Origin of the sequence: Haloplanus sp. XH21 (genome assembly GCF_023276355.1) — an archaeon.
Classification (GTDB): domain Archaea; phylum Halobacteriota; class Halobacteria; order Halobacteriales; family Haloferacaceae; genus Haloplanus; species Haloplanus halobius.
The window spans coordinates 169,386-225,392 of the sequence record NZ_JALLPL010000002.1 but is presented as its reverse complement, the minus strand read 5'-3'; the positions used below and the strand labels follow the sequence as shown (position 1 = coordinate 225,392).

56 protein-coding genes and 13 pseudogenes (2 of these 69 running past the window's edge) are annotated in these 56,007 nt (G+C 55.7%); 25 read left to right on the top strand and 44 right to left on the bottom strand.

All coding sequences use genetic code 11. The features are described from left to right. The 5 genes from MXB53_RS14545 to MXB53_RS14525 all read right to left on the bottom strand — a co-directional run. A protein-coding gene (locus tag MXB53_RS14545; RefSeq protein ID WP_248898300.1) for a DUF8186 domain-containing protein crosses the window boundary here: on the bottom strand, positions 1-364 show its 5' portion. The gene continues 1,370 nt to the left of window position 1, outside the view; 364 of the gene's 1,734 nt are visible here — the first part of the coding sequence; it begins with the start codon at positions 362-364; its stop codon lies beyond the left edge, outside the window. Between the two features lie 28 nt (positions 365-392). Further along, complete coding sequence (locus tag MXB53_RS14540) at positions 393-812, bottom strand: DUF7985 family protein (protein ID WP_248898299.1); 420 nt, start codon at positions 810-812, stop codon at positions 393-395. A 6-nt stretch (positions 813-818) separates the two neighbouring features. Beyond that, entirely contained in the window at positions 819-1,097 is a 279-nt protein-coding gene (locus tag MXB53_RS14535) for a hypothetical protein (protein WP_248898298.1), read from the bottom strand. A 581-nt stretch (positions 1,098-1,678) separates the two neighbouring features. Continuing rightward, a complete protein-coding gene (locus MXB53_RS14530) occupies positions 1,679-3,088 on the bottom strand; it encodes a flippase (RefSeq protein WP_248898297.1) in 1,410 nt (469 codons plus the stop codon). 1 nt (position 3,089) lies between these two features. Beyond that, complete coding sequence (locus MXB53_RS14525) at positions 3,090-4,145, bottom strand: hypothetical protein (protein WP_248898296.1); 1,056 nt, start codon at positions 4,143-4,145, stop codon at positions 3,090-3,092. A 251-nt stretch (positions 4,146-4,396) separates the two neighbouring features. On the opposite strand from MXB53_RS14525, the pseudogene MXB53_RS14520 reads away from it, so the two are divergent. Further along, positions 4,397-4,718, top strand: a pseudogene (locus MXB53_RS14520) (IS701 family transposase); the annotation flags it as partial. Positions 4,719-4,723: 5 nt separating this feature from the next. Here the strand turns inward: MXB53_RS14520 and MXB53_RS14515 are convergent. Further along, a pseudogene (locus MXB53_RS14515) lies at positions 4,724-4,876 on the bottom strand (IS630 family transposase); the annotation flags it as partial. A gap of 36 nt (positions 4,877-4,912) precedes the next feature. Further along, a complete protein-coding gene (locus MXB53_RS14510; protein WP_248898295.1) occupies positions 4,913-5,737 on the bottom strand; it encodes an IS5-like element ISHvo1 family transposase in 825 nt (274 codons plus the stop codon). A 264-nt stretch (positions 5,738-6,001) separates the two neighbouring features. Here MXB53_RS14510 and MXB53_RS14505 point away from each other — a divergent pair, with 264 nt between their 5' ends. Both MXB53_RS14505 and MXB53_RS14500 read left to right on the top strand, forming a co-directional pair. Then, positions 6,002-7,174, top strand: a complete 1,173-nt coding sequence (locus MXB53_RS14505; RefSeq protein WP_248898294.1) for a glycosyltransferase family 4 protein — start codon at positions 6,002-6,004, stop codon at positions 7,172-7,174. A 90-nt stretch (positions 7,175-7,264) separates the two neighbouring features. Then, a complete protein-coding gene (locus MXB53_RS14500) occupies positions 7,265-7,810 on the top strand; it encodes a class I SAM-dependent methyltransferase (RefSeq protein ID WP_248898293.1) in 546 nt (181 codons plus the stop codon). Between the two features lie 19 nt (positions 7,811-7,829). On the opposite strand, the gene MXB53_RS14495 is transcribed toward MXB53_RS14500, so the two are convergent. Genes MXB53_RS14495 through MXB53_RS14480 form a run of 4 tightly spaced genes read right to left on the bottom strand, consistent with a single transcriptional unit; the run spans position 7,830 to position 13,630 of the window. Beyond that, positions 7,830-10,037, bottom strand: coding sequence for a DUF2206 domain-containing protein (locus tag MXB53_RS14495; protein ID WP_248898292.1), 2,208 nt, complete (start codon positions 10,035-10,037; stop codon positions 7,830-7,832). A 39-nt stretch (positions 10,038-10,076) separates the two neighbouring features. Next, positions 10,077-11,180 carry a glycosyltransferase family 4 protein gene (locus MXB53_RS14490; RefSeq protein WP_248898291.1) on the bottom strand — a complete coding sequence of 368 codons (1,104 nt, stop codon included), beginning with the start codon at positions 11,178-11,180 and terminating at the stop codon, positions 10,077-10,079. Positions 11,181-11,184: 4 nt separating this feature from the next. Beyond that, positions 11,185-12,369: a glycosyltransferase family 4 protein gene (locus tag MXB53_RS14485; RefSeq protein ID WP_248898290.1), complete on the bottom strand. Its 1,185-nt coding sequence runs from the start codon at positions 12,367-12,369 to the stop codon at positions 11,185-11,187. Position 12,370: 1 nt separating this feature from the next. Continuing rightward, entirely contained in the window at positions 12,371-13,630 is a 1,260-nt protein-coding gene (locus MXB53_RS14480; RefSeq protein ID WP_248898289.1) for a sulfatase, read from the bottom strand. A 150-nt stretch (positions 13,631-13,780) separates the two neighbouring features. On the opposite strand from MXB53_RS14480, the gene MXB53_RS14475 reads away from it, so the two are divergent. After that, positions 13,781-14,920, top strand: coding sequence for a glycosyltransferase family 4 protein (locus tag MXB53_RS14475; protein WP_248898288.1), 1,140 nt, complete (start codon positions 13,781-13,783; stop codon positions 14,918-14,920). On the opposite strand, the gene MXB53_RS14470 is transcribed toward MXB53_RS14475, so the two are convergent. The 5 genes and pseudogenes from MXB53_RS14470 to MXB53_RS15880 form a co-directional block, all read right to left on the bottom strand. Continuing rightward, complete coding sequence (locus MXB53_RS14470; protein WP_248898287.1) at positions 14,921-16,141, bottom strand: hypothetical protein; 1,221 nt, start codon at positions 16,139-16,141, stop codon at positions 14,921-14,923. Between the two features lie 131 nt (positions 16,142-16,272). Then, positions 16,273-16,479 (bottom strand): hypothetical protein, encoded by a 207-nt coding sequence (locus tag MXB53_RS14465; RefSeq protein ID WP_248898286.1) that lies wholly within the window; start codon positions 16,477-16,479, stop codon positions 16,273-16,275. A gap of 23 nt (positions 16,480-16,502) precedes the next feature. Then, a complete protein-coding gene (locus MXB53_RS14460; protein WP_248898285.1) occupies positions 16,503-16,919 on the bottom strand; it encodes an NUDIX domain-containing protein in 417 nt (138 codons plus the stop codon). After that, a complete protein-coding gene (locus tag MXB53_RS14455) occupies positions 16,912-17,838 on the bottom strand; it encodes an NAD-dependent epimerase/dehydratase family protein (RefSeq protein WP_248898284.1) in 927 nt (308 codons plus the stop codon). The genes MXB53_RS14460 and MXB53_RS14455 overlap by 8 nt, the downstream gene beginning before the upstream one ends. Before the next feature lie 326 nt (positions 17,839-18,164). After that, a pseudogene (locus MXB53_RS15880) lies at positions 18,165-18,363 on the bottom strand (ISNCY family transposase); the annotation flags it as partial. Positions 18,364-18,434: 71 nt separating this feature from the next. Here MXB53_RS15880 and MXB53_RS14450 point away from each other — a divergent pair. The 6 genes from MXB53_RS14450 to MXB53_RS14425 all read left to right on the top strand — a co-directional run bounded on the left by MXB53_RS14450 (position 18,435) and on the right by MXB53_RS14425 (position 24,180). Continuing rightward, positions 18,435-19,676 carry a tyrosine-type recombinase/integrase gene (locus tag MXB53_RS14450; protein WP_248898283.1) on the top strand — a complete coding sequence of 414 codons (1,242 nt, stop codon included), beginning with the start codon at positions 18,435-18,437 and terminating at the stop codon, positions 19,674-19,676. 138 nt (positions 19,677-19,814) lie between these two features. Beyond that, positions 19,815-20,075 (top strand): AbrB/MazE/SpoVT family DNA-binding domain-containing protein, encoded by a 261-nt coding sequence (locus MXB53_RS14445; protein ID WP_345779741.1) that lies wholly within the window; start codon positions 19,815-19,817, stop codon positions 20,073-20,075. Between the two features lie 35 nt (positions 20,076-20,110). Further along, on the top strand, positions 20,111-20,560 hold the full coding sequence (locus MXB53_RS14440; protein ID WP_248898281.1) for an HVO_A0114 family putative DNA-binding protein: 450 nt from the start codon (positions 20,111-20,113) through the stop codon (positions 20,558-20,560). A 252-nt stretch (positions 20,561-20,812) separates the two neighbouring features. Beyond that, on the top strand, positions 20,813-22,012 hold the full coding sequence (locus tag MXB53_RS14435; protein ID WP_248898280.1) for a tyrosine-type recombinase/integrase: 1,200 nt from the start codon (positions 20,813-20,815) through the stop codon (positions 22,010-22,012). Positions 22,013-22,273: 261 nt separating this feature from the next. Continuing rightward, on the top strand, positions 22,274-22,423 hold the full coding sequence (locus tag MXB53_RS14430) for a DUF2080 family transposase-associated protein (RefSeq protein WP_248898279.1): 150 nt from the start codon (positions 22,274-22,276) through the stop codon (positions 22,421-22,423). After that, complete coding sequence (locus MXB53_RS14425; protein ID WP_248898278.1) at positions 22,423-24,180, top strand: RNA-guided endonuclease InsQ/TnpB family protein; 1,758 nt, start codon at positions 22,423-22,425, stop codon at positions 24,178-24,180. Before MXB53_RS14430 ends, MXB53_RS14425 begins: the two co-directional genes overlap by 1 nt. 379 nt (positions 24,181-24,559) lie before the next feature. Here MXB53_RS14425 and MXB53_RS14420 read toward each other — a convergent pair whose 3' ends face one another. From MXB53_RS14420 to MXB53_RS14410, 3 genes are all read right to left on the bottom strand, one after another. After that, entirely contained in the window at positions 24,560-24,988 is a 429-nt protein-coding gene (locus MXB53_RS14420; protein WP_248898277.1) for a type II toxin-antitoxin system VapC family toxin, read from the bottom strand. Beyond that, positions 24,988-25,233 carry an AbrB/MazE/SpoVT family DNA-binding domain-containing protein gene (locus MXB53_RS14415; RefSeq protein WP_248898276.1) on the bottom strand — a complete coding sequence of 82 codons (246 nt, stop codon included), beginning with the start codon at positions 25,231-25,233 and terminating at the stop codon, positions 24,988-24,990. Before MXB53_RS14415 ends, MXB53_RS14420 begins: the two co-directional genes overlap by 1 nt. Positions 25,234-25,537: 304 nt before the next feature. Then, on the bottom strand, positions 25,538-26,755 hold the full coding sequence (locus MXB53_RS14410; RefSeq protein WP_248898275.1) for an RNA-guided endonuclease InsQ/TnpB family protein: 1,218 nt from the start codon (positions 26,753-26,755) through the stop codon (positions 25,538-25,540). A gap of 108 nt (positions 26,756-26,863) precedes the next feature. Here MXB53_RS14410 and MXB53_RS14405 point away from each other — a divergent pair, with 108 nt between their 5' ends. Continuing rightward, on the top strand, positions 26,864-27,136 hold the full coding sequence (locus MXB53_RS14405; protein ID WP_248898274.1) for a hypothetical protein: 273 nt from the start codon (positions 26,864-26,866) through the stop codon (positions 27,134-27,136). Then, positions 27,137-27,298, top strand: a complete 162-nt coding sequence (locus MXB53_RS14400; RefSeq protein ID WP_248898273.1) for a hypothetical protein — start codon at positions 27,137-27,139, stop codon at positions 27,296-27,298. A gap of 199 nt (positions 27,299-27,497) precedes the next feature. On the opposite strand, the gene MXB53_RS15875 is transcribed toward MXB53_RS14400, so the two are convergent. Then, complete coding sequence (locus MXB53_RS15875; RefSeq protein ID WP_345779740.1) at positions 27,498-28,055, bottom strand: PIN domain-containing protein; 558 nt, start codon at positions 28,053-28,055, stop codon at positions 27,498-27,500. A gap of 14 nt (positions 28,056-28,069) precedes the next feature. Next, positions 28,070-28,693 carry a winged helix-turn-helix domain-containing protein gene (locus MXB53_RS14395; RefSeq protein ID WP_248898272.1) on the bottom strand — a complete coding sequence of 208 codons (624 nt, stop codon included), beginning with the start codon at positions 28,691-28,693 and terminating at the stop codon, positions 28,070-28,072. 180 nt (positions 28,694-28,873) lie between these two features. Here MXB53_RS14395 and MXB53_RS15870 point away from each other — a divergent pair. From MXB53_RS15870 to MXB53_RS14370, 6 genes and pseudogenes are all read left to right on the top strand, one after another. Further along, positions 28,874-29,247 (top strand): annotated as a pseudogene (locus MXB53_RS15870) (tyrosine-type recombinase/integrase); the annotation flags it as partial. 82 nt (positions 29,248-29,329) lie between these two features. Then, positions 29,330-29,914 (top strand): DUF7437 domain-containing protein, encoded by a 585-nt coding sequence (locus tag MXB53_RS14390; RefSeq protein ID WP_049907977.1) that lies wholly within the window; start codon positions 29,330-29,332, stop codon positions 29,912-29,914. A gap of 14 nt (positions 29,915-29,928) precedes the next feature. Continuing rightward, the gene (locus MXB53_RS14385) at positions 29,929-30,459 is read left to right on the top strand and encodes a PIN domain-containing protein (RefSeq protein ID WP_248898271.1); all 531 of its coding nucleotides are present in this window, start codon (positions 29,929-29,931) and stop codon (positions 30,457-30,459) included. A gap of 483 nt (positions 30,460-30,942) precedes the next feature. Next, positions 30,943-31,854, top strand: a complete 912-nt coding sequence (locus MXB53_RS14380) for a ParA family protein (RefSeq protein ID WP_248898270.1) — start codon at positions 30,943-30,945, stop codon at positions 31,852-31,854. Positions 31,855-31,868: 14 nt separating this feature from the next. Beyond that, positions 31,869-32,297 carry a DUF8160 family protein gene (locus MXB53_RS14375; protein WP_345779739.1) on the top strand — a complete coding sequence of 143 codons (429 nt, stop codon included), beginning with the start codon at positions 31,869-31,871 and terminating at the stop codon, positions 32,295-32,297. Positions 32,298-32,348: 51 nt separating this feature from the next. After that, a pseudogene (locus tag MXB53_RS14370) lies at positions 32,349-33,273 on the top strand (DNA polymerase domain-containing protein); the annotation flags it as partial. Between the two features lie 559 nt (positions 33,274-33,832). Here the strand turns inward: MXB53_RS14370 and MXB53_RS14365 are convergent. The 6 genes from MXB53_RS14365 to MXB53_RS14340 form a co-directional block, all read right to left on the bottom strand. Further along, positions 33,833-35,119 (bottom strand): orc1/cdc6 family replication initiation protein, encoded by a 1,287-nt coding sequence (locus MXB53_RS14365; protein ID WP_176330579.1) that lies wholly within the window; start codon positions 35,117-35,119, stop codon positions 33,833-33,835. A gap of 574 nt (positions 35,120-35,693) precedes the next feature. Further along, on the bottom strand, positions 35,694-36,017 hold the full coding sequence (locus tag MXB53_RS14360) for a DUF6788 family protein (RefSeq protein ID WP_079235455.1): 324 nt from the start codon (positions 36,015-36,017) through the stop codon (positions 35,694-35,696). Positions 36,018-36,078: 61 nt separating this feature from the next. Beyond that, entirely contained in the window at positions 36,079-36,900 is an 822-nt protein-coding gene (locus MXB53_RS14355) for an SWIM zinc finger family protein (protein WP_248898268.1), read from the bottom strand. Between the two features lie 111 nt (positions 36,901-37,011). Then, a complete protein-coding gene (locus tag MXB53_RS14350) occupies positions 37,012-37,941 on the bottom strand; it encodes an ArdC-like ssDNA-binding domain-containing protein (RefSeq protein ID WP_248898267.1) in 930 nt (309 codons plus the stop codon). A gap of 83 nt (positions 37,942-38,024) precedes the next feature. Beyond that, positions 38,025-38,372: a DUF8013 domain-containing protein gene (locus tag MXB53_RS14345; protein ID WP_079235459.1), complete on the bottom strand. Its 348-nt coding sequence runs from the start codon at positions 38,370-38,372 to the stop codon at positions 38,025-38,027. 77 nt (positions 38,373-38,449) lie between these two features. Next, positions 38,450-39,466, bottom strand: coding sequence for a DUF6610 family protein (locus MXB53_RS14340; RefSeq protein WP_345779734.1), 1,017 nt, complete (start codon positions 39,464-39,466; stop codon positions 38,450-38,452). Positions 39,467-39,545: 79 nt separating this feature from the next. Here MXB53_RS14340 and MXB53_RS14335 point away from each other — a divergent pair, with 79 nt between their 5' ends. Continuing rightward, on the top strand, positions 39,546-40,763 hold the full coding sequence (locus MXB53_RS14335) for an RNA-guided endonuclease InsQ/TnpB family protein (RefSeq protein ID WP_079235461.1): 1,218 nt from the start codon (positions 39,546-39,548) through the stop codon (positions 40,761-40,763). 200 nt (positions 40,764-40,963) lie between these two features. Here MXB53_RS14335 and MXB53_RS15865 read toward each other — a convergent pair. Next, a pseudogene (locus MXB53_RS15865) lies at positions 40,964-41,218 on the bottom strand (hypothetical protein); the annotation flags it as partial. On the opposite strand from MXB53_RS15865, the gene MXB53_RS14330 reads away from it, so the two are divergent. Beyond that, positions 41,189-41,449, top strand: a complete 261-nt coding sequence (locus MXB53_RS14330) for an HVO_A0114 family putative DNA-binding protein (RefSeq protein ID WP_248898265.1) — start codon at positions 41,189-41,191, stop codon at positions 41,447-41,449. The pseudogene MXB53_RS15865 and the gene MXB53_RS14330 overlap by 30 nt on opposite strands. Before the next feature lie 178 nt (positions 41,450-41,627). On the opposite strand, the gene MXB53_RS14325 is transcribed toward MXB53_RS14330, so the two are convergent. The 4 genes and pseudogenes from MXB53_RS14325 to MXB53_RS16040 all read right to left on the bottom strand — a co-directional run. After that, positions 41,628-41,921, bottom strand: a complete 294-nt coding sequence (locus MXB53_RS14325; RefSeq protein WP_248898367.1) for a PadR family transcriptional regulator — start codon at positions 41,919-41,921, stop codon at positions 41,628-41,630. A 66-nt stretch (positions 41,922-41,987) separates the two neighbouring features. Beyond that, positions 41,988-42,044: pseudogene (locus MXB53_RS16000) on the bottom strand (DUF7567 family protein); the annotation flags it as partial. A 69-nt stretch (positions 42,045-42,113) separates the two neighbouring features. Further along, positions 42,114-42,229, bottom strand: a pseudogene (locus tag MXB53_RS15995) (DUF7568 family protein); the annotation flags it as partial. Between the two features lie 11 nt (positions 42,230-42,240). Next, positions 42,241-42,345, bottom strand: a pseudogene (locus MXB53_RS16040) (biosurfactant protein 1); the annotation flags it as partial. 136 nt (positions 42,346-42,481) lie between these two features. Between MXB53_RS16040 and MXB53_RS14320 the strand changes: the two are divergent. Further along, positions 42,482-43,033 carry a DUF7342 family protein gene (locus tag MXB53_RS14320; protein WP_079235462.1) on the top strand — a complete coding sequence of 184 codons (552 nt, stop codon included), beginning with the start codon at positions 42,482-42,484 and terminating at the stop codon, positions 43,031-43,033. 45 nt (positions 43,034-43,078) lie between these two features. On the opposite strand, the gene MXB53_RS14315 is transcribed toward MXB53_RS14320, so the two are convergent. The 5 genes and pseudogenes from MXB53_RS14315 to MXB53_RS14295 all read right to left on the bottom strand — a co-directional run bounded on the left by MXB53_RS14315 (position 43,079) and on the right by MXB53_RS14295 (position 46,013). Beyond that, positions 43,079-43,900 carry an SWIM zinc finger family protein gene (locus MXB53_RS14315; protein ID WP_079235463.1) on the bottom strand — a complete coding sequence of 274 codons (822 nt, stop codon included), beginning with the start codon at positions 43,898-43,900 and terminating at the stop codon, positions 43,079-43,081. Positions 43,901-44,026: 126 nt separating this feature from the next. After that, entirely contained in the window at positions 44,027-44,164 is a 138-nt protein-coding gene (locus tag MXB53_RS14310) for a hypothetical protein (protein ID WP_188879674.1), read from the bottom strand. Positions 44,165-44,166: 2 nt separating this feature from the next. Further along, positions 44,167-44,712 carry a type II toxin-antitoxin system death-on-curing family toxin gene (locus MXB53_RS14305; RefSeq protein WP_079235464.1) on the bottom strand — a complete coding sequence of 182 codons (546 nt, stop codon included), beginning with the start codon at positions 44,710-44,712 and terminating at the stop codon, positions 44,167-44,169. A gap of 61 nt (positions 44,713-44,773) precedes the next feature. Then, positions 44,774-45,417: pseudogene (locus MXB53_RS14300) on the bottom strand (transcription initiation factor IIB); the annotation flags it as partial. 29 nt (positions 45,418-45,446) lie between these two features. Then, on the bottom strand, positions 45,447-46,013 hold the full coding sequence (locus MXB53_RS14295) for a hypothetical protein (protein WP_079235468.1): 567 nt from the start codon (positions 46,011-46,013) through the stop codon (positions 45,447-45,449). 400 nt (positions 46,014-46,413) lie between these two features. Here MXB53_RS14295 and MXB53_RS14290 point away from each other — a divergent pair. Both MXB53_RS14290 and MXB53_RS14285 read left to right on the top strand, forming a co-directional pair. Beyond that, positions 46,414-46,536, top strand: a pseudogene (locus MXB53_RS14290) (AAA family ATPase); the annotation flags it as partial. A gap of 741 nt (positions 46,537-47,277) precedes the next feature. After that, positions 47,278-48,534 carry an orc1/cdc6 family replication initiation protein gene (locus tag MXB53_RS14285; protein WP_004594472.1) on the top strand — a complete coding sequence of 419 codons (1,257 nt, stop codon included), beginning with the start codon at positions 47,278-47,280 and terminating at the stop codon, positions 48,532-48,534. Between the two features lie 454 nt (positions 48,535-48,988). Here the strand turns inward: MXB53_RS14285 and MXB53_RS15860 are convergent. From MXB53_RS15860 to MXB53_RS14265, 3 genes and pseudogenes are all read right to left on the bottom strand, one after another. Beyond that, positions 48,989-49,585: pseudogene (locus MXB53_RS15860) on the bottom strand (DUF8170 family protein). A 93-nt stretch (positions 49,586-49,678) separates the two neighbouring features. Beyond that, positions 49,679-50,002, bottom strand: coding sequence for a DUF6788 family protein (locus MXB53_RS14270; protein WP_004594473.1), 324 nt, complete (start codon positions 50,000-50,002; stop codon positions 49,679-49,681). Positions 50,003-50,173: 171 nt separating this feature from the next. Then, positions 50,174-50,992, bottom strand: a complete 819-nt coding sequence (locus tag MXB53_RS14265) for a hypothetical protein (protein WP_096396483.1) — start codon at positions 50,990-50,992, stop codon at positions 50,174-50,176. Between the two features lie 228 nt (positions 50,993-51,220). On the opposite strand from MXB53_RS14265, the gene MXB53_RS14260 reads away from it, so the two are divergent. Both MXB53_RS14260 and MXB53_RS14255 read left to right on the top strand, forming a co-directional pair. Continuing rightward, the gene (locus tag MXB53_RS14260; protein WP_248898261.1) at positions 51,221-51,892 is read left to right on the top strand and encodes a helix-turn-helix domain-containing protein; all 672 of its coding nucleotides are present in this window, start codon (positions 51,221-51,223) and stop codon (positions 51,890-51,892) included. Then, positions 51,889-52,584, top strand: a complete 696-nt coding sequence (locus MXB53_RS14255) for a nucleotidyltransferase domain-containing protein (RefSeq protein WP_248898260.1) — start codon at positions 51,889-51,891, stop codon at positions 52,582-52,584. The genes MXB53_RS14260 and MXB53_RS14255 overlap by 4 nt, the downstream gene beginning before the upstream one ends. A 123-nt stretch (positions 52,585-52,707) precedes the next feature. On the opposite strand, the gene MXB53_RS14250 is transcribed toward MXB53_RS14255, so the two are convergent. From MXB53_RS14250 to MXB53_RS14235, 4 genes and pseudogenes are all read right to left on the bottom strand, one after another. Next, on the bottom strand, positions 52,708-53,637 hold the full coding sequence (locus tag MXB53_RS14250; RefSeq protein WP_248898259.1) for a M78 family metallopeptidase domain-containing protein: 930 nt from the start codon (positions 53,635-53,637) through the stop codon (positions 52,708-52,710). A 406-nt stretch (positions 53,638-54,043) separates the two neighbouring features. After that, a complete protein-coding gene (locus MXB53_RS14245; protein WP_248898258.1) occupies positions 54,044-54,391 on the bottom strand; it encodes a DUF8013 domain-containing protein in 348 nt (115 codons plus the stop codon). Positions 54,392-54,466: 75 nt separating this feature from the next. Then, a pseudogene (locus MXB53_RS14240) lies at positions 54,467-55,306 on the bottom strand (DUF6610 family protein); the annotation flags it as partial. Between the two features lie 74 nt (positions 55,307-55,380). Then, a protein-coding gene (locus MXB53_RS14235; protein WP_248898257.1) for a DUF8170 family protein crosses the window boundary here: on the bottom strand, positions 55,381-56,007 show its 3' portion. The gene runs 156 nt beyond the window's last position; the window shows 627 of its 783 coding nt (coding positions 157-783); its start codon lies beyond the right edge, outside the window; its stop codon occupies positions 55,381-55,383.

Sequence of the window (56,007 nt, the reverse complement as noted above, 5' to 3'; positions counted from 1 at the left end):
CGATGAAGACGCCGTCCTCGAGGTCCGCGTACGGTGGATGTACGGACGTATCTGGGCCGCCGGCGTCAAGGTCCTCAAAGTCGTTCCGCGTCCACGTCGCCGCAGTCGCCGGCGGTCGTTTGAACGTGATATCCGTCCCGTTTGCTACTTGGTGGACAGCGGAGCGGTCCTCGCCGTAGCGCTGGCGGTACTCCTCCTGGCTGATGTAGTTGTCCGCATCACGTGACCACAGCGTTGCCGACTCGTTCTCTGTGAGCCCGTTCCCCTCCGTGCCTGGTCGCGGTGGGTCAGCGGCGACGATACCCGTGACTAGGCTCGTCGCGAGCAAGCCGGCCATGAGCACGGAGAGCTCTCGATGGTTCATAGGGCTCGCAACGGGGACTGTAGGGTAGTTACCAGGGGACGAGGTCGACGCACTGCGCCAGCGGGAGACCCATCATCGACCCGGCAACCGTATAGAGCGGGCCGAGCACGACGAGGACGACCGCGGACTTCATCGCCGACCGCTTGTGGCGCTTGAGGCCCTTCTTCTGCTCGGGATTGAGGGTGAACATCTCGATGAGGGAGTCAGCCTGCCAGACGATGGCGAGGCCGACGATCCCCAGCGCCGTTGTCAGCTGGAAGAACCCCTCAATCATGCTCGGGAGGTTGTCTGCGCTACAGACCGCGTTACTCTGGGCGGCGACCGGCTGGACAGCGAACAGGCTCAGGAGGACGACGGTGAGCGCTGCCTGCCGAGTGATCTTCCCGGTCAGCGGTGACTGGTTTTCGACGCTACGCTCAGGGTCGGAGGGAGTCTGGTCCTGTGCCATAGCGGGTTACTCTTGGGCGGCATCTTCGGGGACTGACTGATTTTGCTGGTCTTCGACGAGTGCTTGGAGATCGCCGAAACGGTTCGTGTTCTCTGCGATTTCGTCGAGTGTATAGCCCTGCTCGCGGGCCCGTTCGAGGAGGTCCCGGAGTTCGTCAGGGTCGACATCCCGGACATTCATTTCCTCGCGCAGGGCACGGCGATAGAGGGCGGAAGCATTGATGTGGTCGTTCCACATCAGGTATAACTCATCGATCTCTTCGATGGTGACTGACCTCGTAATCATACATGCGGGGATGGGCATACACCGGCTGAGTCCCGGTGCATATCGGCGCGATAGCGCGATGAGTGGTATATGTCTTCTGGCTACCAATCATCAAAATAATGTGATTGAATCAACTGAATTCCTTGGTCTTCATACAGAGATATTAACCAACATATCGGGATGAGATTGAAGTCTTGTTGGTTAATGATAACGGATACTCCAAGTTCCTCCTCGGTGACGCGGTGGATAGCTTCAGTCCGAGCTTCGCTATTCAGTATCGTTCCACCGGATACGAACCATTCTCCTTCGACAGCAATTAGTACCACCAAACAAAAAACCGAAACCGGCGAACACCGGTCGACAGCTACTCGCTGCCGAACATCTAGCGCGACATCAGAAGTACGGGGTACCCATCGGGTAGTCCAATTTGCAGGAGGGACTTTCGATGCTGGCCGACGAGGAAACCGGCCGGTAGAATTCACTGACGCACATCGTCCAGTAATCTGTCGAGAACGCACAACTACGAATCGGTTTTCGAGAAGAATTAGATCCCGACATCCCCAGCCAGAAAACCCAACTAGTTAATGTCAACCTGGCCGTAATCAAAGCTCGGCAATAAATCTGAGGACTACCTCTCTTGTGCTCTCCCTCAGAAGGATTATAAGCATATATGTAGCTGACCCAATAAATACCACCACTACTAGTGAGAGGATGCCCTTGATTGGCAGAACAATTGTGGATACATAAACGCACACCCCCATTCCAGAAGTTGCTAATGCAATCCAAAGGATGTCTACAATAGGATATTCAATGTTAATAATTGAAGTTAAATATTTATGTACAAGTAAAGTGTTTATTGTAAAGGATATTAGCGTTGCGAATGCTGCACCAATTATTCCTATATAATATACGAATATTATATTCAAAATAATATTTGATATAACACTGGTTATTTTAGCCCTCGCGGCTAGATCTGGGCGATCTAGCCCATGTAATGCTCTCGAATATACGATATAAAAACTATAAAGAACTTTCTGACAACAGAGAATTACTAATACCAGACTAGCGAAAGTGTATTCTTCACCAAAAAGAAATTTGAGAATATCTTCAGATAGTAAAAAAACACCGGCGAACCCAGGAACAGTAAGTAAAAGTGATTGTACATGACTATCCTTAAGAAGCTGAGTGATTTTCTCATATTGATTTTTAGAATCAAGATAGCTGACACGGGGGAATATAGCAGTACCAACAGCACCCGACAATAATGTAAGAATCATACTTGCTCTCCAAGCAACTTCGTAACCACCAACTTCCAACGAGGTGAGAAAAACACCTATTATCAATACATCAGTCCAATTATGTAGGTACCAATTTAAATCAGATATAAAATTAAATTTTGAGTAATCTATGATAGAATATATTTGACCCATATTTGGAAGTGATGGGTTTATCTCAATCCTATACCCGTTCCAGATCCCCATTGCAAATAAACCTAAGAGTGCAGAATAGACCAATCCTCGATAATTGAATCCCATATTTATTAGTATATATCCTACAACTACCCAGATCGCATAGCGGAAAAATTGTGGAGTCGCTGTATCACCCACCCTCCCCTGTCCTCTAAGTATCGCTTCAGGTAGATGAGCAAACTCAAGTAAAAATACACCTATAATAACCAGATAGAATATATTTGCATCCAGATAACCTTCTATCTCGGATTTGAAGCCATATAAGGTTATAATCACCGGCAGAATAATCAAAATCTTTAGTAATATTCCTAATATAAGATAACCTTCCCCATTACTACTCTCACTAATTCGTTTTTCAAGTGCTCCCCGAACGCCTAAATCACTAATCACAGATACGATTCCGATGAAAGCCATATATAGAAAATATTTCCCTAAGTTATTGGGGCCTAGTTCTCTCGCAAATATGGCTGTCCCAAGAAAAACTAAGATTGATTTCCCACCATTTGACAAAAATAATTTAAATATGGATTTCTGAGTCCCCATCTTAATATTCAATTTCACTGACGATATCTTTTTTGAATTCTTCACCCCAATATTCCTCTGGCTTTATCAATAACTTTCTTATTTTAGCCTTCTTTGAGAAATTTGAAAATATGTTTTCTTCTTTTTCTTTTAATAGTTCTAATTCTTTCTCTTTAGAAGCTCTATTTGGGAAAAGAATGTCGTGCGCTAATCCAACTTCTTGTAAGTATGAGTTCCATTCCACATGATTGATCCCAGTAAGTGCCCTAATCAATTCTCCTGATTCAATTGGTGTCTTCGACGGAACATCTGTGTTTTCAGAACTCTGAAGCATAATCACTTCATCAACACTATCCTTTTCGACTAAATATGAATCAGGGAATAGTGAGAGTGGGTCAACCCAATCCTCCTCACCGATCATCACATTATTAAAAATGTCAATCCCCTTAGAAACTTTGTTTGAATATTTACTTGTTATACTTCCAATCCACATTTTGAGTTTAACTCTTGACTTACTTACAGAATTTTTCTTCCTTATATCATCAAATGAATTGTAATTATAGGAAAATAGATGGATGTTGGTTGGGAAAGCATAGATTTCACCTCCTTCAGATATAAATACTCTATCGTCACCCAGATAATCTGCGCCGTTTTGCATTAGCGTTAGCATAACATTTGTTTTCCCTGTATGGCGCCAAGCAGGGAATAAATACGTGTTACCTTCATAATTTACTGCTGATCCGTGGACCATAGCCATTCCATTCTCGGCTAATTTCTTCCTGAGCTCCCCTTCAATTATAGTTCTGATACGCCCTAGGGGGTTTTTTGTGGAATGGATTGTACTCCAATCTTCATCAAATATGACTTGTTGATTTCTATCTACAATTGCGAATTCATTCCTGACCCGCCCATAACGCTCTCTAGGCCCACCCAAAACGTTGTTCAGTGTTTTAACCGAGTCGATATCAGATAATATATTTAAGTCAGAATTAGTACCAGAGGCTTTAGAGGATGTTTTGAAATAATCGTGGTGGTTATTGAGCACGGAAAGAATATTCTCCGAGTCGGATGCATTCACGGAGAACTCGTCATAAAAGTCATAACTTGGCATATCCGTGATTCAATTTTCTAGCTACTTGTTCTCGTCGCTTTTGCGTAGGTTATTGTCAACACTCAATGAATATTACTTCCCGGACGGGTCCATACAGCGGTCTCTGAAAACCCTGCCATAGGCATTTTCTGTATGATTCTACGCCGATCTTCCTTCTTACTAAAGACTTATATTTACACGTTGTAGTAGGAGTAGAACGTAGGCGATAGCAGGAACAGATGATGCCGATTACGGACTTCTTGTCATACATGCACGTGTTCGATGAGGTTGAGTCGCTGTCACCAGCACAGCGTCATCATACCAAAACCTATGCCACAGGTCTGGTTGCGGCCAGCAATAAGACCGTGGCAGGCATCGTACGCGAAGTCCTTCCAGTAAGGGCAAACGCGCCCTCAACAAGTTCCTCACCGAATACGACTGGGACGAACAGCAATTCAACCATGAACGGCTGAGGAACTCCAAAAACACGGTAAAACACGCTGGTCACAGGATGGCTACATCATTCTCGACGATATGATCACCGAGAAAGCCGGGGACGACAGTGCCTAGCGTAACTTCAGAAGGTATCCACCAAGGTGTTCGTCAATCCATGAGGCTGCGAAACTCAGCCGATTCGTAAGTTGCTCAAAGAGCTCCGTGAGGGGAGCGTGGTATTCTGCCGCAATCTCCACGATTAACGGCGATGCTTTCCATTTGAGGGGCTCTGGTGAATCGCCATACAGCGGTTGATTTGGCTATGTTGCGGCACGCTTGATGTTATGAACGACACATTTCAAGACGAGTTCACGAAATTCTCGGTACCACGTTCGCGCACGCACGGCGTCGCCGTGCGTGCGCTTGATCGACGAGAAGACGGTCTCACACATCGATCTTTGACGGTATCGAGGCCCATCGACCCGCGCGTTATGCGCGTGGTCGATGGGCCGGAAGATGCGATGTTTAATCAACGGCCTTACGCCTTCTTCTCGTAGTTTTTCGCGTAATCGCATCCAGTCGTAGCCTTTGTCAGCGGCGAGGCTGTGCAGGTCGCCTGCGTTGCGGGAGGCGACCTGCCAGCCGAGTTGTGTGTCGTGGGTTTTCTCGGTCGTACAATGAACGTCTAGAACAGCTTGAGTTTGAGTATCGACGAGAGCCGTCGCCTTGAGTGTCTGAACGCGGTAATTCGTGCGGCGACAGTAGTGCTTGCTAGCGTTTTCGCGGTCAAAAAACGTGGCATCAATGGCGGCGTGACCCGAGGGGTCGTGCAGCTGCGCCGACAGGCGCAGCAGCACTCGCCAGACCTTCATCTGAAACCTATCAAACGCCTTAACGAGCGTCGAGTGATCAGGGAGATCGCCCTCTTCGAGGCCGATCTCCCCACAAATATGCGGCATTTCGCTCAGCAGATCCAATGCGTTGCGGTACGACTCATCAAGGTAAATCCGCAGACAGTGCAGCGATACGAGGGCGTAGTCGGCGAAGCCGCCACCCCCTTCGGGGGCGGCGACTTCGCCTCGGTCACCAACAACATTTTTAGCCAACGTGACTGCCTTCTTCGTGAAGCGGGAAATTTTCGACATAGATCATCGGCGGTTTCCCGCTTTATCTTCCAAATTCTACCGGTCGAAACCGACGCTGTCTAGTGATTCACCAAAGCCGTGAAGCGGGAAATTTTCGACATAGATCATCGGCGGTTTCCCGCTTTATCTTCCAAATTCTACCGGTCGAAACCGACGCTGTCTAGTGATTCACCAAAGCCGTGAAGCGGGAAATTTTCGACATAGATCATCGGCGGTTTCCCGCTTTATCTTCCAAATTCTACCGGTCGAAACCGACGCTGTCTAGTGATTCACCAAAGCCCAATTAATCAAAAGGGCAATAACATAGAACCTCTTAAACCAACCAGAAACGAGCCCAGGCGGCTTTGCGAAACGATTAAACTAAGAGACCCCCACCAAACTTACATAAATATAATGTCAAATATTGCTATGCTGTATCATGGCCATAATGAGGAGTTACACCCCGCACATCGAGGTTTTGCTGAAGCTATTAATGCGGATATTCGGAGTATCTCTAATACAAGCCCCCACAATGTGAAATCGTTCTATCAGGAAATTGCACGGGGATACTCGATTGGCAAGTACGATACAGTTATCGCGGAAGGTTCTCGACCCCTGTATACGGGATTGATCCACAAAATGATTTATGGATCAAACCTTGTGTATCTTTGTGCCGATCATCGACTATACAACCTCTGGAATAGATCCGTTCCGGTCACGTCGGCGTATTCGTTCTTCAAACATATACTCGGGACATATGGGAAGCCGGTGGTTCGTACAATCGCTCAGCGTGGTGTTGACGGAATTATTGCCGTCTCTGACTTTGTCAAAGAGTATCTGCGTCCCATCTTCGGAGATACTGTTCCAATTCGAGTTGCTCATCCATATATCCAGCCAGACCTGTACGATAGTCTCGGTAGTGTTGAACCCAATCTTAATGAGAAGATAGCTGTAACTATTGGAAGAGCAACTCGGTATAAAGGTGTGGATCTCCTCGTGGACGCGTGGCCAGCAGTTCGAGAACGACATCCAGGTGCGGAACTACACGTTGTCGGGAAAGGGCATCCCGAATCGTTCGAGGACACTGACGGTGTGACTGTACACGGCTTCGTCGAAGATATCGCAGATGTATACACGAACGCGGGGTTGTATGTTCAGCCATCTCGTATTGACCCCTTTCCGGTAACGGTACTTGAAGCGCTCAGGGCCGGCGTTCCTACAGTTGTGACTGAATCAACAGGCTCGCGCTCTGAGATCAAAGAGATCGACGAACGATTAATCGCCTCTACATCTGCTAATGGGCTAGGTGAGGTGGTTAATTGGTATATGGGGCTTCCACAGGTAGAAAAAGAGGAATTATCTTCGGATAGCAAAATACGAGGAGAGAAGTTTGGACCGCAGTTCCAGAAAAAGGCGTTTAGTCAAGAGTTTCAAAGATTAATGTCGGAAATAGAGTAGTCTCAAGACTGTCAGCACCCCCTCGGTTAAGTCAACATCTCTCTTCTAGATAGGCAATAATAAGTCACGTCTGGCGAAAGAATTCTCTAAATGGAGATGCCTAAAAAGGTCGAACTGGGCTGCGGCGAGAAGAAGCCAGAAGGATATCTAGGTGTAGACATCGTTGAGACAAATCAGACGGATAAGGTAATCGACTTGGACCAACCTAATTGGGATCTGCCTAGTAATCATTTCACCCATATTCGTGCCATAGACCTGTTCGAGCATTTGGAGAACCCGATGACCTTCATCGAAGAAGTCCATCGGATCGCGGAAAACGGCGCAGTCATTGAGGTACGAGCGCCACATCGAAGCTCACAAAATTGGACGGACCCCACTCATGAACGCCTCGTAGGAGTAGACACGATGGATAACTATTTTACTGCTGATGGGACGTACGGGTTCTATTCTGATGCTGATTTTGACGTTATCGAGAAAAAGCTAATATTCCAACAGAGGCTGGTTCTCCCATGGAACTACATAATTCAACCCGTTATGAATAAAAGCGAAAGAGGGATGAACTTCTTTGAAGTAACCTTCTTATCACGATTGTTCCCCGCCCAACATATGTACTTCCGATTAAAGGCTGTTAAGTGACATATTTTGTGATTAAATATTATTTGTATACCTTTGCCGGCCCGTTCGTGTACACCTTATTTTTAGAGATGAACTGAGGCAAATCAAAGAAATCGTAGTAGACAAATCCGTTGAATCCAGTCGTTATCGTTCCACTCGTCGTATCTGCCTGAGCAATGTACGTATATCCCTCATTGAGATCATCCGGATTCTCTATACTCTGGATATTGGGATCGGTTTCATCAGGAACTGTAAGCTCAGTTTGATACGTCCCAAGCTTACTTTTGTATACTGTACTCTCGTCCGGGATGTATTCGGCGATGAACGAAGACGCGAAAAGGCCACTTTCAGGTGTGTACACCCGATATAGCGCGAATTGCTCTATTGGATCGCCAGATTGCATAATTCGATCTCTATCGAAGTTCGGTGCCCGTGAAGCGTCGTGAGTCACCGTTGCAGCGATGAACCCTGACGAAAGTAACATGAGGACTATGAGTAAGACGCTTGCCGGAACAAATTGACTCCGACTGAACTTCGGGAGGCGCACTGCAAGAATCGCAAACGGCCCGAGAATCACCATCAGAAGCCCAAACGTACGCGCTGAACTCAAGACATTTGGACCAAACGATAGTGGAAACAGTACTGCTAAACCGAGTACCACACTTAGATACGCCCCGTTTCGCAGGGCACCAGGTGCGTCCTCCTGGATGACGTTCTCAAATTGAGTGATTGCTCGGTGTTCTACTGAGAGTAGCCGTAGCAGGTAGATGAGCGCAATGATACCGATTGTGAGACACGTGAGGGCAGCGATGATCAAATGAGAGTAGAAAAACACCTTGAAGGAGAGCGAAGGCATCTCAAAGGAGATGGCGTTCGTTGCTGCAGTGTTCGTTGTTGGTGTGAGGAAGTTCAGTGCACGACCGATAAGGACGCTACCGACGAAATCGAAGGTGTCTCTCGTGATGTAGGCGTACCAACCGAACGTCAACACAACGTAGAGTGTGAGACCCGTGAATTCAGCCATCGGCTGTGATTCACCCCCGAGATACCTGAGAACGCGATAGCAAACGTATGCCGGAATAATCAACAGCAACACGAGGGGGCCAACACCGTAGTGGGAAGTAATCAACGCCCAGAAGAACGTGAGGGCTAGAAATTTCCGATGTCGCTTCTTGATATCACTATCAAGTATGACGGCGACGAGAACCGCGGTAAAGAAGATAGCAGCGCCGGTTCGCGTGTTCCGCGGGAGCAGCCGATATGTCTCGGGCAGGAAGACGTACAGTGCGCTCCCAAGAAATGCGACTTCTTTCGAAAAGTACCGCGTTGAGAGCAGGTACCCAATCACAGGTGTAAATGCGAACACGACTGGATGGGCGATTTTGAATACCCACAGGAGAGGGATGTCCATCACGAGCTTGTAGGCGGCCTGCATCGGTCCGATCCGAACCATCGCTCCTTTCGTTCCCGTCGGGATCCAGTAGCCAGTACTGAGAACATTCTGAGCGATACTATATTCAGCCATTCCATCTCCGAAAGCGAGATGCGTCGCAAGGAGGGCACGCTGTAACACGAGAGCAAACGAGATCGCCAGTATCGATAGTCCTAGATATCGTCGCTTCCGGTCGAATTGGAGGACAAGTAGAGGGAGAACGGCACACGCAGCAAGGACTGAGAGCGCTATGGTGTTCTCGCCGACGCGATTGATGAATAACGCACCAGAGACACCGAAAACCGGAAGTGTGAGCAATAACAAGATTATTTTGGTATTGTATTCGCAGATATAACTAAAGACGCAATATATCTCATCAACGGGGGTCTGGTCCCGGGTCAGATACCACGCTGAGGCAGTAAGTACGCTGATTACACCGACGTAGATCCAGACGAGAGTAGTCCCGTTGAACGGTTTCGGAATGATCTGAAACTGCATATACACCGCGTTCGCCAGCCAGGCGACGAACATCGAAAAGGCGAGGCTCAGCGCCACCGCATACAACATATCAATCGGCCGGAATCGATCTCGTATGATGCGCAAGATCAGCAATCCCGGTACGAACGTCAGTAGGACAAATCCAAGAGCCGCTTGGATAGCTGTCGTCCCCGGCAGCGGTTCCGGAAGGAAAACGCTCACCGCGTAGAGTATCGTTAGAAACCCAGAGAAACGAATTGATTGATGAGTGTTCGGAGCAATGGCTGATATTACGGCATTTCGGAACAGCTCTGTTCGAGTTACTTGGGTGGTTGCCATTACTGTGATCCTCTGTCGGAGAGCAGGCACGCCCGCTGTTCAATCATCTTCCTCGGTAGTCATAGTTCCTGCGTCAAGTACGGCATTTAGCTTTTCGCTGAACTCGTCATAGTTCTCTTCGGCGACTTGATGGGCGTTACTCAGTGATTTAACGGCAGGGATCGACTCGAAGGCAACGATCTCTAAATCGAAGTAGCTCGCCTCAGAGAGCGGAAGACCCCAACCCTCCGAAAGTGAACACGTCGCGTAGACGTCGCTCCTGTTATAAACTCCCGCGAGTGTCTCATCATCAACAAACCCCGTCAAGACGACATCATCGCCCGCCTGTTCTCGGACACACTCGGAGTACTCAGGCATACTCTCTTCACCGACGAGGAGGAGTTTACAATCGGCCTCCTCTTGCCTGGCCGCTTGGAATACTTCTATCAGTTTATGGATGTTCTTGCGGGGAGAAATCCGTCCAACGTGAAGTACGACGGTATCTTCGGGTGTGAGGTCGAATCGTTCGTTAATCGTCTCCTCATCCGCAACGTCCTCAAATCTCGACTCAGTAATCGTGTTCGGAACGACGATTGCCTCACGTCCAGTCTTCGCTTCAATATACTCCCCTGATTCCTCGCTCACCGCACAAAGATAATCGGCCTTTCGGACGGCATAGTTCTTGGTTTCGAGGTGATGTTGGACTCGCGCCCAGATGTGGGCCAGTCCTTCGAAGAGCTCGTCCGACGATCCTGACGGATGCGACCAGTACACGTAAGGAACGTCGTGAACCACCTTGGCCGCATGCCCGAGCGTCGAGAACGGAAATCGATGTGCGATGATCAAATCGAAACGATTTGCTGACCGGACGAAGTTGAGAGCACTGGGACTGGCGAGCGTAAGTAGCTTATCGACCTCTTTGTACGGGCTTGTCTCGAAATGACCGAGGGCGTGGAGGGAGACATCTTCTGGCGGCTTTCTCGTCCCTTCTAGCGTGAATATCTCGATGTCGTACCCCTCATCACGTAACTCGACGGCTTGTTGTTCAATCACCCGTGCGACGCCACCAATATCGCTATACGATGTCCCGCAGATGGCGATTCGAGATATATCATCCTCAAGGGATCCGACGAAGTCAGTAATAGAGTCACGTGTAGTAGTCATTTTATTAAGCCTCCTCCTGCGTTCTCGCCCGTGTGAACGCAGAGTACACGTTCTCAGTCTGCTGAATCGCTCGATCCCACGAACGTGACTCCCTGTCCTGAATTGATGCTTTTTCCATTTCCTCTCGCATCTGATCGTCCTGTATCATCTCTTTGATTGCCCCCGCTAACGAACCCTCGTTTCTCTCTACCACGCAGCCATCTACGCCGTCATCAACCGCCGTAGGAATTCCACCAGCATCCGCGCCGATCACCGGCGTCCCACAGGCTATCGCTTCAAGCAACACAAGTCCGAACCCCTCATATTTGGACGGGAGGATGAATACGTCGGCAGAAGAGTACAACTCTGGGAGATCACCATCGTCAACGTACCCGAGGAAACGTACCTGCTCTTGAATTCCTAACTCCTGTGCCAACTTACGGAGTCGCTTTTCATGCCGACCGGTACCGGCGATGAGAAACTCCACGTCGTCGGATTCTACTCGCGCGAGCGACCGCAACGCCAGGCCAAGTCCTTTCCGAGCGCCGAGTCGTCCAACGTAGAGTAACGACATCTTCTCTGAATCAACAGCTGGATGCCGCTCTTCGCGTGGATAGAACCACTCCGTGTCCACGCCGTGGGGAATCATCTCAACATCGCCCTCACTAAGTCGGTAGCTCGTCGTCAACTGGTCGTAAGCGTGATTGCTGATCGCAATCACTTTGTCAGCGTCACGACTCGCCACGTAGTCCATTACGGCGTTCATCGGATGGAAGAAGTACTTCAACAGGTAGTCCGCGGGCGTCTCTAGCGCGACCGCCTTTGCTTCCCCGATTGACGTCCCGTGACTTGTCAATACTACGGGCGTCTCAATATCATTGAACGCTGTCACTGCGACCGTCGAGGCAGGCATCATCGTACCGTGAACGATATCGTATGCCTCGAAATCGATCTCTCGCCGTGCTGTGAAGCTGAACCACAGCGTCTCGAACGTGACGAGCTTCCGTCGTGCCTTACAGATCCGATGAACGGAAACATTCTCGTGAACGTCTGCCTTCTCGTCCGGACTGTCAATCCACTGCGTAAACACGTCCACGTCATGGCCCCGCTCGGCAAGCCCGTTAGCGAGTTCGTGTGCGTACGTCTCCGCACCCCCGACACCTGGAGGAAACTGCTTCGAGATGAGGCAGACGCGTAGAGTATCCTCCATACTACTCTTTGTACCCCAGAGCGCTCAACCGTTGCTCGATCTCTTCGTCAACGTCCTCATCCTCGCCGATCTCGTCGCCGTTCTCGACGCGAACCCGCTGTTCAACATACGCTTCAAGCTCGGAGTGAAGCGACCGGTCAGAGCTCTCTGTGTACTCTATTGCGCCACTGTCCCGATCTCGTTCGCAGAAACATTTGTCCTCACGGGTACGAACAGCGTATCGCCGGAGATGACTGTGATCGTCCTCTCCACGAGCCTGGGAGAAGACCCGCCTGTCATTTGAAGCGTCGAACAGCGATGTACCATCGGTACTGTTGCGTCCGACTGTTTCTTCGATAGTTGCCACGACATCTAGAGTACTCACAGGAGCTTCCATAGATTCGATATCGCCGTTTGGAGGTCGCATAAACAGTGGCACGTGGGTGATTTCGTCGTGTAAATACCGTGGGTGTTCGTAGTAGCCGTGTTCTCCAAACGCGTCACCGTGGTCGGCCGTTACGATCAGTAGCGACTGTTCCAGTAATCCCCGCTCACGAAGTTCCTCTAGGAACGCACCGATGTACTTGTCGTTGTACCGGATTTCGGCGTCGTACAGATCAATCAACAACTGCTGTTCCTCCTCAGTAATTGACTCGGGATCGTCGATTGCACGTTGGTACAGCGACTGTGCGTCCCGGCCTGACAAGCCTTGGTCGGAGTATAGCGTCGCGTACTCCCCAGGTGGTTCGTACGGACCGTGCGTGTCCATATAGTGGTTCCAGAGGAAGAATGACTCTCCGTCGTCGAGTGAATCAATCCAGTTTAGCGAGCGCTCGTTGATTTCCTCGGCTCGCGCGTAGTGGCGGTTCCGAAACTTGTCAAGCGCACGTTGTGCGAGCGCGATCAGCTTGTGTTGGCCAAGATGGAGATCGTCGTCGAAGACATCGAAGCCCCGGTCGAAACCGTACGCCCGTGAGACAAACGGGTTCGAGTGAAACCCTGCTGTCGCAAACCCCTCTTCGGAGAGCGTTGACGCAATAGTGTCAGAAGCGAGGTGGTACTTTGAGTCAATAGCGACGTCAGGGTACTTCCCGGTCAGCAACGCCGGAACCGCCTCTCGTGTGTGCGAACTCGCGCTATACGCGTTCGTGAATCGAATACTCTCCTCCGCGAGCTCGTCCAGTACCGGCGACGTGTCGCGGTGGTACCCGTAGCAGGAGAGGTGGTCTGCGCGGAGCGCGTCCGCAGAAAGCAGGATAACATTCTCCCAGTCCTCACTCATTGTATCGATGGAAAACATGATGGGACATAGGTGTTACGTGAACAATTCCCTCCAAGACCCATCAAACCGCGTTACTAGTCGCTACGATCCATTCGTTGGCCTGTCGGCACATCGAAAAGAAATTATCCCATACCCCCAGCATATCGGATAATGCGCGTGGCTTTCGTGTCGAACGTCGTCTATCCGTTCGTCACCGGCGGGGCCGAGAAGCGAATCCACGAAATCGGCACCCGACTCGCCGACGAGGGCCACGACGTCACCATCTATGGCCGTCACTTCTGGGACGGCCCCGAACAGACCACCCACGAGGGAATGACGCTGCGCGCAGTCGCCCCCGAAGCCGACCTCTACGACGGAGATCGTCGTTCCATCACGGAAGCCATAGACTTCGCGGCCCGCGCACTCCCAGAACTCCGCAGACACCTCCGCCGCGACGAACACGATGTCGTCGTCGCCAGTGTCTTTCCGTACTTCCCGGTGCTCGCCACGAAACTCGCCAGTCTCCGCACGGACACACCACTCGTGACGACGTGGCACGAGGTCTGGGGCGACTACTGGGAGGAGTACCTCGGTCACCTCGCCCCGTTCGGCAAGCTCACCGAGCACGTCACCGCACGCACACCACAACATCCGATAGCGATATCATCGATCACGGCTGACCGTCTCGCCGCCATTGGCCCTGCCCGTGAGAACATCGAAATCGTCCCGAACGGCATCGACGTCGAGCAGGTCAGAAACGCCCCGCTCCCCGAACAGGGCTACGACGTGCTCTTCGCGGGCAGACTCATCGAACACAAGAACGTGGACGTGCTTCTCGATGCCTTCGACGAGGTCGCCGACGATCACGACGCCACGCTGGGTATCGTCGGCGACGGACCCGAACGCGAACGCCTCGAAAGAAAGCAGGAGGCATTGACTCACGCCGACCGCGTCGAATTCCTTGGCTTCCTCGACGACTACGATGACGTTCTCGGTCATATGCGCGCTGCCGACGTCTTCGCGTCTCCGAGCACTCGGGAGGGGTTCGGGATCACGTTCGTCGAAGCGATGGCCGCCGACTGTACCGTCATCGCCGCCGACCATCCTGATTCGGCAGCGGACGAAGTCATCGACGACGCGGGTTTCCTCGTCGATCCCACGGTCAAGTCTCTGACGGAGACACTCGATGTCGCACTAGGTGGCAAACGACCACCGACGAATCCCGTTGAACGGGCACAACGATATGACTGGGACGAAGTAGCTGATCAAGCAGAAACGGCCTATCAGCGTGCCATCGACGGCTCGTGGTGATCAATAACTCATCGCATCGTACAGCCCCCGAGCAATCTCGTAGGTTCCACTATCGAGCGGCCCGTCCGCGGGATAATCCAGATTCTGAACCTCACAAACCCCTTTCAATGCTACCGTAGGCGGATTTTCGTCATCCAGGTCAGAACTGTACTCGTCACGCGCTGCCAAACAGACTCGTAGCGCATCCTCCGGATCCTGCATCACACCAGCCGCATTCCCACAGTCCCTGATGCCTTCGAGGACCGCAATCAGCTGGAGCGCACCCCCGCCGTCGTCGTGGGGCCAGCACTTCCACCCGTTCTGGCTATCGACACCGAAGTTCGTGCTGTCCTTGTCGTCCGGTCCGGGATTGTCGTGAGATGTCGTCGCCCCGTGGACGGGATGCGGACCCTGACCGTTCCTCCCGTACGTCCGGAACGATCCGGTGTTCGCTATCGGAACCGGATCGAGGTCGTAGTACTTTGACCGACTACCCCCACTCTGGTCGCCCTGAATCTGAGATTGGTACCGTTCGATCACGACATCAGCCTGCTCCTGATCGCTCAGCTGATCCTCATCATCACCGTACTCATCGACCAACTCGCCAATCACGTCCTGCACCTCGGGAACAGTGTGCCTCAATGTACTCTCGATGTGTAGCCACGTCGTCCCGATCACCCGACCGTTGGCCGGGTAGCCGTAGATCTCGATGTGCCCACTCTCATTCAATTCCTCCATAATTTCCCGCCCATCAACGTCGCGGGGAATCCGTCCTTTCACGAAGACGTGCGCACCGGTCATCGACCGTGACACCTCCGCGTACCCGCCGAGTGACTGAATGATGTCCCACGCCTCCCGGGTCATCATACCCGTCCCGTCGTCCCGAACGTCGATCACGTCGTCCAAATCAACGAGCATAAGCGGCCCGTCGTCCGGCTGGTAGTCTGCGTGGGGCACGATCACCATCGGGTACAACGGACGTGGCTCCACGGCCTCGCCGTGGTCTGTCGTCCCCCAGTACAACGCCGGATCGACGTGGCCGTTCACCGTTCCGTTCAGCGCCTCCATCACGTCGCCGAACCGTCCGCCGACTCGGTTGTCCCACGAAACCGAATCCCGGCCCCACTTCACCGTCCCTGCATAGCCGTCGTTGAACGGGGCACGCGGTTGCTTCTGTTCCAGATCCCAGCAGAACCAGTTCCGGGCTGTCTGCCCGAACTCGATCAGATCCTGTGGAATCACACGGTCAGCGTCGTGCACCGAGTCAGGGAGCTCCAACACGACGTGCTCATCAGTCACCTCGTCAACGCGTACCGGACTCCCCGTGACCGCCGACGCGTCTGGAGGCCGTGTCGACGCACTCCTCTCCGTTGTCATTGGTCGTCAGCACACCCGTCAGTCATCGCTTCGCTCGCCTGCCGCCGAGCGGACGCCGCCGCCTGCGGCGCAAGGTTCCCCGGCAGATGATCGATGGTCCCAGGGAAGGCGTCGTACATCAGGTGCAGTCGCTCTGATGCTCTGCTCAGGCCGACGTACCACGTTCGAGCTTCGTTCTGGCGCGTCTCCTCCGACCGATCCATCTCGTGGGCGATTTACCCGGTGATTAGTCAGCGTTCACTTCTCGGTGGTGGGAGAGAGCTTCATCAACGGCGGTTTGCTGTGGATCGCTTAGCTGTGACCGCACTTCATCAACCGTATTCCACCGGCAGGCATCGTGTTCAGACGATAGCGACACGGAACGCTGGCTGGTTCGGCAGTAGTAGTAGACGGCAAAGCGGCCGTTGCCTGCCTCGTTCTGCCAGACGAGCGTGTGTACCGGTGTCACAACGGTCGGGTCGAGCGTCGTCTCTTCGGTGATTTCGCGACTGAGGCCCGCAGTCGCGGTTTCGTTGCGATCGACACGGCCGCCTGGCAATTCCCACCCACCATCAGTTGCGCGCCGCACAATTATGACCTCATCATCTGGGGCGAACACGACGCCACGCTGCGTGACAGTGGCACGAAGCGGCTCGTCAGTCATCCTCCATGTAGGGCGCACAAACCCGGCGGACGCCCTCCTCAAAGCTAATCTGGGGCTTCCAGCCGGTCGCCTCGTAAATCTTGGAGATATCCGCGCACGTGTTGTGGACGTAGTTCTCCAGCGGGATGGGCTCGTACTCGGGTTCGACGGCCGTGCCGAGCGCGTCGTTGATGAGGTCGACCATCTCGTTGAACGAGTACGCATCGCCGGTACCGAGGTTGTAGACGCCAGCGAGTTCGTGCTCGGCAGTCGTCACCAGCCCACGGACGATGTCGTCCACGTGTGTGAAGTCCCGCGTCTGCGTGCCGTCACCCCACAGCACGGGCGACTCGTCGTTCGCGATTTTGTCCGCGAACTGGGAGACGGTGTTTGCGTACTCGCCCTTGTGGCCTTCGTTGCCGTCGTACCCTTGGTAGACCGAGAAGAATCGCATCCCCGCACACGTGATGTCGTCGTAGAAGCTGTTGTAGTACTCGGCGTAGCGCTCCCGGCCGAGCATCGACGCGTCGTAGCCCGTCGCGGCTTCAAGGTCCATATCCTCGGGACTGGGCTCCGTTCGGCTGCCGTACGCCGACGACGTCGACGCGTAGACGACGGTGTCGCAGCCGTCGTCGTGGGCCTGTTCGACGACGTTCACGAACCCCTCGATGTTCACGCGAGCGCCCTCGCGTGGGTTCTCTTCGAGCATCTGCCGGCTGGAGAGCGCGGCGAGGTGGAAGACGACGTCGACGCCCTTGGTCGGGAGGTCGTCGTCGAGCACGTCCGCTTCGACGTACTCGACAGCCTCCGAGAGATTCTCCGGGGTGCCGAGGTAGCCATTGTCCAGCGCAATCACATCGTTGTCGGCGGCGAGATGGTTCGCGAGGTTCGACCCGATGAACCCCGCGCCACCCGTCACTAAGATTCGATTGTCTTGCACATGCCGTGACTACTCTCGCTTTCATATAGTAATAGTGAAATCTAACGGCAGTGGCTAATTCAGCAAGCCTGAGACGGAGGGAAAACCTTGGCAACCACAGCGCTCCCCACGACCGGCAGCAGCCAATACCTATGAATGTACTAACAATACGAAATCTCAACAAGGGCATCCACCGTGGGTTCTGTTTGTAGAGTGGACGCTGAACGTGAGTGGAAAGTATAACCTTCCCGCCTCTGCTGAGGGGTAGAACGTGGGTCCACGCGAAAGCCCTTCCCTCAACGAGCGAGCGGGTGCTTAGACCCCGAGCGAAGTAGGAGAGGGTAGTTTACCGACTTGTATTGGTTTTCGATGTCCCAGCGACGGCTGTAACTGTTAGTGACACACACAAGCTCGTCGGGAACGGCGTGATCGCGACGGACACGGCGTACTCTCTATCTCTCCATCAGCGTCGTCACTGGTGGCTGGAATGTAGAGATACTCGGCAGTGTCGTCGACGTCACCGTCAATTCCGACAGGGACATCATGGGCACCACGCCGGATCAGCGGTTCTGGACGAGGAAATGTTACAGACCTCGATACCCGAAGGGACTAGTAGAATGGAAGAATCCGACATCGAGAACGGGTCCAAGGAAGCCAGACGCCACACCACCCGATTCCGAACGGAGTCATTCGATGTGCAACAGTCACGTTCTGATGTCGAAGCTACTCAAACAGACCCAGCCACCGATTCAGACAACAGTCAGAGAGACAACTCACCGCCCAACAACACGAAGCAGGACACGAATTCGGAGTCGCCCAGTACCGCCAACAGCGACGACCTGTTCTCCGGCGTGGTCTCGCTTGATGACGTCATTGAGTTCTATCTCGACACCAATCCCTGGGACGTTCAACCGAACACCATCACAGCGTATCGAGGTCGTCTCAAACACTTCCAAGAGTTCTACGCGAAGCACGCCATCGAGGACCTGAGGAACGTCCGTCCGGAGACGTTGGACGAGTTCCAAAAGTATCTCCGCGAACATCCACAACTCGAAGCGACATCATCAATCAAGAGCTGTCTAACTGCCCTCCGAAAATTTCTCCAGTACTGCGAACGCAGGGGCGTGTTCGATCACGGCTTCCATAAACTCATCATCCTTCCGACGATCTCCAAACACGAAGGGCAAGACGAGCGGTGGCTGGCCAGAGAGACCGCCAAAGAGATTGTTGACTATCTGGAGACGTACAGGCCGTTCACCAAGGCACATGTCGTCTGGGCAATCCTCTCGGAGACCGGGATTCGACAGTCGACACTCCACGCCTTCGACCTCGACGATTACGACGCCGACGAGCGCTACCTCGCAGCTGTCAATCGTGAGGAGACCGGCACGAGACTGAAGAACGGCTACGACGGGGAACGTGAAATCAGTATTTCCGGGGATGCTGCACAGGCCATCGATAGATACATCGAGGCAAACAGGGACACCGTCACCGACGACCACGGGCGAGAGCCACTGCTGACCACGCAGAATGGCCGCCTCCAGAAGAGCACAATTCGACAGTACGTGTACGCGTGGACCCGGCCGTGTGCCATCGGGAAGGATTGCCCGGTCGGCGAGGACCCCGACACGTGTGACGCCGCCCAGACGAACAACGCCGCCTACGACTGTCCGGAATCCCTCTCACCCCATCCCGTTCGTCGAGGATACATCACCCATCTGCGGGCCAACGGCGTCCCCACCGAAGACGTCATCTCGGAGCGGTGTGACGCCAATCCCGACACGATCGAGCGCTGGTACGATATGAGCACCGAGTCAGACCGACGCGAAGCGCGGCGGGAGTACGTCGAGGACCTCTAACGCCAGCTGGAGACTCAACCTGGTTTCATGATACTGCGATTGACGCTGACGTTCGGGATCGAGGTTAAGAATGCCTTTGGGAAGTACCTGAATTTTGTGGGTGGATTTTCATGTCTTTCCCTGTTTGGAAATAGTAGAATGAGCAAAATAGCTGAGGCTGACGACCGAGGGCGAATCGTCATTCCTCGTGAAATTCGTAAAAAGTACGGGGATCGATATCGGATCATCGAACTCGACGACCGGGTTGAGCTAATCCCGCTCAAAAAAGACCCGATCGAGGGGCTTCGCGATGCTGTCGGCGACGCCTTCGACAGGAAATCGATTGCGGAAATCAAACAGGAGGCACGCGACGCTGCGCATGAGGACGCTATTCAGGGAGTTACTGAGCCGGAGAACTGATGATCTACGCTGGCACGGATTTTTCGGTGATACCCATGAACGACACCACACCGCCGCTGCACCCAATGGAGCGCGAACAGCTCCAAGCCGAATCAACCCTCGTCGTGACCGTGAAGTCCTCCGATGAGTTCTACGACGACGTCACCGACAGCATTGTGGCACTCGAAGGAGACAGTGCGGTAGATTCCACGCCGACGCTCTCGTTCACCAGCTACGACGACCTGATGGAGACGCTGACGCCGCGCGTGCTCGAGCTCATCGAAGCCATCCGGCGTGAAGAGCCAGCAAGCATCAACGAAACCGCACGGCTCGTTGACCGGGATGTCAAGAACGTCCACGAGGAACTCAGTCGGCTTGCCCAGCTAGGTATCCTCTTCTTCGAGGAAGACGACCGGCGCAAGCGCCCAGTCGTCTGGTTCGACGAACTCCGTATCAATCTCCCATTTGACCCAGAGGGGGGCGACACGGCGACAGCTGCGCCGTGAACACGGCGCAGGTGTTCTTCACGCTGGCGAGAACTGCCTACACGTCTTCCAGATACCCCCGTCGCTGTTCCATCTTCTCCTGATCGGTGCGCACGTCGTAGAGTATGTGAATTTTATATATAGTGGTATACGATTTACTAGTTTCGTGTACGACCATATTCGGGGTATAGAAGCCTGATACCATCCAATATCGTAGGTTTAGCATTCTCGAAGACTCTACTTGTGCTTAATCGAATAAGCGACGGTAGAATTATGGAGGTCGCCGCCGTCGGGTCAGTCAACGGAATGGACGACACTCAGGACGGCGTTACCCCCAGGGAAGACGCCGACAGAACCACCTTCGAGGCGGCAATACAGCAGTTCGTCCAGTCGAAGGGGAAGGTCGGCGACTCTGGACGGTACGCCACCGACTCGAAACGCCTGCTGGAGCGTTTCGAAGAATTCGCCGCCGACCGTGGCGTCGAGGACGTCGAGTCGATTTCGACGCGACTCCTCGAAGGCTACGCCCAGCACCTCGACCGCCGCGTCCAGACGCGCGAGCAACAGGGAAAACCCCACGGCATCAGCGGAGCCACCGCCCACCAGTACTTCGCTCGGGTGCGTGCGTGGCTGGAGTACCTCGTCAAACGCGACCTCCTCTCGGAAAACCCTGCAAAGAGCCATCACGTCGAGGACGAACTCCCTGATGAGTCACTCGGCACGACCGACGACGGCCAGCAGTTCTGGAGTCCGGCGACGCGCAAGCAGATCGTCCGCTGGACGGACTGGTACTTCGACGCCGCCCTCGACGACGAGCAGGGATGGGTCACGGCGGCGGATGCTGCCCGCGAGCGGGCCCTCATCGCCACGGTCGCTTACTCTGGGGCCCGCGGCGCCGAACTCTTCCGTGACCTGGACAACGACCGGCGCAACGGTCTTCGGTGGCGCGATGTTGACCTCGACGCGGGGACACTGTCTGTCCTCGGGAAGTCCCAAGAAATCGAGGAAGCCCCGCTCCTTGACGCCGGAAGGACGCGGCTGGCGGACCACTATCGGCGTCAGAACCCCGGGGATGAGGACTGGCCTGTCTGGGTGACGCGACACCCTCCGTCACTCTACGCCGGAGCTCGCATACTCGACGGCGTCGACGAAGACGACGACCGCCTCGCCCCTGACACGGTGTTGGATGTCTACCGCGAGCACGGCGGTACGCCGCCGGCGCTCTCCATCGGCGGGGCACGGCGCATCCTCCGCGAACACTCCGACGCGTCAGGGCTGGTCGGCTCCGATGGCGAGCATCTGAAACTACACGGCGCCCGACGTGGCCTCGGGGACGAACTCTATACCCACGACGCGGAGGCCGCTCAGGAGGCGCTCCGTCATCAGAGCATCGAGACAACACACAAGTCCTACCGTGACCGCGACGGTGAGCGCGTTCGCGAGCGCGCCCAAGAAATCCTAAATGGAGAGTGAGGAGTACGTCTCCTCAGAAATAAGCCCCACAGACACCGGAATGGCTGGATACACCACCGCTGAGGTGACTGATTTCGGGACTAATTCGGCAGCTGCTCCCCGATACAGTAAGTTGAGAAGGCTTCGAGAACTCCGTGTATCGTTGTCACCGAGGGTAACGTAACTGTTACGAGATTCAGTAGTATTCGGTAGGATTCGGGAGTAATTTCTACTGATTCGATGGATTTAATTGTATCTACATTGTAGATACTACTACTACTGATGGACAGGCATGAAATAGAAGGGCACGAAGTGATCGAAGGGACTGTGAAACCAACTGGGAACGGGGCTCACATCTACGTCCCGAAAGAGTGGGTGGGTGCAGACGTGAAAATCGTCCGCACCACCGATCCTGACCCGAATACTGACTGATGCAACTCACTGAACAGTTCCACGTCCCGGACGAGTACCACGAGGCGTGCAGCCGCCTCACCACGCTCGTCCAGAAACATACCCAACGGTTGCTCGAAGATGAATACTGGACGGGCGACCACCTCAACGCAATTCAAAACCACGCCGGACAATCCTACACGTACATCCGCGACGACGACCACGACGCCTTTGAGGACGTTGAGGAATACGTCTACAGTCGGTTCAAGCGGTGTGTCTACCACCGCGTCACCCACATCCTCGACGCCCACAGCGACGAGTATCAAGCGTTCCACTTCGTCCTCAAAACGGCCGAGGAGCGCAAAATCCGCCGGATCGGCTGGCACCGCATCCGTACACGACTGTTCAACGACGATGACACACCGTACATCGAGTGGCGCGTTCTCAAAACCGTCGTCGAACAACTTAACACGTACTACGACCAGCACGGGCACTTCCCCGAGCATTATACGGAACTCATCTCCACACCGGAGCCGAACGGCACACTACCGTACGCCCCGGATAAAGGCGACTATCACATCCACGACCTCACCATCGAGGATGGTGACGTGGTGGCGACGGTGAACGCGCCGGACACGCTTGACCCGGACTCGCATCACGGTTGGACAGACCACGAAATCCGGTTCCACACCCACGCACGCTTCACCGAGATGGTTGAAACCGGGGAGGTGAAAGCGCCCACGCTTCACGCATCCGACCACGGTTACACGCTTGACGTGCCAGTGGACGTGCCCGAACAAGATGGTGAGACAGTAGATGACCGTGTGTTAGCGGTGGATCTCGGCGTCAAAAAACAGGCTACTGCGGTTGTCCTCAACGCTGGTGAGGACAGTCACCACGAGCAGGTCGCTCCGCCGACGTTCATCGACCACCCCAGCAAGGACAAACTGTTCCGCATCAAAGCCGATGCTGAAGGCATCAACGACCGCCTTGCAGAACTCCGGCGACAGGCCAAAGCACACACTGAACGGTTCAACCACTTACTGAGCGAGTATCGTCAAACAAGACTGAAAGAGCGTCGGCTCCGCGAGCAAATCCAGCACGACGTGGCGAACCAGCTGGTGTGGCTGGCGATGGAATACGGCTGTGAAACCATCGTGTTCGAATCGCTTGGCCAGCTTGACGCGGGGGATGCGAGTGGTGCGGTCGCGTGGTCAATCTCGTCGTGGGCACGCGGCGAGCTACTCGATTACGTTGAGTACAAGACCAAGATGGTCGGTATCGACTTTGAGACGGTCAATCCGTGGGGGACGAGTCGGCACTGTCCCCGCTGTGGTGAGGAGGGACGAACGGTGAAAGCGCCGGACGATCACACCGAGTGTCGCCACGGCGGGCACTTCCACTGCCCCGGGTGTGGCTACGAGTGTGATCGGGACGTGGTCGGCGCGATCAACGTCGGGCGGAAGTACCTCTCAAACACACAGATGGAGGAGGCGAACCCTGCCGCCTATATGGAGGCGGGGAACCACGCCAGGTTTCCATCACCGCGAGGTGCCCGTTCTGCTGGCGTTCAGTCCGCGACCGATCAACAGGACGAGGCGAGCGGTCGTCAGACCCGCCTCTCTCAGTTCCGTGCCGCGCCGCTCACCGCGAAGCGCGGTGGGAGAGACACGGGTGGACTGCACCAAAATCACGGTAGTAACACGGGCTTGCGGCGGCCCAGCGGTAGTGTCACAAAGGACCTCCTCGCCAGTGCTACCGGTTCTGCCGGGATGCTACCAAATACTACTGGAAATTAGAACGGTTTGTTGCTTTGAACCATTAGAACAGTCATGAACAGCGAGACGGTTCGGTGAGAAGGGCCAACAGAGGGTTCGTACGTTCGGCTCCCCGTCCCACTCGGTGATACGGATGCATTCCGATACGGGGCAACCGCCGATATTCTGCATCTTCTCGTCGACAATCCAGAGCGAGGGTTCACGAATCGAGAACTCCACCGAGTGACGGGGAAAGGGTTGAGTAGTGTGAATGCCGCCGGCGATACGCTCGAGGCACTTGGCGTGATCACCGTCGATCGATCAGGCTGGGCAAATGCTGTTCGGTTGGATCGACCTGCGAATAACGCCTCTACAGACGGTACAAACCGAACATCTCGGGTGGTGACCCCGGCGATTCACCTCAGTTGAATGGATTATCCGCAGTGTCCAGCCGCGTGACGCCGTCAAGGGCGTCGAAATCATCGTCGAACGAGTAGAGGTACTCGATACCTTCCCGTTCCATATATGCTGCAATAGTCGAATCGACGAATGAGAGCTCCAAGTACCGGCGGAAGAGGGCCTGAGCAGCGTTGAAATCCGTTTTCGGTGCGTGGTCAATCTCGAAGTGAGCGCCCTCGATGAGCCGATTTAGCATCTCGTTCGCGGCGTCTGGTCCGAGTTTCTCGCCAGTAAGGTTCAGCGTTTCCGCGACGACGTAGTTCGTCACCATAACATCCGGGAGGTCGCCGTGGTCGATACCTCGGACAATCTCCTGAGCGCGGTTATGGTAGTCGTCGCGGGCGCTTGCACTGGCGAAGAGGACGTTGGTATCTAGGAGGGCAACCGGCATCACTCCGCCCCGAACTCGCTCTCGACTTCGACTGCATTCGTCTCACCAACATCCACTGGCTCGAAGTCGTCGAAGACCCCCTCACGCTGATGGACGATTTCGACGGAGAGGTTCCCTTCTTCGTCGGTGGTCCACCGAAGCTTGTCCCCCGGTTCGATGTCGAGACGCCGACGGAGATCGGCAGGGATTGTCACCATTCCCCGGTCGCTCACCTTCGTTTCCTCAGGGCCTTCTTCAGTTGCCATACCTACGCGTACTGGCTCCCGCACCATACATGTTTCTCTACATGTGGAAAGGGAATGTGACCGCGACCTCGACATCCATCGCTCGAGATGGCGATATCCCAGCCGACAAAGGAGTTGATGCGTGTTGGGCAGCATCGACCGACGACACACAGATCACGATTGTGGACAGACGAAAACAGTTACAGACCCCAGTAGATGCTCGAGATAGTCCAAATCAGTGAGTCAATGAATCTGTGAATCAGTCAACTGCCCCGCGCACGGTGGCGCGGGGCTTGTCAGTGAACTCGGCCTCTCCCGACTGTGGTTAGTCGGACGGGACGAATCCCCGGTTCGGCGTCACTGTTCCTGACTTCAGGGCGAGTTGACTGTCGCCCGTCCGCCGCGACGACTGTAGGCCGCGACGGACGTACCGCCATCCAACATTTTTCGCTCCAACATAGTCCGCATTCGCTGTCGCACCACACTTCTCGCACTCGAACTCCGCCTGCCTGACGCGATTGCCTTCGCTAGTGTGGCCACACTCGGGACACCGCCGACTCGTGTTCTCCGGATCAACGTACTCAACACTGATGCCTTCCGCGTCAGCCTTGTACTCCACGAGGTCAACGAGCTGGCGGTGCGCCCACTGGTGGAACTCTTTCACCGGCGGCGCACGTTCCCTGATGTGTCTCAGGTTCTCAAAGGTGATGTACTCGCAGTTATGCTCCAGTGCTTCCTCGATGATGTCGTTGGCCACGCGGTGGAGGACGTCTCGAACGTATCGGGATTCCCTACCGCTCATCTGCTGAATCGTCCGATGTGCGGATTGTGTACCAGTCTGTTGGAGGTTGCCACGTATCCGCTCGAATTCCCGATGGCGGTGTCGAAGTTCCCTGCCGGACGCGAAGTACGCCGTACTGGTGGTGGCAATGTTGACGATACCGAGGTCAACGCCGAGAACTGTCTTGTCCTCGTCGTCGCCCTGTTGTTCGACCTGTTTCTCGGGCTTCGGTTTGCGAAAGCCGAGATGCAGGTAGTAGTCGCCATCACGCCGAGAAAGCGTGGATTCGGTAACCTCCCAGTCCTCATCGTTGAGGTACTGGTGTTGGTAGCCATCTTCGTCGTCGGGCAACGCGAGATCGCACCGAATACGGTCCTCAACCGTTGCGAGTGAGACTGTTCCGTCGTCGAATATCGTCATCGTCCGGGTGTCGTATTTCACTGTCTCGGCGGTGAACTCCGGACGTGATGTCTTGTACTCCTCGTCCAGTTCGTTGATTTCTTCGACGCCGGAGAGTGCGGCTGCGGCCTGGTGGGTGGCGAGGATTGCGTGCTGACTCCCGAGACGCGTCTCCTCCAGTACTGCGTCGTAGGCGAGGTCTTGGAGGTACGTTTTCCGCGTTTCACCGTGTTCCCATCCGATCTGGCTGCTGGTGTTGCAGGCAGTTTGCCATTCGCTGATGGTGGCATCGAGCAGTTGCTTCTGCTCGTGGGTGAGGATGGGGCGGGTGATTGCGGTGCGTCTCAGATAGTCGTCCGCCACGAGTTTCAATAGATGGTAAAGGTACTTAATAGTTGGTGGGTTTGTGGCAGCGGGCGTCGGCTTCCTCCCCGCCCACGGTGGGGCGGGGAATCCGCCTTACTACCAAGTTTGAAGGTCGTGCTTGCGGATTTTCTCTACGAGTTCGGGCACGATGTTGCCCGTCCGCTTGAGGAGTGGGAGCAGGACGAGTGGCGAGTTATCGACCGAGAGATAGCGTACACGTGTTTCGAACGGCGGTACTCGAACGGTCGTGCCGATGTCGCGTATTTCGATGACGGCTTCCACATTATCGGTGAGGCTGGGAACTGTCCGGCGAAGAAGCTCATAGGGGGTGGTGTAGATGCCGAGAGCGCGGTTTTCTTGTTGTTGCCGTACGAGTAGATGGAGTTCGAAACCGAGCGGTCAAAACCGGTTATGGACATCAGCGAGATTGACGAGCCGATCTCGGCAGCGGACGCATTCCCGGCACGGTTTGATATCACTGCAGAGATTGTAGCCTTCATTCGTCCAGATGAAGATCTCGCTGACTGTCTCTATCCCTAGTAGCACGCAAAGAGGAACTTTGTGCCCAGGGGAGTGACCGGCATCACTCCGTTCCGAACTCGCTCTCGACCTCGACTGCATTCGTCTCGACAGCACCCACTGGCTCGAAGTCATCAAAGACGCCCACGCTGATTGATGATCTCGACGGAGAGGACCCCCTCTCGTTGGTTGGCCACCGAAGCTGTCACCACAACTTTCTCTACCCACTCCACGTGAGCTGGTCAACGGTTGGAAACTCAGATTTTGCTGTCTGAGGCGGGTTGTAGTATCGGGACTTGATATCGTAGTACCCGAATTCGGGAGGGATACGAGCGCACGCCTTTGCCAGATTTTCGTCCGCTGTGTGGGTAATCACACGGATTCGAGCATTCGCATCGAACAATCGAACTGCCAACGCGACCAACGCTGCATCCTGCCAGTTGTTGGTCTCTGGATACTTGCTCTGCTGATTAAGAAACCCATCTGCAACGAACCGCGCTTTCTCAACAGGCCCAGCACTACTATCGAACCCCTTTGTGCGATCACCTGGTAGCGGTGTGGCTACCCGAAGCCACCCCTCTTCGACAGCCGCATCGAGGTACGGATTCGTCGGTGAGTCGGCACTCCCACTGTCCGCTAGTTCGTGGTAGACCGCGGCTGGCACCCAAATCTCTGTTCCGGCTTCCTCAACGGCACTCTTGAGTGACTGTAAGCACGGACTGGGATGCTTCCCTAAATTCCGAAACATCACTGTATCCGCAATATTCGCAGTGTACATCCCCATTATTCGGTCTACTTGTCGGCAAATTCCTCGAGGAGGTTGCCTTCGTCCTCGTCGAAATCATCCGGAGTATACGTCGTCGGGGATGACTCATCGTCACCGAGACCGAGAATCGAATAGAGCGCTTCGACGAGATCATACGCAGTTCCAGGCGAAAGGTCTGTGAGGCTCGCGATCTGCCGGATTGTGACATCCCCCTCACTGTGTGCTTTCACGAGATCGTATGCGAGCGCGAACGTGACGATACCGTGATCTTCGAGAATCCGTTTGATCGCGGGATACTCGTTCTTCTGTGCGATCACCTCGATAAGTTCGGGAGTGATCGAGACTTCCGTCTCGCGAACCGTCAATGTCAGTTCAAACTCTTCAGCGGTGTATACAGCAGTCCCGGCATCGTCGCCAACCTTGCTGATTAGGCCGGCTTCCTCCAGCTTATGGAGATAGTCGTACACCGTCTTTTTCGAGACGGTCGTTGTTTCGACGAGTTCAGGCCCCGTGGCAGTCGCTGACCGCCGAATCGATGTATAGAGGCTAGCGAGAGGTGGGTTCTCGAGTAATTCTGCGAATGTCGGGATTCCGGTGATCATCCCCGGAGTGTCCCCCGCGTTCCGCACGTGTTCTGTATCGTAGTTCATCTTGTATAGAGTTACGAAACTAGAAACCATAAACGTTTGCCACGGAATGGAGCGTTGTAGTGTTCACAAACGAGGTACTGATTTTGTAGGGACTCTTCGCCGCGGCCCCGGGAGACCGTCATATTAACCAACAAATTCGTTCAGTCCAGGTTAGTGTTGGTTAATCACGATGCCGGTACTCGGGATGTCGTCGAGGACCGACTCGCGACGTTCACCGACCACAACGACTGGGACGGCTACCTGTTTCCGTCACCTCATACCTCGGGAGGGTCAATTTCACAGTGGACGATCTGGAACCGATTTTCACAGCTCGCTAACCGTGCGGGGCTGCCCGACGAGATCGGCGGAGTGATACCGGCGCCGAAGATGGGGCGGCGGTACTGGTACGATGCGTACTCTGCATCGCTCGACGTTGTCCTCGGGAGTCTCGACGAGATCGCTGCCGAACAGGGAAGCGCGAGCGCCGACGTCGTCCTGCAGACTATCTCTCGGATTCGCGGGCCCGGGCGCTCCGCCGGGAGTATATGCGCGAGCAGCTGGCTGCTGCATTCGAACCAAGCGAAAAGCGATACTTGGACGCCTCCGACTTCGGTCGCAACCCAAGCGTTATTACTCAGTACACGAATTATGTATTGTATGTCGAAAGCGACGGGGGACCCCGAACGCGCCATTAATGGCCTCATGTCAGTGGCACAGCTACTCGAAGAGCCACGGCTCGCTCGCCTCTACACGTATATTCTCCGTGAAGGCGAAGTGACGATTGATGAAATCGTCGCCGACATCGACACGCCCCGCACGACCGCGTATGCGGATACGGGGACACTCGTTGATCTCGGGGTACTCACGCGGGATGAAACGCAAAAAACGCACACCTACACGGCCATCCCGATCACCCTCACTGCAAACCTCGATGGCGACACGTACACGATCACGCCCACGCTCGTCGAGGCAATCGGCCGGTCGCCCCAGGATCAGGATCTCGACCTGCTGATCGAGAAGCATGGCATGGGCAAGCTCGCTGCAGCGCTTACGTACGCGATTCCGTACGTGGAGGGCGGCATGACCGAACGCCTCGCAGCGCGCGAACTCAACCTTCAACCTGCGTTCGGGATTGCGGTACTCCAGGCACTCCGCGAGGTGATTCTCGACATGCGGGAGTACGATCCATATTTCGACCAAATTCGGAATGCGCGTGACAAGCCGGTCGACGAGGAAGCGTAGGAATTCTCTCATACATGCAAGGGACGACCGAGTCGATACCTGAGAACGCGGTATGGATTGCTGATTCAGGCGTTTTCATTGCCTGTGGCCGCCAACAGCGGAACAAGTATACAGCGCTGGAACGGTTCGCCCGGCGGAACGAGATTACATTTGTGATTCCGCAGCGGGTGTATGAGGAACTTGGCGGTGCGCCAGACCGCAGTACGCCCGGCCAGACACCGATTAACAGTGCGATTGATACTGGATGGGTAACCGTCGCTGACGAGTTAGATTACACGAATCCGACGGTATCTAGCGTTATGGACGGTGTGCGTGGCTTCATTGCACGTGAGTCGAATCGCCCGGAGGACAACATCGAGAAAGCGGATACCGCGCTTGGTGGCGTCGCAGCCCGCCTCTTAGAGAGCGGGAAGGCCGCGTCTATCTGTGTCCTCACGACGGATGACGATGCAGGGAACGGCGTTGTCACTGCAATCGAAGCTCATGGGTTCGACGGGCAAATCACGTTCAAAGATGGCTTTGAACTGATTGCAGAGATCACGTGATCGAGACCCTCAACCGTCAGTGACACCTTCGATTAGTTTCATCCATTACCCCAGTAAATGCTCGAGATGGCCCGGACATTGATTCACTGATTCACAGAATCTGTGAATCAGTGAAGTCATAAATCAGGGAGTTAAGGAGTACTTGATTCTTGGAATCCAATAGGATGTGGCGAGTCATGGAGTCAGTGAATCAATGAATCAGTGAATCCAAGAGATAGGGATTCAATGAATTACCTACTCCGAGAAGCACAGAGTCACTAATTCAGTAACTGCCAGTAGCAACCACCATTCCACGAGGAACCAGCAAAGCGGGGTTCCAGGATGTGTTGAATCAATGAATCAGTGATTCTTTGATTTCCATCAAATACAACACCCAAATCGCCTGTTAGCGGTTTATACCACGGAATACGGAACTTTAGAATTGCCAGAGCGGGATTAGATGTCTGGCGTAGATTTATGAATCAGTGAATCAATGATCGAACTATGAGCGAGTCACCTCGTGGCTGGGGCGTCACACCATCGACTGGTATCCCCACGATCGCCTTCGGCAATCAGAAAGGCGGGACTGGGAAGACAACGGCGACGATAAACAGCGCCGCGGCACTGGCCTCTCGAGACCACGATGTCCTCGCGATCGATATGGATCCACAGGCCGATATGACGAAGGGGCTGGGATTGGGGCCAGGCGATGATAACGATCCGTCAAGCCCGAAGAACGATCTTCCAAATACGCTCGCGACCGATGACGCAAATCTCCTCGATGTCCTCGTTGACAATCCGCGCACGGACAACACAACGCTTTCAGAAATTGTGATCCACAGCGACGACTACGAACACCTGAATTTCGATCTCGTGCCGAGCCACAAGGACATGGGGCTTGCCCGAGATTGGATGGACGATGCAGGTGCTCGTCTCTCGTTAAAAGTTGCTCTGGAAGAGCTGATTGACGACGGGTACGACTACGATTATATCTTGATAGACTGCCCACCTGATCTCTCGGTTTTGACGGATGCAGCGTTTATCGCGGCACAGAACGTTTTCCTGGCTGCCCAGACCCAAGCGACATCACGGGATGCTCTGGATGACCTCTGGGATCAGCTGGAATCTATCGAAGATAACCAACAGATCGAGATCGCGATTGTAGGGCTACTGGCGAACATGTACCGAGACGATGGGCAATCACAGAAGTTCCTGGATGCATTCGACGAGTCATATGCGTCACTAGCCCCGATTTTCAAACTCCCAATGCGGGTGGCGATACAGCGCGCGTGGGACAACGGCTGCGATATTTTCGAGTGGGAAGACGCGAACGACCAGCAAGTCGAGCGCGAGCTCTTCCTGGAGGTTGCTGAGACAATGGAACGAGCGTTCGACAAGACGCAGGTGGAGGTGTAAGGATGCCCCGAGGAATGGACGAGCGATTTGAGGATCCGTCAGAAGAAGCAGAAGACAAGGAAGCCACGGTCGATGACGAGCCGACGGAGGCCATGCCGGACGCAAAAAGCCGGGACAGTGACCCGACAACAGCAACCGAAGAGCAATCAGGTCAACAGAGTGCCACCCCCGCTGCGGAGAATAAACCGTCGACCCAGAAATCAGACGATGAACCATTGAACATCAGAGAGGATTGGGATTCGGCCACGATATATGTTGAACCGGAACAGAGTGAGAACATTGAGATTACATTCACACGATTAAAGAAGCAATTAAAGCGAGAAGACATCACGCTCGAGAAAAACAAACATTTCTATAGGGGTATTTTCGAGGTGGCGTTCGGTGAACATCAGGAAGAAACGAAAGAGAAGATCCGTGAATTGGCAAAGCAAGACCAGGACTAGAACCGGGAAACGATAGCATCGAGGACATCCGTCCCGAGATGATCGGGACGACCCGACGAGGACCGCCTAGCTGAACTCGAGGGACGGTCAGGAGCGCTGAAGTGGATCCTCGTCGCCTGCTTCGGCTATCAAGGATTCAGCAACGCGAAGTTCGGCCGCATCGAGTGCCACGAGGCAATCAATGCGTTCGCTCACGAAATTCTGCTGACGGCGAAACAACGGCTGGAAGCCGGCGGCTGGCGCGTCGTCCACGGCATCGTCGACTCCATCTGGGTGACCCCGGACCCCGACGTCGACGACGATGAGCGCGAAGACATCGAGACGCTCGCGACGGGATCACGGAACGCGTCGAGATTCGACTCGAACACGAAGCCCACTACGACTGAGTTGCGTTCGTCCCGCAGCGCGAGAGCGACGTTGACGCACTGACGAAGTACTTCGGAAAAACTCAACGGCGACGACGAGTTCAAGATCAGAGGTATCGAAGCCCAGCAGCGCTCAACCCCGCCGTTCATCGAGGATGTCCAGCGGGACTGTCTCGACAGGCTCGATGCCACGTGGTCACTGGACCCGGTGCTCGGACGTCTCGAACGAGCAATCGACGAGTTGAAGCCGGAAACGTAGCAGTGGAGGGGCTCGTCGAGCGGAATCGTGTCTCCGAGCCGCTGGAAGGCTATACGTAGGATATCCAGAATATGGGGGCGCTCGAACGAGCTCGTGGCTAGGACCTCGCCATCCATCTTGACAGGATATCGAGTACGTGGTCGTCGACGACGAGAAGAGCTCGCGAGACGGGGTCGCCCTCGCCCACGAGGAGATCGAGACCTACGACGCCTCGTACTACGAAACGCAGCTGGTCAGAGCGGTTGAGAGCGTGCTTTCATCGCTCGGATGGGACCGATCAGTGATTCGACGTGAACTCGCTAAGACACGGGAGATGAATGTGATGTCATTCGCTGCACACGGTGACGAGTGATCTACATAGCGGGAGGACAGTCCACTCCCTCCCCCCGTCATCGATGTGTAAAACTCTACGGAAGGGGAGGGGGCTAGAACAAGAAATCAGTAGAAACAGGAAGAATGGGCGTCAATACGTAGGAGACGTTCTCAAACATCTTAATCAGGTCTAAACTCAAGATAAGCTATTGTCTGGCAAAGTTTTATATGCACTGCGTGGAAACCATAGCCGTAATACACCTAATCACGAGGAAAAGAGAAGTTCACTTCGACAAACCGAGTGATAGATCCAGCCGATTCTAAGGTACTGTTCTCCGTGAATATGTAGCTTTAAGCTGCTCTACCGTTGGTATACACTTCGAAACGTGTTTTCCTTATAGCCTTACGGCTCTCACTTACACTTCGATGACGGGGGGAGGGGGTTCTGCATTCGAGCTGTTTCAGAGGTAGTCTTCTGTACTGACCCGACGCCTAATTCGTTACCGGCCCATTGAGCTCAATACCACTCCTGACAAGACTCGGTTTACACATCGAAGACGGGGGGTGTGTTTCGAGAGCCTTCCTCTGAAGATGTAGTCCTACTTGTGGAACTCTCTTAGCTGGGCGTTGACCACCGACTGAAGGATGTCTTCTTGATCGGCAATCGCTCCCAAGCGAGTGTCGTCGACGATCCGATTCATCATTGCTTCCGGTTCGCCCGTGAACGTGAATTCCATATACATCCCCCCACCACGTCCTCGACTTTTTCGAGCCGTGGAGATGAGACCATAAGTGGAGAGTTCTTTGACGTATTTGACGTAAGTCTCCCGTGTCATCTGGTCAGCATCAATCTCGTCGGTAACCCATTGATAGACTTTAAAGCCGACTGGACTCGGTACCGAACTTCCGGACAAATTGGAAAGGTAGGCAACTGAGGCGGTCGCGTACAGGGAGATCTTTTTCTGGGTCGTCAGTCCCTCAATCAGCTTCAGCGAACGATCCTTGTCGATTTCTTCTTGGGATTCACGAACGTGCTCTTCGCGGACTTTCTCATCATCACGTTCGTCCGCGAGATCACCGGCACCACGGAATAGGTCGATAGCCTTTCGTGCGTCTCCGTGGCTTTGGGCTGCGAATGCCGATACGAGTGGTAGCACGTCGTCGGTTAAGGCGTTGGGCCGGAAGGCATCGCGCCGGTTCTCGAGTATCTGTCGGAGTTGGTTCGCGTCATAATCAGGGAAGTAGACGTCCCGAGGATTGAACGAACTCTCGGCACGACCATCGATATCTTCCATGAATTTGGGGTCATTCGTTAGTGCCGCGACCGATACTTGACCCTCAATTTCGTTCGTGTTACTCGCTCGCGACAGTTGATAGAGCAGTTTCGAGTAGGCAGGCTCTTCATTCGTTCGTCGACCGACTAGGAGGTCGATCTCGTCCAAGATGAAAATAACTGAGTCGTAGTGCTCATTGATGAGTTCGTACAAGCGTCGATACTTGCGCTTCGTCGACACCCCGGTTTCCGGGACACCGACTTCTGCGTCGACATCGCTTGCGACGGTTTGGACGAGCTCAAAGACGGCTTGATCGAGGGTGTTGATCGGTTGGCAGTTAATATTGACAACGCCGAAACGTTCACCCTTGGATTGGCAGAGATCGACAATCTGTTGCGTGACTGCGCCGATGATGAGGGATTTACCTGTCCCGGCAGGACCGTAGAGAAGCATATTCGGAGGACGATTTCCCTGGAGTGTGGGTTTCAGATACGAGACTACAGCCTCGAGTTGATCATCACGGCCGACAATTCGCTCCTCGTCGATAATTGTGTCTGGCTCGACGAGGTCTCGATTGACAAAAACCGATGTTTCTCCCTCGTCATCCAGCATATCCCGGATCGACCGCTGAGTATTGCCTTCCGACACTGCTCGGTCTTGCTCGGACTCCAAGTCTTCGGCATCATTTTCTACACCGGCTTCTACGTGTTCTGCGTCAGTTCCAGAATGAGATTCCTGTTTGAGGGTAGATTGGTCCGCTCCATCCTGATCACTACCGGCCATACGCTTGCTGTACGCCGAGGCGTTAAAAAGATTCACCTCCTTCGATGTTTATCTGTTCCGTCTGGTCAATCTATCCACCGTATTCGGCTGATCTATGGCCTCTGTGCTGTAACCGACACCGAAGTATATCTAACGGAGAGCCCCCCGTTATCGATGTGTAACGGGAACTTCCACGCTCTCCTGTGATTTTTCATGTCTGTAGTCGACACTATCGATTTTCCCTCCCCTTTGTCGAAGTGTAAGCGGTACGGACGACACCCCGGCATCGAAGTGTAATCTGGTGGCCTCACCCCCCACCACCGATGTGAAAAACGGCATTCGGTTGTTACGCCTTATCATCCAGTTACTAGTTTACACTTCGAATACGGGGGGTGGATCGTAGCTAGACTCTAACGGAGTCTTTCTAATCGTCCGGGTTGACAGGCCCCTTGTACTTCGAACGGACCGTATCTCCGTCTCTCCACTGCCAGTAGTAGTAGCGATTGTCGTTGATTTCCTTGATCGTGATGGTCGCCTTCGCCGGCACGTCGTCCGGAAGGCTATCGGGACGCTCCTCGACGTTGGCGTCGTCCGCTTCCTCCTTGAGACGAGCTTCACGCTCCTTGTGTTCGGCCAACGCCTCGGCGTAGCTGGCAGCGTCCCGAAGATGATCCGATGTGGCTTCGTTGAGCGTGTTGACGATCTCCGTTGGGAGGTTCGCCGGTGGGGTCGGGGGTTCGTAGGACATCGGCTGTTCCCGTGTTAACCAACACGGATTCTCAATCCATAGTTTTGTTGGTTAACCAGGTTCAGTCCGTATCAGCCGGGAGGCGGCCGTCTGGTCGAGGAACGCGGCCCCGTTTGATTTCGTGATCGACGCGACGCAGGTGCTTACAGCCACCTTCAGGTGAGCGCTGCTGCCAGTCCGGACAGGTACACGACTTGTCGACGACGTCGACTTCGTACCTGTTGCCGGACGCGGATTGCACCTCGTAGCGGCCACCTTTCGAAAGGAGCGAGACGTCCATCGATTCGGCGACGGCACGCTTCGTGCGGGGCTCGAGATCGTCCTGCGACTGTGTGTTCTCGTCGACGACCAGTCGGTCGCGAACGTCGCCCGTTCGGCCACCGTCGGGAGCGACGGCTTCCGCAGGGCCACTGAGCCGCTCGTGGAGCAGTTCCTCCACCGGATGGTCTTTCGGCCAGAGATAATGGACTTCGTGACGCTCGCGATGATCGTAGGAGCCACAGGCTGCGGCGTTCCCAGCCCACACGCGCCACGCGCCGAGCGCCGCCATCACGTCGACGATTACGCGCGGGACGATTTCGTACTCGTCAGGGTAGAAAATCCGGAAACGGGTACACTCCTCTCGGGGCGGCACCGTCTCCCACCACTCGACGTCGCCACCCCAACTGTCGAACATCGATTCATCCTCTCCATACCCAACGGTCACGCCGTCGATCTCGCGGATGTCCGCAGCCGTCTCGTCAGTCTCCCCTTCGAGCAGCCGCAGAACGGCGTACCGCAGGTACTCGTGTGCTGGATGATCCGTCGAGCGAGCGATTTGGCTGTGCTGTTCTGCAACTCGTTCCGCTTTCTCGAGGACAGCGGACAGATACGGTTCACTCATAATCCGTGGAGACAGGACTGCGCCTCCGCCCCTCGGCGGGCGCTGATAGACTTAACCAACAAAGAACAGTAGTTACCTCCGTTTGTTGGTTAAAACGGAAGAGATGTTGGGTCAGTCCTCAGCAACCACGCCGATGATCTCCTGTGCGGACGAACTGATTCGACTGAGACGCTCCTGGAGGACCGCCGAGTCGTCGTCCTGCCACGCGGCAAGGTAGAACGCTGAGCCGCTCGTATCGAGGCCGAAATACCGCCCAACGATGTATCCCACAGCTTCGGCTTCCACCTCCCGTTTCGCGCGCTCAGTCGCGTCGTCGACATCGTCATGAAGCAGCGCGTGAGCGTACTCATGAACGAGTGTCACCGCAAGGTCGGCCTGATTCTCACGGGCTTTCGCTTCGACGACAGGGCGGTCATTGTCTGTCCTTCGATGTTTACAGATACCCTTCGCGTCGCCATGGTCCCATTCGGCAGGGTCGACGATCTCCACAGTCACGCCGAGGTCATTAGCGGCAGCCGTGAGTGCGGGCACCAACCCCTCGCCGTCCCCAGTGGCCTCGGTTTCGAGCTCGGGAAGCGGCTCACCCTCGGTCTGAGAGACGTCGAAGACAGATGTAGGCTTGAAGCCAACCAGGCCTTTGGACCACTCCTCGGACGGTGTTTCGTCGTAGTCACAGTCGCTCTGCTCGTGGTAGCTCGGTGAGTTTTCGCACGCCGGGCACTGCTTGGCGATGATCGGTGCCCAGATCCAGATCGCCTGTTCGCCCTCCTGGACGTGCCGGTCGAGGTCGTTCCGCCAGGTGTTGTACCCCGCGACCTTCGTCGCCTCGGGACACTGGAGTTTGATGAGGAGTGTGTTTCGATGCGAGTAGTCGTGGAACCGGGACTGAACATCAAGCCACTCTTGGAACTCCTCGCTGGCCTGCGCGTCGTCGACGCCGGCGACGAGCTCGTCGATCCACTGTTCGATGGTACTGTTCATCTCGTCGGACCGTGTGTCGGTCTCCTCGAAGGACACCGACGCATTACTCGTTGTAGCCATTGTAGTCACCAAATCGAGTTGTCCGCGACTGCAACTGTTCAGAACGCGCCGCACCCCTCGGGGCGCACAAAAACCGCTCGCGGTTACCGGAGTTCGTGGGGTTCGTCAGCGAAGCCGACTGTGACGAGATACTCGAGGAAATCGTCGAAGCGTTCGATGTCGCTGGGCGTGTCGGTCGCCAGGTGTCGCGCCCACTCGATAGCCCACTGGAAGGCGGGATCCGTTCCGCCCTTGCCGTGAAGGTACCACCAGCGCGCCGCTTTCAGCACGATGAGCGGATTCGTAGGTGGGTGCTCACCGGCGAGCCCACGGGTGATGGACTCGATTTCGTCGGGGATGTCGGCGGGTTCGACGTGTTCTGATTGCGTAGTGGCGATATCGATCGGGATGTCGTCGATGGAGACGTTGTCAGCACTCTGTTGTTGACTCACGGAAAATCACCTTCTGCGAGGACTTTTTGGATCGAGCCCTCGCCCTCTCTGGAGGGCACGACAAACTGACCGTGGCGTCACGCGGGTGGGAAGTAGACGCTCTGCTCGCCGGCGATCTCCTCCAGGTTGTTTCGATGGCGATGGGTGAGGTAGCAGTCGTAACTGCAGTAGCCACAGACGGCGCCGGTGTCGTATTCAGCGACGAAGGGACCGCGGCAAGTCGTCCAGACGTTCGCTCCGCATTCGGTACAAGCGGCACCATCGAGATCGCTCGGTGATGGACCCTCATACTCGATCTCGAAGGAGTCGTCCTGTGGTGTCGATTCGGGCCAAACACCTTGGGCCTGCCAGAATTCCTTGAGACGGGCGAGACTGTGGCGGACCGTCTTGCGAACCGTGACGTGGTCGGCGTCGCGTCCACTGTCGTCCCAGCCGTCAGCTGTCCAGAACTCGCCGAATTGTGCGCCGCGATGGAGTCCGTTCCAGTCGAGACCGACAATGTCGGCCGGTGGGTCGTCCGTGAGCGTCGGTCGGGTCAGTTGCTCGATGACGTTGAGCTGTTTCGGCGGACTCCCGCCGAGGATATGGATGCGCCGCCCTCGCCAATCAGCCGGGTCAGAGAACTCGTGAGCCAGGCGGTCGGCGTAGCCTCGAGAGTAGCCGAGGACGAGGTCGTCCGGAATCGCGTCGATCACCTCGCGGCACTTGGGGACGATGATGAGATCAGCCTCGGGGTAGCTGGCTTGAATCTCGCGAGCAGCGGCGACGTGGGCGTCCACGTCGTCGCGTTCGTAGACATCGCCGATGACACCGATCTGTGGTTCGTGCTCGAAGAACCGATCGACGAACCGGTCCAGATCGGGGTTCCGAAAGTCGTTATCCAACATCCCGACAGGGATGTCGAGGTGATTGAATTGGGTCTGTTGATACCCACAGTCCTCTCGGAACCCGGGTACGTATCCGAGCCTGTAGGCATCTAGAGCGTATGGTACCCGATGAAGGAACGCCACGCTGTCGGCTTGTCTGGCAGTAGCAATTTCACAGGCGGTCGAGGCGGGTGCCCCGACCCTTGAGGTCGCGGAGGAAGCCGACAACCGATGACACAAACCACGGTACAATGACAACCCGACTCCCACGCACATAAGTAACACCAGCTGTATATGTGAAATCACAGTGGAATACCGTCGCACCGCCGTCATCAAACTTGACACTCCCGAAGGAACCGGCGACTCCCTTCGAGAGACAGTCGAGCAGTTCAAACACTGCGCCAACACCGCCAGCGAATGGTGCTGGCACGGCGACGACGGATACCACGTTACCTCCAAACAGAAAGCCGAACAAGCCCTCTACGACCGACTCCGCGACGAAACAGACCTTACCGCGAACCTCGTCCAGAAAGGGATTCGTAGGGCAGTCGAGGCCGTCAAAAGCGGCGTCGAACGCCTCAAACGCGACGAAACCACGTCGCAACCGTACTTCTCGTCAGACAGCGCGGTCTACGACAAACGAAGTGCGACGTTCCACCGCGATCACGTTTCCCTTTCAACCGTGGACGGGCGCGTCGAGTGTAATTACATCCTGCCCGATGAGTCGGAGACACCGCCAACCAAGTACGTCTCCGACGAGGATTTCGAGTTTCGGATGGCGCACTTGCAGTATCGGGATGGTGAGTGGTATCTCCACGCCTCAATGCGGAAAATCGAAGCAGACGAAGAATCGTCTGAATCCGAGTCCAAGCACAGAACAGTCCTTGGTGTGGATTTAGGCGTGAACAACCTCGCCGTTGCTTCGACGGGGCGATTCTGGTCGGCAAACGAGTTCAACCACTGGCGTCGGGAGTACGAGAAACGCCGTGCATCATTACAGCAGTGCGGTTCTCGACACGCTCACGAGAACATCGCGAGCGTCGGACAGAAAGAGTACGGACGGTTCGAGATACACCTCCATACAGTGGCGAACGAGCTTATCCGGGAGGCCGTCGAACACGATTGTTCGCACGTCGTGTTCGAGGAGTTAACCCACATTCGGGAGAACGTCTCGAAAGCGACGTGGCAACACATTTGGGCGTTCCGACGTCTCTACGAGTACGTCGAATACAAAGCCAAAGAACACAGCGTCGAAGTCGTACAGGTTGACCCCCGCAATACGTCGAAGCGATGTTCAACATGTGGGTTTACCCACCCGGACAATCGGTCGGGTGAGATGTTCAGGTGTCAGCAGTGCGAGTACGAGAACCATGCTGACTACAACGCTGCGAAGAACATCGGTTTACAGTATCTCCGTCGTCGGCAAAACGCAGACGATGGAGGCGCACCCGTAGATGTGCGCTTGAATCGCGGGACGCTGAACGTGAGTGGGGAGTACAAACCCCCTGCCTCGGCTGAGGCATAGAACGGGAGTCCACGCGAAAGCCTCGGGGCTTGACCCCGAGGCAATTTACGCGCACTGCTACTGCTGGGGCTAGTGTCGGTCGACATGAGTTGGAAGTGGCGAGGGCGACTCCGGCCGCCCTGCACCCTCTCGGAGGGGCGAAAAACCGAGGCGAACTCAGCTGTTAACCAACACGTGTTCCATGAGCCTTGTGTTGTTGGTTAAACGCCAGTTGTGTCCTCTCCTCCTGCTGAGGAATTATCAGCGTATTTGTTCTCAAAGAGACAGCGAGCGGCCGCGTCGGCGCCAGTGAGAGTCTGCTGGCTTTCGTCTGTATCAGCGAAGAGCGTCGACTGATCGCCCTCAGATGGTTGCTCAACTTCGGGTCGGTCGTCGACGCCGAACTCACTCGCTTCCGGTTGATCGAGCCGTGAATCGCGGTCGCGATGATCGACATCGGCGCCGAAATCCTCGAGCTCTTACGAGCGATTGTCCAACACGACCCCGGAAGTATCAGTGAGACGGCTCGGCTCGTTGATCGAGACATTAGCCAAGTGCATCGGAATCTGAAGGAGCTGGAGGAACTCCATCTCATAGATCTCGTCGACGATGGGCAATCGAAGCGACCATCGGTCTGGTACGATGCGATTGATATCGACCTCCCGCTTGTGGCTCCAGATGAGAGTTCGGACGAGGCAACGGCGTAAGCACGGTACAGCCACTATGCGTCCTCGGCCCACCAGAGAGAATCCATGTCGGGTAACCAGTTTTGCGTAACGCCGCTAACCAACAATAATATCAAAATAGCCACTGATGGTTAGTGACGACAACAGCTCTGATGACTCGTTTCTCGGTACCAATGCCTGTTCAGGGACCAGAACGGAGCTATGCTGACGAGGTTTCTGCCGGCTCGACGTACTTCTGTTCCCACTCTTGGCGGTCCTCGAGTTCACGGCGGCCGCGGCGAGTGAGTGTGTAGATGTTCGTTCGTCGGTCTTGCGTGCCTTTCTCGATGAGTCCTTTCTCAACGAGCGTATCGAGATTGGGATACAGTCGGCCGTGGTTAATTTCGCTCTCGTAGTAGTCTTCGAGTTCTTCTTTGAGAGCAAGCCCATGGGGCTCATCGCCACCAACAATTACGTAGAGGAGGTCTCGTTGGAAGCCAGTCAAGTCGTACATAACTGTATCTAACTGGCACATAGCGCTCTCGCATATGTCTGTTGCCACCTCCTGCCCGCAAACGGGGCACCAGAGGAACTCGAACAGTGCCTCACTGTGTCGGTCAAGTACTTCAAGGGTCATAGGTTGACTAACCCGGACGTCCTGGGCCACTACCTCGTGCCCGGCGGAAAAACAGCGCCCAGCGCTCACTCACCGTTCGGCGCCGTAAACGATGTGTGCGGGAGCTTCGTACCCACAGTCGGGGCAGTCGACCATCGCTGGACTTTCGCCCCGTCTGCCGCCTTCTCGCCGATGAGGACGTCGTCGCGACGCGTTACCGCTGGGGGTCACCTTTACGGTCGTTGTCCAGCCTCGTGTCCGGAATGTGGGACGCCTCGACGGTCGGCCGCAGTTCCTCAAAGCCGGAATATCGGTCGTACATCGGTTGGCTCATAGCTTCTGTCGGTATCGAATTTCAACGTCCGGACGCCCTCGCTCGCAACGCACTCTCGATTATACAAGAGAGTACAAATATATATGAGAGTTCAGCGCCAACACTGTCGTAAGAGGTGCCACACATGTCCGAATCCTCGCGAGATGGGGTCCAGTCGTGGACTGAGTCGATGAGCGCCCGCGACCGTATTCGAGCGGTCGCCGAGACGCTTCGCGAACCGCGGTCGGTCAACTGGATTAGCGAGCAGGCCGACGCCGCCTGGAGCACGACCAACGAGGAACTCCAAGCGCTCGTCGATCAGGGCCAGCTGCGTCGTGTCGAGGCCGGCGAGACCACGCGCTATCAGCCGGACTACACGCGGCTGCTCTTCGAGGAAATCCGGACGCTCATCGAGGCGAATACTCGCGAGGAGCTACGCAACGAACTGGCGGCGATCACCGAAGAGATCGAGGACTGGCAGGCGACCTACGACGTTGAGACATGGGAAGAGCTCGAACAGTCGCTCGCCGACGGTGATATCGCAAGTGACGAACTTCGTGAACGCCGCGACGTTATCGGACGTTGGGAGGAGAACCAGGAAGACCGCCGACTCATCAAGCACGCGTTGGCGCTCTACTCGGACGTCGAAACCGCTCGCGAACAGATGATCGACGTGGCTGACCGCGAGACAAACTAATTTTCGCGATCGTCGAACTTGCGGGCGTCATCGAGGGAGACACAGCTATTCGTCGGACTGTTCGCCCAGCTTCTCTCGAAGCTCGACTGCTGCCTTCTCGAAGTGTTCCGCGAGGAACGGCGTTTCCGATGTCGCCCGTTCATTGAGGAATGCGACGGCGTCAGTGATTGCATCAGCGTCGCGCTCCGCGGTCGCGACACAGTCGACATATCCGTCGAGTGCCCGACTGAACGCACGCGAGAAGTGGTCGTAGGCACCGTCGACGCGCTCCATGTTGTCGTCGAGCGACTCGACGAGGGCCCGATAGACGGTCGCCGCCGACGCGTACCGCCCCTGATCGCGGTACTCGTTCGCGAGATCGAACCACTGCGTGAAGTCGATTGGCTCGAAGACAACGTGGTACTCAGGGTTCGTCTCTTCGAACCGCCGGTCGATCGAGGTGCGAAGCTCGTCGACCGACTGTCTCGTCGGCTCGCCGACGCGAGCGAGAAACCGATCGCGGAGATCCGCATCGGTCGCGAGTTCGTCACGCAGGAACGCGCGGAGTTCGTCGATATCGGCGCCGTTGAGTGCGGCGTCGAGTCGATTGCCTTCGTCTGAGGGAGGGTCGTCTACACACCGAAGCAACACGGCGACGACGTGCTTGCACGCTCCCGGCCCGTCGTACGGACAGTCGCACCACGGGGCAAACCCGTCGGTGGCAAGGTCAACACGAACATCATACTGATGGCTGCCACTCACGACGGCGGTGACGGTGCTGTCGACGCGGTGAATCTCGTGGATACGACTCTCAGCAAGATATCGTTCGCCGCGTTCGAAGACCGCATCCGTGCAGACATCTCGAACCGCGTCCTCGGCTATGTCCATGTGCGTGGACAATGGTTCTAGCGCGAACGGGAAAACCGATACGTCGACCTCGCCTGCGCTCCGGATTGGAACGGTCTCACTAATACTGTTGCAGTACGACGTGGAATCCACAGCTTGGCGGGAGTCCTACTCGGTCGCGAGTTCGTCGTAGATTTCCTCGTGTTCGTCGAGGTCTTGGCGTCCGAGGAACCGAATGAGATACTGCCGTGCCTCTTCGGGGGACATCTCATCGGGAATCTCGGGCTGCTCACTTTCAGCGGCCATCCTTATTCCTCATTATGGGATTCGTCGTCATAATCGTTCGGTTCTTTGGATTGCTGATCGACTGTGTCGTGCTCCGTCGATAGCTGGTCTGTGCCTTCAATACGTGACAGCCAGAGGTTGATGGTCGCCTCGTACTCCGGGGCAAGTGGTTCTGTGTGCGTTCGGAGATACTCGCTCACGTCGTTCTCATCGACACCAGCCTCATCCGTCGCGAGCGCCTTTAGAATCTCTTTGATCGTCCGATCATAGTCAAATCGCAGACCATTCAAGGCGTAGAAAATTCGAGTCGACATGAGCGCCGTTCGCTTGTTGCCATCGACAAATGGATGATTCGCCGCAATGAGCCGCAGCAGCTGGAATGCCTTCTCGTGGATCGATTCGGGCACCTGACCGAAATGGCCTTCCTGAATATGTTCAACGGCGTATTCGATATCGCCTGGCGAAGAGATACCAGCGGTCGTCTCCGCATTTGACTCCACGATCAACTCGTGGATGTCACGGATATCAGCAGCCGACAAATAGCTGATTGATTCCGATTCTTCGTCCATTATCGATATCCTTTGTTACAATGCATATCTAACCTCTGCTTTCTGCAGATGCCTCTCGTTTCTATGTAGTGCTTTTGGTGCCCACTTTTTGTTTACCGTCCAACTGTTGTAGTGTGTCTCGATGGGTTCGAACCGCTGTCGATGAAATGTTGGCGGTTTCTGCAACCTTGGATTGCGTCAACCATCGGCCCTCTTCGCGACCGGCCTTGTAGAGGCAGGCCGCGGCGAACCCGGCCGGATGGACGCCCGTCGTGACGCCGCGCTTTTCGGCCTGCTCTGCGAGCGTTCGGGCCCGTTGTCGGATCTCGTCCGAACACTCGAGGTCGGAGGCGAGTCGCGGCACGAACATGCTGAGGGAGACGGGCTCAGCTCTTCATTCAGCGTTTTGTACGCGTTCGTGACTCGTGACTCCGCGACCCGGACCATCTCGCTGACCTCGCTCAGCAACCGCGAGAGGCCGTTGCACCGGTAGGCCCCGTAGAAGCTGGCCGCGGCGATGGCCTCGATGGATCTGCCACGAAGCAGGTCCTCGTTCTGGGCGCTCCGGAAGAGCTGACATACCTGAGAGCGCACTGAGTCAGAGAATTCGAGGGCACTCGCCAGCCGGCGTACCTCGCCCAACCCGTGTGCGAGATTCCGTTCCGCTTTCGACCGCCAGCGACCACAGGTCTGCTCACGGCGCATCCGCCCGAGTCGCTGGCGCTGGATGCTCGGCGTCGCCACTCGGATGTCGGTTACTCTTCGAGACGTTGGAGCAACTGCGCGACGTACTGGTTGTTTTCCCAGCTTTGATGTGTGATGGTCGTGAGCAGCGTTCGAACCGTCTCGTGGCTCAGATGTCCGTTCCGGGCGTAGTCGACGATGAGCCGCGGCGTTGGGACGATCCGCGGCCCCTGCAGCACGGCGTGAATCAGCGGGAAGTTCGTCCCACCAAACTCGTCGGTGAGAAACCCCTCGACAGCAAGCGCGTTCGCGAGGACAATGCCATCGGTCTCGCTGTCATCGAGGCCGAACGTCGGCCGCGAGTCTGGTGTCTCCTCGCGCTCGTACGGATCCTCGATAGTGTAGTGGCCACGGGCTGCGAGGACGTTACTCGCAGCTGCCCCGTGGATATCCTGATACTGCGTGATGTCACGGAGTTCCGCGACCACTTCTGGCGGCACGAATACCTCACACGATGTGAGTAGATACTGGAATGGGTCTGGGGTGCCGGTATCGACAGTCGCGTCGGCTCGGGGAACCGCGAGACTGACGAGTGCGCTGGTGTCGGCGACGACCGTTCGCAGTCGCCGGCCGTTCATCGATCATCGTCGGCTGCGGTGTCGACCGCTGTCGCATCGCCATCGTAGACGTCGACGTCTGATGCCGACGCGGTCTCTGACAGTGCAATTGAGGCGACGCTCGCTGATCGCATCGAGACTGTCCGGGCGGCTATCGGGAGCGTCAACGGATTAGAAACGCGCGACCCGACGCCCCACGAGTCGCTGACCGTGGCGCGCGAATACTGGGGACGTGATGACGACCTTCCCAACGAACTCGTTGAGGACCTCCTTACCGACGATCAGGACGGCAAGCACAGCGAGGACCTCACCGATCGTCTTGCCCGAGTAATCGAACCCGAGATGTGGGATCCACGAAACGGGTGGGTGCAGATCGGCGACCAGTATGCGACGGCCCTCTGGCTAGCCGAGTATCCCACAGAGACGGCGAGTGCGGACGTATCTCTCCAAGATGGTCCAGTACAACCTCGTCGATGCGGAAGGCACGAGCCGGGACCGGGAGTACTCACTCGTCGGTTCGGAAGCTGCGTCGCCAATGCAGTAATATCCTGTCTCCGATTGGGTGAGATCGAGCGGCAATCAATCGAACCCTTGCGGAATCGCGAAACGCCGAAATCACGGGATACTAGTACTGAGTGCCGACCGCGAATCGAGCATAGGCCATGAACAGTTAACCAACAGACCGTCAATACATGCGCTTTGTTGGTTAATCGATGATCTGTATCGGTCGAAATTCGAACCAGATGAACGACAGGGATCACGGAGAGTAGATTCAGAAACGGTCATCGTCGGGAAGTGGGACCGAGCGAAACATGTGGAAAGAGGTCCACGGTCATCGATCGATTGGTGTCGGGAAGGGTAGATTTCGACTGGAATATCGACCAGGCAACGATGGTAGCAGGGAGAGGGCGACCAAAGTTGCCAGTATTGCCAATAATACCGTCGTTTAAGTACCTCTCTCACTCCACCATTGCCAGTAACGAGGGGAGAATGGACGGGAGGGCAGAAGCTGTCACGTCTCTAGTCTAGTTACTGTCATCTAAACCTACTATAGCTAGTTGAGTTTTCGCTAGTGCGGGTATGGTTAAACGTGCAATGTATTAAGAGTATCGTTGGTTAGAGAGGGTCAACGACCCCCTCCAGTTGTTGCAAAGGTTTACTGGCAATAGTGGAGTGTGTGTGTTTTATAAGTGGTTGCGGTACTGGCATAACTGGTTCGAGCGGTGGGTTAGTGGTGATACTGGAACCCATGGTTTTATGATGGTTCTTCGTCTTGAGTCCGCCTATGGGCCGATTCAATCGAGAATCGTTCATCATCCAGGACAAAGACGTCCTCCGGGATGATTACCAGCCAGAGACACTCGAGGAGCGAGACGAAGAACTCGACGAATATGCGGCCGCTCTCCGTCCCGTCATTCAGGGCTGGCAACCGAACAACGTCTTTCTCTATGGCGTTACCGGCGTCGGGAAGACAGCTGCTACGCACGATCTTCTTGAGGAGCTGCAGGAATCCGCCGGAGAGTACGACGACGTCGATCTCAACGTTATTGAACTCAACTGTACTGGCTGCACCACATCCTATCAGGTAGCGGTCAATCTCGTGAACGAGATTCGCTCTCCTTCTCACCCTCTCACCACAGTCTCGTCTTCGCGCGAACCGATGAGCGAAACCGGGTATCAACAAAAACGCATCTTCAACGAACTCTACAACGACCTTGAGTCGATCGGTGGGACTATTCTCGTGGTTCTGGACGAAATCGATAACATCGGCTCGGATGACGATATTCTGTACGAGCTTCCACGAGCACGCTCGCAATTGGATCTCGATGTGAAAATCGGTGTGGTCGGCATCTCGAACGACTTCAAGTTCCGAGAAAACCTCTCTCCAAAAGTCAAGGACACTCTCTGCGAAGAGGAAATCTTGTTCCCTCCGTACGACGCGACTGAACTGCAGAATATTCTCAAGCACCGAGCCGATATCGCGCTCTACGACGATGTCCTCGAATCAGATGTAATCCCATTGTGCGCAGCATTCTCTGCACAGGACTCGGGATCTGCTCGGCAGGCATTACGGTTACTCCGGAAAGCAGCTGATATCGCCGAGAACGACGCGATGGCGGGTGGAGAGGCGAAAATCACCGAAGACCACGTTCGGGAGGCCGAGCATCAGATCCAGCGACAACAGGTTGTCGAAGGGATGCATTCGTTGACCCGGCAGGGGCAATATGTATTGCTGACTGTCTGTCAGCTAGCGGCAGAGGGAGAAACACCCGAACGGACGAAACTGATCTATGAGCGCTATCGAGAGGTTCTTCGTAATCACGGCAGTGAACCACTGAAACGCAGGCGAGTACACGACCACCTGTCGGATTTGAGCCTCCACGGGATCTTACGGTTGGTCGACTCGTCGAGTGGACGCGGGAACTACAACGAATACGAGCTTGATGTCTCTCTGTCGTCGGCCCTCGACGCACTCGAGAGCGAACTAGGTGAGCTCAACGACATTCGTGAAACTGCCAAGCGGCATCGGGTTCTGGAGTGACTTCTCAACCGACAATACCAGTACTGCCAATACCCTCTCCACTTTTGCCAGTAACCGCGCAACCGTCAGTGCCAGTTTCTCCAGTACCCTCTCCGGTGTTGCCAGTAACTTCCTTGTTCCAATCAATCCGACTAGTTACTATCAGGACCACCGTTGCCAATTTCATCAAATAGCGTCTTGTCCTCCGATTTTACTGGCAATAGTGGAGTGTCTGACAGCATCTAAACGAAATTTCATTTACGAGCATTTGTAATCGCTCTCCAGTGGACTACTTATCGCGTGAGGGTTCGTGGTTCGAAGACCCAATCTTGCACGGATTCACCCCGCACTTACTACTCGAAAACGGGGGATGTCTTCCTGTTCGAGTTCATTCGTTGTCTGGGCCATCGGTGAACAGGATTTCGTGGAGAAACGACAGAAACGTCGGGGGTGGGAGTAACCGATTCGTCTCTGTCTACGGGTATTCCTGATCACTCACGAGAGCCTCGGTACACTCGACGAGGTCGTCCTCAGTCGTCCACCGGCAGAGACGCCTAGCATCGTTGAGCATCTCGAAGATCGCGGTCTGCATTCCACTGTAGGGACTCTCGACGGCTACGTTTGTGTCGATCGCGTCCACATCTATCGTATTGTACGTCGTGTTTGAACACGTGCGTCTTCGCAAAGTACTCCTCGAGAGCTGTGAAGTAGCCCTGCTCGACGAGGAAGCAGCCCTGGGCGTGTTCGGTGACGCCCACGATGACGTCTGTATGATCGGCGAGCAGCCGGAACTTGAGGTAGGTTTTCGTCCACTCGCTTCGAATGTTGATCATCAGGAACGCGTACGCACCGGGCTGTCGGTTGAGGCGATCTTCTACGAGCTGGAGAGGACGGATTTCGGGTTTCCCGTAGCTGCCGAGGACAAAGTACGAATTCTCAGCTGAGAAGATCGGCGTGAGCTTCGCAACACTCTGTTTCAGCGCTTCGTATTCTTCCGGTGTGGGTGAGCTTCGTGCAGATACTCGTCGGCTTTCTCGGCGAGTTCGTCGACAGTGACCGGATCCTCACTCATCAACTCGGGACTTCTCCCGTACCCTGCGTCTTTCACTTCGCAGACGGGGTGTCTCCCCGAACAACTGGCCATCCGACTGAGGTACTAGTCCGTCTACTCGTCCGGATTCACTGGGGATTTGTACTTTGATTTGACACGATCTCCTTCCCGCCACTGCCAGTAGTAGTAGCGGTTATCGTTGATCTCCTTGATCGTGATCGTCGCCTTCGTCGGGACATCATCGGGGAGGTCATCGGGTCGCTCGTCGATCTCGTCTTCCTCCTCCGCTTCGGCAAGGCGGGCCTGGCGCTCGCGATGCTCGGCGAGGTCCTCGGCATAGTGGGCAACGTCTCGGAGCAGCTCGGGTGAATAGTCGTTGAGTGTGTCGATGACGTCGGTGGGGAGGTCCGCTGGGGGCGTCGGTGGCTCGTAGGACATGGGCCGATCTGTGTTAACCAACAAAGGCGCAAACCGCATAGTTTTGTTGGTTAAGCCGCTACCAACGGCTCTCACCGGTTCTCCAGCAGCTGTATCAATACTCGAAACTCTCCATCAAGGAGTTTCGTCTGATGTTACAGCCCTTCGAGCATCCTCGAACTCTGGACGAATCTACGAGTTCGAGGGGAGGCGCCCATCAGGTCGTGGGACCTGCCCCTGTTTGATCTCATGATCGACTCGCCGGAGGTGTTTACAGCCGCCCTCGGGCGTACGCTTCCGCCAGTCTGGACACGTACACGACCCGCTGATCACGTCGACTTCGTACCAGTTTCCGGACGCCGATCGGACCTCATAGCGGCCACCCTTTTCGAGCAGCGAGACGGCCATCGATTCGTCGACGGCACGGCTGGTTCGCGGCTCGAGGTCGTCGTGCTGGGTCGAGTGCTCCGTGACGACCATCCGATCGCGCACGTCGCCGGAGCGGCCGCCGTCTGGGGCAACCGCAGCTTCGGGATCCTGGAGGCGATTCGCAAGCAGGGCCTCAACCGGATGCCCCTCCGGCCACAGATAGTGGACTTCCCGCCGCTCGCGATGGTCGTAGGAGCCACAGGCGGCTGCGCTCCCGATCCAGACACGCCACGCCCCGAGTGCTGCCATCACGTCGACGATGACTCGCGGAACAGCGTCGTACTCGTCGGGGTAGAACACCCGGAAGCGAGTACACTCCTCCTGCGGCGGAACCGTCTCCCACCACTCGACGTCGTCGTCCCAACTGTTGCACATCGCGTCGTCCTCTCCGTAGCCGACAGTCACGCCGTCAACCTGCGGTACTTCCACCGATGTGTCGTCAGCCTCTCCTTCGAGCAGCCGAAGGACGGCGTACCGGAGATACTCGTGTTCCGGATGGTCCGAAGATTGGGCGACCTGCTCGTGGTGCTCTGCGACTCGCTCTGCCTCGTCGAGAACGGTCGTTAGATATCGGTCAATCATGGGTCGGTGAAGACGGGAGTGCGCCTCCGCCCCTTGGCGGGCGCTGAAAAACTTAACCAACAAATAGCGATCCATCGTATCCTCTGTTGGTTAATTCATCTCCGCTCAAATTCTGAGCCGGATCGGATTACCGGAGCCAAGAATGGTATATTTGTATAGAGATAATTTTATAGGGAATACGGGGGACAAGACTAATACAGTTAGATGCGATACCGATAACTAACGATGATGGAGTACGTCGACGAGACCGCGGCGAAGATCATGGTCGCGGCCCGGCCGGGCGACTCGATTCGTCGGATCGCCCAGAAGATCGACGGCTCCTACTCGTGGGTCTACGACTGGATCGAGCGGTTGGAGGACGCAGGCTTCATCCGGCGCGAGGACGGCGTCTACATCGAGAATTACGCTGTCAGGGATCGCTACTACGATCTCGTCGCGGCCATCTCTCGCGCTGTTCCCCCCTCAATCGACGAGGGCTACGTTATTCCGCACTTCGCGGGGATGCCCTTTGCGTACACGAAAATCGACGGCGTCTACGTCTGGACCCACGGCGGTTATCAGATCGCCCGCGGCCACGACGACTACCCGATCTTCATACAGGTCGCCGACCAGGACGTCGAACGGTGGACGGCGTTCTTCGACGAGTTCGGCATTCCGAGCCGGATCGAAGAGCGGCCGGATGCAACCGACTACGACGCGACCGTCTCGTACGTGTTGTTCCCGACGAGTGGGGACATCACTCGCGAGTGGGTCGACGGCAATCCGGTCATTCCGTTGGATGAGGCAATCGAGCACATGTTGGAGTACCGGGTGAACTACGAGCCAGCGCTGGAGATGATCGCCGACGAGTATGACCGCGATATCGACGCGTCCCACGAGGATCCGCGTTTGAATGCATGAGCCTCGGCGAACGCGAAGACGAATTGCTGGATACGCTGGAGGCAGTTATTGCGGCTGACCTGCCGTACGTGCTCGTCGGTGGGTGGGCGATCGCGGCGTTCAACCAGCGCTTCACCACGGACGTCGACGTCGTCATTCCGGCACAAGCGGTCGACGACTACACCGACCTTCTCACCGACCGCGGCTACGAGAAAACGGCCGATGTCGAGCGAAACGAACTCTACGAGGGCCGGACTATCCGGTTTACGAAAGACATCGGGAATCCGGTTCAGTTCGACGCGATGGTCGACGCGCTTGGTTGCCGCCAGACGGAAGCTGAGTGGTCGTATCGCTATCTGGCCCAGCACTCTGTCACCGAGGAACTGCGAACCGGGCGCCCGGTAACAGCCAGGATTCCGGAACGGGAGTTGCTGTTCGCGGTGAAACTCCACAGTGGCCGCAAGGCAGACTCCCGGGATCTGGTGGTGCTGGCTGCTGGCGCGGATTTCGACCGGATCGCGACTCATCTGCATCGCGGGGAGTCCACGAAGCTCGCTGGTCGCATCGAGACTGTCCTCGACCGACTCACGTCGGAAGATTTTGCGGACGCGTTCAAGGGGGTCTTCGAACAGCAAACGGTTCCCGAACAGGATATCGATGCCGTCGTTGAGTTCCTTCGTGACCAGCAGCGCCGAATCGATTCTGAACTATAACATCGACTGCCGGTGGGTATGCCTTGGGATCGCTCGAAACACACGGGATCGGACGCCGAACGAATTAACCAACAGTGTAGACAAAGTACCCCCGGAGTTGGTTAACAGCGGGGGAGGGGGTATTCAGCCCTCTACAACTGTGTCGATGATCTCTTGAGCGGTCGAACTGATCCGACCGAGACGCTCCTGAATGCTCTCCGCATCGTCGTCCTGCCACGCGGCAAGATAGAACGCTGACCCGCTCGTATCCAGGTTGAAATACCGCCCGACGATGTACGCAACAGCTTCCGCTTCGACCTCGCGTTTTGCGCGCTCGGGCTCGTCGTCGCCATCGAAATGAAGCAGCGCGTGGGCGTACTCGTGAACCAATGTCACCGCGAGATCGGCCTGATTTGAGCGGGCTTTCGCTTCGACAACGGGCTGGCCCTCGTGGGGAGTCCGGTGTTTGCAGACGCCTTTCGCGTCGCCATGCTCCCACTCGGCAGCGTCGACGACACGGACGTCTATGTCGAGCGTAGTTGCTGCATCGAGGAGTACTGGCACCAGGTCGTCGGCGTCACCAGCTGCCTCGGTTTCCAGCTCGGGGAGCGGTTCGCCCTCGGTTTGAGACACATCGAAGACGGCAGTTGGTTTGAATCCAACCAGTCCTTCGGACCACTCCTCGGCCGGTGTCTCGTCGTAGTCACAGTCGCTTTGCTCGTGGTAGCTCGGTGAGTTCTCGCACTCAGGGCACTGCTTCGTAATAATGGGTGCCCAGATCCAGATCGCCTGTTTGCCCTCTTGGACGTGCCGGTCGAACTCCGACCGCCACGTATTGTAGCCCGCTACGCGGGTTGCCTCGGGATACTGGAGCTTGATCAAGAGGGTGTTGCGATGGGAGTAGTCGTGGAATCGGGACTGGACATCGAGCCACTCCTGGAACTGTTGGCTGGCTTTTGCCTCGTCGACGTCTGCGACGAGCTCGTCGATCCAGTCTTCGATGGTACTGTGCATCTCGTCGTGTCGGGTGTCGGTCTCCTCGAACGAGACCCCCGACTCACTGGCTGTCATCATGGATTGCATCACATCGAGTACGACGACGTCTCCGAGAAGTCAGGACGCGCCGCACCCCTCGGGGGCGCACAATAAACATCGGCGCGACTTCGGGAGGTTTAGATCGGGGCTGCTATCGGAGGCTGGGATTAACAACCAGTGCGACACAATCACCGGGAGGATGGGTCTCGTTGAAACGCTTCGCGGGGTCGTTGGTACTCGGACGTCCACGACATCTACCCTGTATGAGTGCCGGCACTGCGGAACGACCCTTTCCGAGGATGCCGAAACGTGTCCGACCTGTGGTGAAGAAGAGGTTGCCTGCTACCAGTTCTAACCGAATTTCGTTTAGTCTGCACAGATCACGGTCAACACTACTTCTGGCCGGTAGTGTCCAGCAGCCCCCCACAGTGTGAATGGGGATCAGTTAGCGAAGCGCTGCTTTCTCGTCAGCGAGGCCGATCGTGACGAGATACTCGAGGAACGTATCGAACTGGTCGACATCGCTCGGCGTGTCCGTCGCGAGGTGTCGTGCCCACTCGATCGCCCACTGGAACGCGGGATCGGTCCCACCCTTACCATGTATATACCACCAGCGGGCGGCCTTCAGGACGACGAGCGGATTCGTCGGCGGTTGCTCGCTTGCGAGTCCACGAGTGATCGATCGCATTTCCTCGGGTACTTCGGCGGGGTCGACTTCGCCTGATTGGGTGTTCGATACGTCGACTGGAATGTCGTCGATCGAGACGTCGTTCGGACGCTGTTGTTGACTCACGGAAAATCACCTTCTCGGAGGACTTTCTGGATCGAGCCCCCGCCCCCTCCGGGGCGCGAAAAACCACTCGTGGCGTCACGCTGGCGGAATGTACACGCTCTGGTCGCCGGCAATCTCCTCGTGGTTGTTTCGATGGCGATGCGAGATGTAGCACTCGTAGCCACAGAGCACGCCGGTATCATACTCGGCAATGAATGGGCCGCGGCGTGTCGTCCAGACGTTCGCTCCGCATTCGGTACAGGCAGCACTATCGAGATCGGTCAGTGACGGTCCCTCGTATTCGATTTCGAGGGTGTCGCTATGTGGCGTTGAGTCGGGCCAGACGCCGTGAGACTGCCAAAAGGCTTTGATGCGGGCGAGACTGTGTCGGACTGTCTTCCGAACTGTGACGTGGGAGGCGTCACGTCCGCTATCATCCCAGCCGTCAGCCGTCCAGAACTCCCCGAACTGCGCGCCGCGATGCAGCCCGTTCCAGTCGAGGCCGACGATGTCGGCCGGTGGCTCGCCTGTGAGTGTCGGTCGGGTCAACTGCTGGATGACGTCCCACTGTTTCGGTGGGCTGCCACCGAGGATATGCACACGGCGGCCACGCCAGTCAGTCGGCTCGGAGAACTCGTGCGCCAATCGATCGGCATACCCCCGCGAGTAGCCGAGCACGACGCCGTCGGGGATCGTGTCGATCACTTCGCGGCACTTCGGGACGATGACGAGTTCTGCGTCGGGATAACTTGCCTGAATTTCGCGGGCAGCCGCCACGTACTCGTCGACGTCGTCTCCTTCGTACACATCTCCGATCACGCCAACCTTGGGTTCGTATTCGAAAAACCGGGCGACGTATCGGTCCAGATCGGGATTTCGAAAGTCGTTATCCAACATTCCAACGGGGATGTCCAGGTTCTGATACTGGGTCTGCTTTCGATTGGGCACGCTGATGTCGAACAACAACGGAAGACCTTCCCTTAAGATTAGAATTAATATTAAAACTGGATTTATCGTTGTTCCCACCCTGGTCTCGGTGACCCTGGAAGATCATCTGTAGCGCCGAGTAACTCTTCCACAGTCGTCCAGGGATAACATCGTCCGTGGAGTTCGAAGAGACGGAAGTCATTCAGATGCACCCAGCTGTACGACGGAACCTCGATATCGTGTTCCTCAAGCGTGGTTCTCACCGCATCGACCGATATGTCGATCCCAGTGTCGTCCGCTCGTTCGACGAGGGCCTCGAGTTCTGCAGTCTTCGTCTCATCATCGATGCCGGTGGCAGCGCTGATCTGCGCAGCAGCAGCGATTACATCACGTTCGTCGGTGAGGTGGTCCTCCGTTTCCCATTGGTATGCGCGCGGGAAGGCGTACGCCTTCTCGAAGTACTCTGTTTCGCCCAGTTTGCCGAGTTCGTTGATCTCACCGCCCGCATCTTGCTCGAACACAGCAGCCACATAATCACAGAGTGTCGCCGTGATATGGAACTTCACGCGGAACTCCGGAAGTCGGGGGAGGTCGATGTCTGAGAGGTCTCCAATGAGGAAGGCATATGTTCCGTATCGGCGGTTCAGCCGATCACTGACTGCCCGTACGCGTCGGAGATACGGATCGCGGTAGCTTCCGAGGACGAGATA

Excerpts from the sequence above, each read along its gene's own strand:
- MXB53_RS14540 (WP_248898299.1), bottom strand. The coding sequence starts at position 812 with ATGGCACAGGACCAGACTCCCTCCGACCCTGAGCGTAGCGTCGAAAAC.
- MXB53_RS14535 (WP_248898298.1), bottom strand. The coding sequence starts at position 1,097 with ATGATTACGAGGTCAGTCACCATCGAAGAGATCGATGAGTTATACCTG.
- MXB53_RS14530 (WP_248898297.1), bottom strand. The coding sequence starts at position 3,088 with ATGGGGACTCAGAAATCCATATTTAAATTATTTTTGTCAAATGGTGGG.
- MXB53_RS14510 (WP_248898295.1), bottom strand. The coding sequence starts at position 5,737 with ATGTCGAAAATTTCCCGCTTCACGAAGAAGGCAGTCACGTTGGCTAAA.
- MXB53_RS14500 (WP_248898293.1), top strand. The coding sequence starts at position 7,265 with ATGGAGATGCCTAAAAAGGTCGAACTGGGCTGCGGCGAGAAGAAGCCA.
- MXB53_RS14495 (WP_248898292.1), bottom strand. The coding sequence starts at position 10,037 with ATGGCAACCACCCAAGTAACTCGAACAGAGCTGTTCCGAAATGCCGTA.
- MXB53_RS14490 (WP_248898291.1), bottom strand. The coding sequence starts at position 11,180 with ATGACTACTACACGTGACTCTATTACTGACTTCGTCGGATCCCTTGAG.
- MXB53_RS14485 (WP_248898290.1), bottom strand. The coding sequence starts at position 12,369 with ATGGAGGATACTCTACGCGTCTGCCTCATCTCGAAGCAGTTTCCTCCA.
- MXB53_RS14480 (WP_248898289.1), bottom strand. The coding sequence starts at position 13,630 with ATGAGTGAGGACTGGGAGAATGTTATCCTGCTTTCTGCGGACGCGCTC.
- MXB53_RS14475 (WP_248898288.1), top strand. The coding sequence starts at position 13,781 with ATGCGCGTGGCTTTCGTGTCGAACGTCGTCTATCCGTTCGTCACCGGC.
- MXB53_RS14465 (WP_248898286.1), bottom strand. The coding sequence starts at position 16,479 with ATGGATCGGTCGGAGGAGACGCGCCAGAACGAAGCTCGAACGTGGTAC.
- MXB53_RS14460 (WP_248898285.1), bottom strand. The coding sequence starts at position 16,919 with ATGACTGACGAGCCGCTTCGTGCCACTGTCACGCAGCGTGGCGTCGTG.
- MXB53_RS14450 (WP_248898283.1), top strand. The coding sequence starts at position 18,435 with ATGGAAGAATCCGACATCGAGAACGGGTCCAAGGAAGCCAGACGCCAC.
- MXB53_RS14445 (WP_345779741.1), top strand. The coding sequence starts at position 19,815 with ATGAGCAAAATAGCTGAGGCTGACGACCGAGGGCGAATCGTCATTCCT.
- MXB53_RS14440 (WP_248898281.1), top strand. The coding sequence starts at position 20,111 with ATGAACGACACCACACCGCCGCTGCACCCAATGGAGCGCGAACAGCTC.
- MXB53_RS14435 (WP_248898280.1), top strand. The coding sequence starts at position 20,813 with ATGGAGGTCGCCGCCGTCGGGTCAGTCAACGGAATGGACGACACTCAG.
- MXB53_RS14430 (WP_248898279.1), top strand. The coding sequence starts at position 22,274 with ATGGACAGGCATGAAATAGAAGGGCACGAAGTGATCGAAGGGACTGTG.
- MXB53_RS14425 (WP_248898278.1), top strand. The coding sequence starts at position 22,423 with ATGCAACTCACTGAACAGTTCCACGTCCCGGACGAGTACCACGAGGCG.
- MXB53_RS14420 (WP_248898277.1), bottom strand. The coding sequence starts at position 24,988 with ATGCCGGTTGCCCTCCTAGATACCAACGTCCTCTTCGCCAGTGCAAGC.
- MXB53_RS14415 (WP_248898276.1), bottom strand. The coding sequence starts at position 25,233 with ATGGCAACTGAAGAAGGCCCTGAGGAAACGAAGGTGAGCGACCGGGGA.
- MXB53_RS14400 (WP_248898273.1), top strand. The coding sequence starts at position 27,137 with ATGGAGTTCGAAACCGAGCGGTCAAAACCGGTTATGGACATCAGCGAG.
- MXB53_RS15875 (WP_345779740.1), bottom strand. The coding sequence starts at position 28,055 with ATGTACACTGCGAATATTGCGGATACAGTGATGTTTCGGAATTTAGGG.
- MXB53_RS14395 (WP_248898272.1), bottom strand. The coding sequence starts at position 28,693 with ATGAACTACGATACAGAACACGTGCGGAACGCGGGGGACACTCCGGGG.
- MXB53_RS14390 (WP_049907977.1), top strand. The coding sequence starts at position 29,330 with ATGTCGAAAGCGACGGGGGACCCCGAACGCGCCATTAATGGCCTCATG.
- MXB53_RS14385 (WP_248898271.1), top strand. The coding sequence starts at position 29,929 with ATGCAAGGGACGACCGAGTCGATACCTGAGAACGCGGTATGGATTGCT.
- MXB53_RS14380 (WP_248898270.1), top strand. The coding sequence starts at position 30,943 with ATGAGCGAGTCACCTCGTGGCTGGGGCGTCACACCATCGACTGGTATC.
- MXB53_RS14375 (WP_345779739.1), top strand. The coding sequence starts at position 31,869 with ATGGACGAGCGATTTGAGGATCCGTCAGAAGAAGCAGAAGACAAGGAA.
- MXB53_RS14365 (WP_176330579.1), bottom strand. The coding sequence starts at position 35,119 with ATGCTGGATGACGAGGGAGAAACATCGGTTTTTGTCAATCGAGACCTC.
- MXB53_RS14360 (WP_079235455.1), bottom strand. The coding sequence starts at position 36,017 with ATGTCCTACGAACCCCCGACCCCACCGGCGAACCTCCCAACGGAGATC.
- MXB53_RS14355 (WP_248898268.1), bottom strand. The coding sequence starts at position 36,900 with ATGAGTGAACCGTATCTGTCCGCTGTCCTCGAGAAAGCGGAACGAGTT.
- MXB53_RS14350 (WP_248898267.1), bottom strand. The coding sequence starts at position 37,941 with ATGGCTACAACGAGTAATGCGTCGGTGTCCTTCGAGGAGACCGACACA.
- MXB53_RS14330 (WP_248898265.1), top strand. The coding sequence starts at position 41,189 with ATGATCGACATCGGCGCCGAAATCCTCGAGCTCTTACGAGCGATTGTC.
- MXB53_RS14325 (WP_248898367.1), bottom strand. The coding sequence starts at position 41,921 with ATGTACGACTTGACTGGCTTCCAACGAGACCTCCTCTACGTAATTGTT.
- MXB53_RS14320 (WP_079235462.1), top strand. The coding sequence starts at position 42,482 with ATGTCCGAATCCTCGCGAGATGGGGTCCAGTCGTGGACTGAGTCGATG.
- MXB53_RS14315 (WP_079235463.1), bottom strand. The coding sequence starts at position 43,900 with ATGGACATAGCCGAGGACGCGGTTCGAGATGTCTGCACGGATGCGGTC.
- MXB53_RS14310 (WP_188879674.1), bottom strand. The coding sequence starts at position 44,164 with ATGGCCGCTGAAAGTGAGCAGCCCGAGATTCCCGATGAGATGTCCCCC.
- MXB53_RS14305 (WP_079235464.1), bottom strand. The coding sequence starts at position 44,712 with ATGGACGAAGAATCGGAATCAATCAGCTATTTGTCGGCTGCTGATATC.
- MXB53_RS14295 (WP_079235468.1), bottom strand. The coding sequence starts at position 46,013 with ATGAACGGCCGGCGACTGCGAACGGTCGTCGCCGACACCAGCGCACTC.
- MXB53_RS14285 (WP_004594472.1), top strand. The coding sequence starts at position 47,278 with ATGGGCCGATTCAATCGAGAATCGTTCATCATCCAGGACAAAGACGTC.
- MXB53_RS14270 (WP_004594473.1), bottom strand. The coding sequence starts at position 50,002 with ATGTCCTACGAGCCACCGACGCCCCCAGCGGACCTCCCCACCGACGTC.
- MXB53_RS14265 (WP_096396483.1), bottom strand. The coding sequence starts at position 50,992 with ATGATTGACCGATATCTAACGACCGTTCTCGACGAGGCAGAGCGAGTC.
- MXB53_RS14260 (WP_248898261.1), top strand. The coding sequence starts at position 51,221 with ATGGAGTACGTCGACGAGACCGCGGCGAAGATCATGGTCGCGGCCCGG.
- MXB53_RS14255 (WP_248898260.1), top strand. The coding sequence starts at position 51,889 with ATGAGCCTCGGCGAACGCGAAGACGAATTGCTGGATACGCTGGAGGCA.
- MXB53_RS14250 (WP_248898259.1), bottom strand. The coding sequence starts at position 53,637 with ATGATGACAGCCAGTGAGTCGGGGGTCTCGTTCGAGGAGACCGACACC.